This window comes from Streptomyces poriticola, assembly GCF_036689765.1.
Classification (GTDB): domain Bacteria; phylum Actinomycetota; class Actinomycetes; order Streptomycetales; family Streptomycetaceae; genus Streptomyces; species Streptomyces poriticola.
This window is the reverse complement of record NZ_JBAGKH010000002.1, coordinates 458,110-515,780: the sequence shown is the minus strand read 5'-3', so window position 1 is coordinate 515,780 and position 57,671 is coordinate 458,110. Positions and strand designations below refer to the sequence as shown.

The window sequence follows — 57,671 nt, the reverse complement described above, 5'->3', positions numbered from 1 at the left end:
AGCCGGGGCCGACGGCGGGCGGTGATCGCGAAGCGCCGGCCGCGAACGGCCCCGGCGGGACCCGGGCACCGGACGAGGTGACCCCCGGCCGGACCACCAAGCCCGGCGCCGCCCGCCCGCGGGACCCCGCGCGGGTGCTTCCGAAGCGGCCCCCGAGACCCGGGCGAGGCGTCCGCCACCGCGTCTCCCGCCGGGGCACCGGGTCGCCCGCGCGGGCTCCGGGCGACCCGGTGCCCCGGCCGGGCCCCTTGGCCGCCACGCGGCTCACCAGCTGATGCAGCGGCACGCCCCGGGCGGATGCGCCCTGTGACGGCGCAGGACGCCGCGGTCCCGCACGGCCTTGCCGCTGGCGGTGCGGGGCAGCTCCCGCAGCAGGTGGTAGCGGTCCGGCACCGGCGCGCCGCCGAGGAACCGGCGGCACCAGGAGCGCAGTTCGTGGCCGTCCAGTTCCGTGCTGCTCGCGACGTGGGCCTCGATCGGGCCGACCCCGAGGACCACCGCGTCCGTGATGTGCCGGTGGTGCCGCAGCACCGACTCGATACGCAGCAGGTCGACCGAGTCGTCCCCGACTCCCTGGACCCTGCCGCGCAGACGCAGGACCCCGGTACGGGGATCACGCGTGACCAGGTCACGCGTGGACATCCAGCCGCCCGTCCACGGCGTGTCGTCGTACAGGTACGGAGACTCGGGGACGTGCACCTCCAGCACGCCGCCGACCACACGGGTACGGGTGCCGGGCACCGGGACGCCGACGCCTGCCGGGCCGAAGCGGCCGGTGAGGTCGGCGGCGATGATGCCCGTCTCCGTCGTGCCGTAGGCCTGGCCGACGCGCACCCCGTGGCGGCCGCGGAACACCGCGGGGACCTCGGGCGGCAGGGCGTCACCGCTCGACACGGCCAGCCTCAGGTGCGGCAGCTCTCCGGGCTCGGCCCGCGCCAGCCGGCGGAAGTGGTGCGGATTGCCCAGCAGCACGTGCGCGTCGGCCGCCGCCCGCGCGGTCGCCTCCGCCGTACGGGCGACCGGCATCACCACGGTCGCGCCCACCGCGAGGGAGTGCAGCACCCCACCGATCAGCCCGAAGGAGTGCGTGAGCGGCTCCAGCACGGCCACCCGCTCGCCGTGGCGCGGCATGCCCTCCACGGCGGCGAACCGGTCCAGCTCGTCCAGCAGCGACCGCGGGCTCCGGCCCACCGCCTTGGGGTGCCCGGTGGTTCCCGACGAGAACTGCACGAGGCAGTGCCCGCTCATGCTCGGACCGCCGCCGGCGTGGCGGCGCACCAGCACCTCGCACTCGTCGACGAAATCATGGGGCCGCCCGCGGTTCTCGCCGAGCGACACCGAGAACTGCACCCGCGGCGGCCCGGTCGGGGCATCCCCTGACCGCTGGCCGGCCGGTGTCTCACTCAGCACCACCTGCGCCCCGAGCGACCACAGCGCGAACAGCGTCCACAGGTGCGTGAAACTCGCGTTGCCGTACAGGGCGACCGTACTCCGCGCCCGGATGCCGTACTGCTCCAGCATCCCGGCGAGCCAGGCCGTCTCGCGGCGCAGTCTGCCGAACGTGACCTCGCGGTCCGCGGCACGCGCCCACACCATGTCGTCGACGTGGCGGCCGAGCAGTTCGGCACCCCACCAGGACCGTTGCGTCATCGCCTCCACCGGACTTCCCGCCGCGGCGCCGGGGGCCGCGGCGAGGGCGGCCCCGGGCGCCTGTCGGCTACTTCTCGACGCAGAACTCGCCGACCGGCCAGCCCACGTGCCGCTTGTCGGTGGCCACGTGACCCAGCAGCTGGTCGCCCTTCTTCAGCTCCGTCACGTTCAGCACCGCCGCACCGGGGCCGAGCACCCGCACGTGCCAGTCGTCCTGCACGATCAGGCTGACCTCGACGCCCTCCGGGGAGACGGCCCTGATGCCGAGCAGCGGGCGGGACTCCAGCTTGATCCGGCCCACCACGATGCGGCGGGTGCGGCCGTCGGCGCCGACGGCGAGCACCGGACTGCCGGCCTTGAGCTCGCTCAGGTAGTTGGTGCGGTTGTCCGCCCCGAACACGTAGCTGTGCAGTGCGCCCGCGTTGATCCGGAACGGGCGGGTCGGCATGTACGGCAGCGGATGCGTCTCGCTCACGCACAGCACGAAGCCGTGCGCGTACGAGCCGACCAGCATGCCCTCGTCCTTCTCGAAGTGCGTGCACGTGTCGATGCAGACCCGGTCGCCGAGGCCGAGGTGCTCGATCGACTCGACCGTGAGCGTCTGCAGCTGCAGGTCCGGAGTCTTCACCCGCAGCATCTCCACCAGCGCGAAGACGTCGTTGGCGGAGCGCGGGGCCACCAGGACGCCCTCGGATCCCTTCTCCAGCACGTCGACGATGATCTGCGCCTCCTCGATGTCGGCGGCCTGGCAGATCAGCTGTCCCGGCGAGGCGTCCGCCGCGGCGATCACGATCTCCAGCGGGATCTTCGTCGGATCCTTGAACTCCACCACGGTGAAGGGGAGTTCACGTGCGGCCTCACAGGCGAGCTTCAGGGTGGGGTCGTCGACGACGTTCACCCAGGCGGCCGTGTCCTTCTCGCCGCCGCGGTGCAGGTTCTCCAGCGCGCCGAGACCGTCGGTGTCGACGACCTCGCGCAGCACGATCAGGTCCTCCGGGGCGTCCCCACCCACGGGCGCGCCCGGCGCGAGGACCCGCTTGACGGTGTTCGGCAGAAGGGCGAGGCGCTCCGGGTCGCTGTCGACGATGCCGTCGACCCGCGCGTGGATCGAGGCGTCGACGACCGCCTCGCGGTGTTCGGCGGGCACGTTCCGGAGGTCGATCCAGGCAAACTTCACAACACACCTGCCATCTCGGTCTGCGGCGCGGGCTCGGACGTGAGCTCGCGGTGGTGAATGACTGAGGCCAGTTCCCGGACCGCCTTCTCGGGCGACGGGCTGGTGAACACCCGCCGTCCGACGGCGAGTCCGGCACAACCCAGGTCCATGGCGGTGACCGCGAACTCGTAGAGGTTCCGGTCGGTGGAGCCGCCGCCCGCCACCACCACCGGCAGCGGCGAGGAGGCGATCACCTCTGCCATGCGGGCGGGCGGGGCGGCAAGCACCGTCTTGACGATGTCGACGCCCAGGTCCGCGGCGATGTTCACGACGTGGGCGACGAGCGTCGGGTCGGTCGGATCGGCCACACGGGGACCGCGCGGATAGATCATGGCCATGAGCGGCATGCCGAAGCGGTCGCAGGCCGCGGCCACGGTGCCGAGGTCGGCGAGCTGCTCCGGCTCGGTGTCGGAGCCGATGTTCACATGCACGCTGACCGCGTCCGCGCCCAGCCGGACCGCCTCCTCCACGTCACCGACCAGAACCTTGGCGTTGACGTCGGGTCCGTGCGCGGTGCTCGCGCTCAGATGCACCACGAGTGAGCACCGCGTGAGCAGCGCCGGCGAGATCATGCGCGCCCTGCCCTTGTGGACGACGACACCGTCGGCGCCGCCGTCCGCGATGGATCGGACCAGGCCGCCGAAATCGGCGGCGGTTGCGACGGGGCCGTCGGACACGGAGTGGTCCAGCGGCACGAACAGGAACCGGCCGTCTCCCGGCCGGGACAATCGTGCGAGACGCACCGATTTACCGGTGAGCGGCATGCTCGACATGACACCCCTCCTCGTTCCTGGTCACAGGGTTCGGATGGGATTCCGCTGCGGGTCCCGGGCTGAACTGTCGCAGTGGCCTCTGAAGAATCGAGCCAGGTGCCCCGGGCCGAGCACGCCGCAAGATGCGGAGTGCGGAATCGGCCGCAGGCTGCCTAGCGTCGCAGGCATCCGCGTGCGATCCGCACGCGACCGCGGGAGGGGATGGCCTATGACGCACGGCAGGCAACAGGTGACCAGACGGGGGGTGCTCGCGGCGAGCGCCGCGATCGGCGGCGGCGTGCTGCTGCCCGCCGGACAGGCGGCGGCCCGACCGGAGGAGCTGGTGACCGTCACCCCGGGCGACGCGCGCTACCCGGACCTCGTCCGGGGCTGGAACCAGCGCTACGTCGGCCGGCCCGAGGCGGTCCACGTTCCCCGCTCGACCGCCCAGGTCGCCACCGCCGTGCGGCAGGCGGTCCGGGCGGGCAAGCGGCTCACGGTGCGCAGCGGCGGCCACTGCTGGGAGGACTTCGTCTTCAGCCCCGACGTCCAGGCGGTCATCGACATGTCGGCGATGCGGGACGTGGACTTCGACCCGTCCATGAACGCCTTCGTCGTGCAGCCGGGCGCCCAGCTCCTCGACGTCTACGAGCGCCTGTACCGCACCTGGGGCGTCATCGTGCCGGCCGGCATGTGCTTCCAGGTCGGGGCGGGCGGCCATGTGAGCGGCGGCGGCTGGGGGCTGCTGTGCCGCCGGCTCGGCCTGGTGGTGGACCACCTGTACGCGGTCGAGGTGGTCGTGGTGAAGGCCGACGGCACGGTGCGCACCGTCGTCGCCACCCGGGAGGACGACGACCCGGACCGGGACCTGTGGTGGGCCCACACCGGCGGGGGCGGCGGCAACTTCGGCGTCGTGACCCGCTACTGGTTCCGCAGCCCCGGAGCGAGCGGCACGGACCCGGCCCGGCTGCTGCCGGCCCCGCCCCCGGAGGTCCTGGTCAGCGCCGTGTCCTGGAAGTGGTCCGACCTGGACGAGCGGTCTTTCACGCGACTGGTCCGCAACTACGCGGACTGGCACGTACGGCACGCCGCGCCCGGCGACCCGGCGACCGCCGTGTGCAGCATGCTCTCCCTCAACCACGTCTCCAACGGAGCCGTGGGCCTGATCACGCACGTCGACGCGAGCGTGCCCGGCGCGGCCCGGCTGCACGACGAGTTCCTCGCGGCGGTCGGCAGGGGCGTCACCGTCGCGCACGGACCGGTCACCACGCGGATGGGCGAGCTGGACGCGCTGCCCGACCTGGCCACCCCGCGCCGCCTCCCCTGGCTGCAGGCGGCCCGCTACCTCGGCACGGCCAACCCCACCACCAACGACCCGACCCAGAAGAGCGACTTCAAGTCGGCGTACATGAAGGCCGGTTTCCCCCGGCGCCAGCTGGCCGCGCTGTACCGCCACCTGACCCGCGCGGACATCGGCAACCCCACGGGCTCGGTCATGCTCAGCTCCTTCGCCGGCCAGGTCTCGGCCGTCCCCCAGGACGCCACGGCGAGCGCCCACCGCGACGCCGCATACAAGCTGGCCTGGATGATCTGGTGGGACGACCCGGCCGACGAGAAGGACTGCGTGCGCTGGCTGCGCGAGTTCTACGCCGACATGTACGCCGACAGCGGCGGCGTCCCGGTGCCCGGCGCGGTCACCGACGGCTGCTACGTCAACTACCCCGACGCCGACCTCGGCTCGCCGCAGTTCAACCGCTCGGGCACGCCCTGGCACGACCTGTACTACAAGGGCAACTACCGTCGCCTGCAGCGCATCAAGCAGGCGTACGACCCCGGCGACGTCTTCCGGCACCGGCAGTCGGTGCGGCTTCCGGGCGGCTGAGCCGGCGCCTGCCGGTGCAACCCGCCGGCGCGGGCCGGTGTTCCTCCTGACGTACAGCATCCGGATGGATGCCGACAGTGTCGTCTACCGCCGCAGGAGCCCCGATGCCGAACAGCCCAGCCGTGGACACCCAGGTCGCCGTCGTCGGCGGCGGGCCCGTCGGCATGCTGCTCGCCCGGGAACTGGCCTTGCTGGGCGTGCGCGTCACCGTCCTGGAGAAGCTGCCGGCGCCGACCGGCGAGTCGAAGGCGGGGACGCTGCACGCCCGCACCGCGCAGACCCTGCAGCGGCGCGGACTCCTCGAAGCCGTGCAGCCCGGATCGCCGGCCCCGCCGGTGGGCCTCGGCCCCGTACCGTTCCACTTCTCCGGCATGTTCGACCTCGACCTGAGCCGTGTCGTCACCGAGGGCCCCGTGCTGGTGGGCAGCCCGCAGGCATGGGCGCAGGAGGTGTTCGCGGCCGATGCCGAACGGCTCGGCGCGCGCGTCCGGCGCGACCGTGAACTCGTCGGCCTCGACGAGGAGGCGGACGCGGTACGGCTGACCGTACGCGACTCCCGGGGCGTCACGGAGACCCTGCGCGCCTCCTGGGTGGTCGGCGCCGACGGCGCCCGCAGCGCCGTGCGCGGACTGACCGGCATCCCGTTCACCGGCACGCCCGCCCGCGTCGGCGCCCTGATCGGGGAGGTCCGCCTGCTGGACCCGGCACGGGCGCCGCAGGGCTGGCAGCGCAACCCGCGGGGCTGGACCCTGGTGTGGCTCAACCTGTTCGGACGCAGCCGGGTGTGCACCTACGACTTCCGCGGCCCGCATCCGGACCGGCAGGCGCCCGTGACCCTGGACGAGTTCCGGGCGGAGGTGGAGCGGATCGCGGGCCACCCGGTGCCGATGGACTCACCCAGCTGGCTCACTCGCTTCAGCGACGCCGCCCTGCAGGCCGAGCACTACCGCGTCGGCAGGGTTCTGCTGGCCGGCGACGCGGCGCACGTCCACTTCCCGGCCGGGGGCCAGGGCGTCAACCTCGGCCTCCAGGACGCCGTCAACCTGGGCTGGAAGCTCGCCGCCGAAGTGCACGGCTGGGCACCGGCCGGACTGCTCGACACGTACGAGACCGAGCGCGCGCCGATCGCCGAGGCGGTCCTGGAGAACGTGCGCGCCCAGGTGGCCCTGATGGACCCCGACCCCCGCATGGACTCGCTGCGCACGCTGTTCGCCCGGATGATGCACTTCGACGACGTCAACCAGTACCTCGGCGGCGTGATCAGCGGTGTCGACGTCCATTACGACACCGGAGGTCCCGGCGACCCGATGGCCGGCCGCTTCGCCCCCGACGTGCTGCTGAACACCGGCGACTCGGTCACCGGCCTCGCCGGACTCCTGCACAGCGCCGAGCCGTTGTTGCTGCTGCTGGCCGACTCGGAGGATCTACTCAAGGCCGTCGAGCCCTGGCGCCTACGGGTGAACGTGGTGACGGCGACGGCGGCCGAACAGATCGGCACGGACGCCCTGCTGGTGCGGCCCGACGGATACGTCGCCTGGTCGGCCCTGGGCGACGACGGGGACGCGGACGCGCTGGCCGAGGCGCTGGGGTGCTGGTTCGGGGACCCCGCGTAGGTGGCGGGGCCCGGCCACCCGGCGAGTGCCGGCAGCCGTCGCGGATCACGCTCCTTGCGGCCGGAGCGGGCCGGGGACCGGTCGGCGGCCTCGCAACCGCAGGGCTCAGCGGACACCTGCGTTCCCTGTGACGTGCGCCGACAGCACGTTGCGATGAATGTCGAGGGCTGCGGTGGACTTGTTGAGCGTGATGTAGTGCAGGCCGGGTGCGCCCTCGGCGAGGAGGCGTCCGGCCATGGCGGTGGCGTGCTCCACGCCTACCCGGTGGCCCTCGGCGGCGTCGTCGCGGGCGCTCTCGAGCCGGTGGGCGAGGTCCTCGGGGAAGGCCGCGTGGGACAGTTCGGCGAAGCGGCGGATCTGACGGACGTCGGTGGCCGGCATGATCTCCGGGATGATCGGGATGTCGCAGCCTGCCGCGGCCACCCGGTCACGCAACCGCAGGTAGTCCTCGACACGGAAGAACATCTGGGTGACGGCGTAGTCGGCGCCCGCCCGGCACTTGGCGACGAAGTGCCGGATGTCGCTGTCCCAGTCCGGCGAGCGCGGGTGCATCTCCGGGAAGGCCGCCACACCGATGGTGAAGTCCCCGAGCGAGCGGACGAGTTCGACCAGTTCCCGGGCGAAGGTGAAACCGGCCGGGTGCGGCGTCCAGGGGCCGTTCGGATCTCCGGGCGGATCACCCCGGAGCACCAGGACGTCCCTGATCCCCGCGTCGGCGTACTGGCCGATGATGTGCCGCAGTTCGCCCACCGAGTGCCCGACGGCCGTCAGGTGGGCGACGGGCCGCAGGGTGGTGTCGGCGGCGACGCGCCGGGTGACCTCGACGGTTCGCTCGCGCGACGAACCGCCGGCGCCGTAGGTGACGGACACGAAGGTGGGGGAGAAGGACTCGACGCGGCGGACGGAGTTCCACAGGGCGCGCTCGCCCCGGCCGGTTCTCGGCGGGAAGAACTCGAACGAGAACGAGGGGACGCCGCTCGTCAGGGTCTCGCGCACGGAGCTCATGGACGGCCTCCCACGTTGAAGCAGCCGGCTTCCGGCGGCTGGACGGCGATCGCGTCGGTGGACCGCTCGGCGCGGAAGAAGCCGGCCGGGCACAGGCGCCGGCCGCGCCGGGCGCCCCCGACCGGGATCGGGACCTGCGCCTGAAGCAGGGTGCCCCGCGCCCCGTCGGCGACCGTCACACGGGTGGCCGGTTCCTCCCGCAGCCCGCTCACGACAGCCCCGCCAGGCGCGGCTCCATCTCACGGGCCACCTCGTGCCCGTACGTACGCTCGACACGGTCGGTCAGATCCGCCGCGAGCAGCTTGTACTCCTGTGTGCCGACCGCCTCAAGGACGATCGACGCCAGCGCACAGCCGAGCTGCGCCGCCCGTTCCCCGGACCAGTCCCAGCTCAGGCCGGCGAGGAACCCGGAGCGGAACGCGTCCCCCACCCCGGTCGGGTCGGCGGTCTTCGCGGTGCGGACGGCGGGCACGTCCAGACGGGGCTGACCGCACCGCGCCAAGGAGACGCCGTCCGCGCCCCGGGTGGTGATCCAGGTACCGACGCGCTGCAGGATGTCCCGCTCGCTCCATCCGGTTCGCTCCCGCAGCAGGGCGGACTCGTACTCGTTGGTGAACAGCAGGTGCGCGCGGTCCACGAGGTGACGTGCCTGGGTGTCGTCCAGGCGGGCCAGCTGCTGCGAGGGATCGGCGGCCACGCGGGTGCCGGTCCGCCGAGCGGTCTCGGTGTGGCGCAGCATCGCCTCCGGGGCGTCGGCGCCGACGAGCACCAGGTCGAAGCCGCCGCAGCGGGCCGCGGCCGCGGCAAGGTCGATCTTCGCGGCGTCCGCCATGGCGCCGGCGTAGAAGGTGGCGATCTGGTTCTGCGCCTCGTCCGTCGTGCACACGAACCGGGCGGTGTGCAGCGTCTCGCTGATCCTGACGGCGTCCGTGTCCACCCCGGCGGCGCGCAGCCAGGCCCCGTACTCGGCGAAGTCGATGCCCGCGGCGCCGATCAGACGCGGGGTCAGTCCGAGCCGCGCGAGTCCGAGGGCGATGTTGGCGGCGACGCCGCCGCGCCGCACGTCGAGACGGTCGACCAGGAAGGAGAGGGACACCTGTTCCAGCCGGTCGGCGATCAGTTGGTCGGTGAACCGACCGGGGAAGGACATCAGATGGTCGGTGGCTATCGAGCCGGTCACGGCGATTCGCACGACGGTCTCTCTCCTTGAACCCGGGGTCGAAGGGTCCGGCAGTGTGGGACTGTCCAGGCACGCAAGCCTGCCGGGCGCCGCTCAAGCGCCGGTCGAAGTCACCCCCCGCCGGCCCCGGAGCGGACGTCCGGATACCGCTGGTACGACCGCCCGGGATGATGCACAGTGCCTTCGTGGACGGATTACGGCTGGACGACACGGCCCCCGCGGCGGCGCCCCGCGGATACACGCTGACCGGCAGCGACGGGAGGCCCTACCGCAGCGACGTGGCCGGCCGGTTCGGCGGCTACCGGCGCGGACGGATCTACGGGCGGCTGGACTGCCCCTCCGCCCTTCGGCACATCGCCCGCGGGAACTACGTGCGCCACCGCGTGTTCTTCGCGGACGAGGCGACCGCCGTCGCCGCGGGATACCGTCCGTGCGCGGTCTGCCTTCCCGAACGCCACCGGGCGTGGCGCACGGGGGAACCGTCGTGAACGAGCCGTCCCCCCGGCTGCTTCCGGTGGCCCTCTCCGACTACGCACCCTGGCCCGCAGCCCGGCCGCACACCGGCCGCGAACTCGCGCGGCTGCTCGCGCTCCTGGAAGCCTGCGGGTTCCGAGGAGGCGGCGTGGCGCTGGGGCACGGCCGGGACGCCGCGTCGAAGGACGCCTCCGCGGCGTTCGCCGACGCCTGGCAGGGGAGCGGCGGGTGGCTGGCAGCGGTGGTCGACTGGCCGGAGGACGCCGCGTCATGGCTGCGCCAGGCCCGCCGGCTGACCCGTCCCGAGCCGGACGCCTGGGTGGTGGCCGCGGGGTCGGCCGGTTGGGTCCAGATGAGCCGTCGGCTGCGGCACAGCACCGCTTGGGACCCGCGCCGCACGTTCGGCTTCGCGTCCGCGGGCGACTCGCGTGTGGCGACCGCCGCGGGTCCGGGGGTTGAGCGGGCGGGGACGCCGGGCGGTCCTGCCACCGCCGGATCTCCAGGCGACCCAGCGAATAGCCGCCGACGGACTGCAGGTCACGGTGGTCAACAAGGAAGGCCACAAGCGGGTCTTCGACTTCGCCGAGATCGCCGTACCACAGCCGATGCGCGGCTCACTCGCGCGAGCGTTCGCCGCGCAGTCCATGGGGTGGAACAGCCACGCAAGCGGCGAGTCGTATTGGCGGTCCGTGGAGGTCTTCGCCCGGTTCCTCAAGGACCAGGGGCACCCGGCCGAGGATCTCGGCAACCTGACCTCGGCCACGCTCCGGCTCTGGCGGAACATCACAAGGACACCCCCGGCGGGCGTGAGGCCCTCGCGAAGGTCCGTACGCTGCTCAAGCGGGAGCCGCGGCTGTCCGAGGGCCTGGCCGCCGAGGAACTGGCCCGCCCCGTTCCGAAGAAGGGCAAGCCGTCCAAGCAGTCCTACCGGCCGTCGGAACGCGACCAGGTGCTGCAGACCGCCGAACGGCAGTTCCGGGCCGCGCTGCTGCGGATCCGGGAGAACACCACGCTGCTGGACCGCTACCGGGCTGGCTCGCCGGACCCGACCAGCCGTGAGTGGAGGGTCGCGTCCGTCCTCGAGTGCTTGGCCGCCACGGGCGAACTGCCCGGGTACCCGGACAAGGAGGGGACGGTCTACACCCGAGCCGAGCATCTGCTGCGCGGAAAGAACCGTGGGAAGACGACCGGCCCGGCTGTTCCTCAGCCGGGCGGAGCTGACGGCGCCGGCTGTGATGATGACCGACCGCTACGGCTGGAACCTGTCGGTCTACGACCGTCTGCACGTGCCCGTGATCACCCCATCCGCCTGGCCCCAGCCCGATGCAGGTGCCGGTTACAGGCCGGATCGAGGGACGGCAATGGCGCGAGTTCATGGACTACGAGGAGACGCCGATCCTGGTGCGGCACCTGGCTACGGCAGCCGCGAACCAGTTCGCCTGCCAACTCGGTTGCGGGAACGCGGTCCGCACCGACAGCCACGCACGCGCGGCACGAGAACACGCTGATCGGCTCGACGCGAAGGCAGTTAGCGTGCCCCAGCCCCTGGGCAACCGGCTCCGCCGGACCGCCGACCGCTTCCGAGCCCTCGCCGACGCCCACGACTCCGCCGCCCAGACCGCCGAGGAAGCCGTCGCATGAACGAACAGCACGATGACGAGCGCACCCGCATCCGCGCGGCCATCGACCGACTCCTGGCCGGGCAGGCCACCAGCTCCAATGGCAGCCTCACCGGCCAGGACCAGCCCGTTCCCGGCAACGTCATCCCGCTGCACCCACCAGGCGACTGAGCGGCGTCCTGCCGCCACTGGGGGTGGTCTGGGAAGATTGCGGCGGCGGCCGGTCCCACTACGCTTGGGACCGGCCGCCTTCCGTGGAATGGCGGCTCCTTCACACCGCCGCAGGTACTTACGTCAAGTGGTCGAAGGCGCCCATCTTCGCGCCGCACACCGGCCGCGATCTCGTCTCGGGTGTAGACGAGCGGGGTCTGCTCCGGCCGCTCGGATTCGCGCACCGCGATCAGGTCGCCGATGATGCCGAACTCCATGCAGTCGTCGTTGCCCCCGCTGAGCGGGCCCTTCTCCCAGATGACCGCGGAGAAGTCCAACTCGGCGGGGTTGGGCTTGGCGTTGCTTGACCACCGAAGCCCGAAAGGGCGCTCGTTCGGGTGGTCGCCGGGCGCAGGCCATGTTGCCCGCTGTTGACCGCCCGTACTGGCACCTCGTGGCACGGGCGGCTGGGTGACGGTGCCAGGTCAATGTGCTGTCCCGTTGTCTGCCGTCGGCCGTAACCCTGCCTGACCATGGCGAGTTGTCACACACGTGACCAAGGCGAATGATCAGGATCACCTGTTGTCCGATGCTGCCACGGCAACCTGCGTATCCCGGCCCAGCCCCGCCCCGTCCGGGCGGGCGGAGGCCCGTGACGGGGACGTCGCGGTGGTGGGTGTGGGGGTCCGGCTGCCTGGGGCCATCCGGTCGTTGGATGGGCTGTGGTCGGCGCTGGCCGGGGGCCGGGACCTGATCGGAGAGGTGCCGGGCGACCGGTTCGACGTGACGCGGTTCGTGTCGGCCGACGGACGCCCGCGCTCCGGCCGCATGTACTCGGCCGCGGGCGGCTTCCTTGATGACGTGGCGACTTTCGACGCGGAGTTCTTCGGTATCTCGCCGAAGGAGGCATCCGTGATGGACCCACAGCACCGGCTGCTCCTGGAGTGTGCCGTCGAGGCGTTCGGTGATGCGGGCATTGACCCTTCGTCGCTGGCCGGCGGCGACACGGCGGTGATCGTCGGGGTGTCGTCGCACGGGTACGGCGACCTTCAGCAGCGGCGGCCGCAGGCGATGAACGCCTATTCCATGGGTGGCACGGCGTCCTGCAACACCGCGAACCGCGTGTCGTACTTCTTCGATCTGCACGGTGCTTCGTTCGCCGTCGACACGGCGTGCTCGTCGACGCTGACCGCCGTGCACCAGGCATACCAGGAGGTACGGTCCGGGCGGAGTGCGCTCGCGCTCACGGGCGGTGTCAGCGTGCTGCTCAACCCCTGCGAGAGCGTCGGGTTCGCCCAGGCGTCGATGCTTTCGCCCACCGGGCGGTGTCATGTGTTCTCCGAGCTTGCGGACGGCTACGTGCGCTCTGAGGGCGCCGGTGTGCTCGTACTCAAGTCTTTGAGGGCGGCGCTGGCAGACGGTGACCGGATCCACGGGGTGATCCGCGGCAGTGGCGTCAACGCGGACGGCCGTACGGTCGGGCTGGCCCTGCCGAGTGCGCGCAGCCAGGCCGCGCTGCTGGACAGGGTGTACACCGAGGCCGGCATCAGTGCGGCCGAGGTGGCCTATGTCGAGGCGCACGGCACCGGTACCCAGGCCGGCGATCCGGTGGAGTGCGAGGCACTGGGTGAGGTACTCGGTCGGCGCCGCACGTCGGGGACACCGCTGCCCATCGGATCGGTGAAGTCGAACCTGGGGCACCTGGAGGCGGCGTCCGGGGTACCCGGGCTCCTCAAGGCGCTGCTGGTGCTGAGGGAGCGGCGGATCCCCGCGACGCTGCACACGGCTCCTCTGAGTTCGCGGATCGACTTCGCGGGGCTCGGTCTGGATCCGGTGGCCGAACCGCGTGACCTGCCGGGCAAGCGGCTCGTGGTCGGGGTGAACTCTTTCGGATTCGGCGGGGCCAACGCCCACGTGGTGCTCACCACCGCCCCGGAGATGTTCGACCGGCCCGGCCGGGACAACGCCGACGGCCTTCGCAGCACCCGGCCGCATCCGGGTCGCCGCAGCCCGCTCCCGCTGGTGGTGTCCGCCCGTACCTCCCAGGCGCTGGAGGCCGCCGCCGGGGGCTGGGCCGAGCACCTGGAGGGGCTCGCCCCGGATGCCTTCTACGACACGGCCTACACGGCGTGCCGTCGTCAGGCCCGGTACGAGCATCGCGTCGCGTTGCTGGCCGACGATCCGTCGGCAGCGGCTCGGTCGTTGCGGCGGGTGGCACAGGGCGAGCCCGCGCCGGGCACAGCGCGTGGGGTCGGTGTGGAGCGTGGCCGCATCGGATTCGTCTTCGGCGGCAACGGCTCCCAGTGGGCCGGCATGGGAGCGGAACTCCTCGATGCCGACGCCTCCTTCACCGCTGAGGTCGATGCGATCGATGAGGTTTTGCGCCCCCTGATCGGCTGGTCGGTCAAGGAAGAGATGGCCGCGCCCCGAGGACGGGAGGTGTGGGAGCGCACCGAGATCGCCCAGCCGATGCTGTTCGCCCTGCAGGCCGGGCTTGTCGCAGCCCTGAGGGCACGCGGTTTCGTCCCCGCCGCGGTGTGCGGGCACAGTGTGGGCGAGGTCGCGGCCGCCTACTGCGCGGGAGCTCTGGACCGTGCGGCCGCCTGCCGGGTGATCGCCGTACGCAGCAGGGCCCAGGGCGCGACGGCCGGAAGTGGGCGGATGGCGGCCGTCGGGCTCAGCCCCTCGGACACCGAGAAGCTGATCTTCGAGATCGGTCGGGCGAAGCGGCTGGTCGTTGCCGGGATCAACAGCGTCCGTGACGTGACGGTCGCCGGGGACGCCGAAGCCCTCGCCGAACTCGGCGAAGTGCTCCGCGAGCGCAACGTGTTCTTTCGCGACCTCGGGCTGGACTACGCCTTCCACAGCCCGGCGATGGACGAGTTGCGCGGGCCCCTCGCGGCCGGCCTGCGCGGGCTGCCGACGGGCCCCGCCCGCATCCCCCTGGCCTCCACGGTCACCGGGCGGCTGGACGGTGACGCGGCGCTCGACGCCGACTACTGGTGGCGCAATGTCCGTGAACCCGTGCGGTTCGCCGAGGCGGTGGACGCCCTTGCCGGCGAGGCCGACTGCGACGTGATGGTGGAGATCGGCCCCCATCCCGTACTCGGCGCATACCTGCGGCGTGTCACGACGGATGCGGGACGGCCCGCCGCCGTGATCCCCACACTCACCCGCACCGCCTCCGGCCCCCGTGCACTCGACTCCACCGCGGCACAGCTGCTGGCGTGCGGAGCCGAGACCGACTGGAGCGTTCCCTTCCCGCATCCGGGACGGGTGGTCGGCCTGCCCGCCTACCCGTGGCAGCGCGAACGCCACTGGCACGGTGCTCCGGGATGGTGGCTCCAGACGCCGACCGAGGAGGACGGCGAGCCGACGCAGTCCCCCCACGCACTGCTCGGCGCACGGCTGCCCGGGGCTCGCCCCGCCTGGCAGCAGGAGCTCTCCTCCGGCGCGCTGGGATGGCTGGAGGACCACCTGGTCGGCGGGACGGTCGTCGTACCGGCGGCCGGCTACGTGGACATGGCCCTGACCCTCGGACAAGTCGTGCACGACGGTCCCGTCGAGGCACACGACATCTCGATCAGCCGTGCGCTGAGCCTGCCAGGCGACGACGAGGACCGGACCGTGTCCGTCCACACTGCACTGGAGCGGGACGGCGCCTTCACGGTCTCCAGCCGTGACGGACGTGGTGGTACCTGGATCGAGCACGCCCGCGGCAGGGTCCGGGAGCTGCTGCGTACGTGCCCGCCCGTCGCTGACCTGCAGGCGCTTCGCGGCCGTCTGCCGCGCGAGCTGAGCGCGGCCGATCACTATGCTCTCTGCGCCCGCGCCGGACTGCCCTACGGTCCCGCGTTCCGCACCCTGACGGCCCTGCACACCGACGCCGGCGACAGCCGTGAGGTGCTCGCCGCCTACGCCGCCACCGTCGACCTCGCCGACGCTCCCCTCGCGCACCCGACCCTCCTCGACGGCGCGCTCCAGGCCGGCCTGCCGCTACTTGCCGCGGCCACCGGTCAGCAGACCGACTCCGACGGCACACCGGCCGCCTACCTGCCCTCTGGCATCGACACCGTGCGCGGCTGGCGTGCGCTGCCCCGAACCGGCCTGATCCATGTGCGCCTCCGTGCCCGCACGGCACGAGAGGCCGTCTGGGACATGACCGTCATGGCCGACGACGGCACCGTGGCCCTGGAAGCGCTCGGGTGCCGACTGCGCCGCTTCGACGCGGCGAGCGCACGTGCCCCGCAGCAGCTTGCAGAGGTCCTGCGCGCCGCCCCCCTCCCCTCGCCCCCCGCCCGCTCCCCCTGGCCCGCACCGGCAGTCACCCTCGCCGCCTGCACGGAGGGACTGTCGCAGGCGGTCCGGAAGTGGCGGGCGCATCCGTACGACAGCGCCCGCGCCCGCGCCCTGCGCCTGAACGCGCACCTGACCTCGGCAGCCGTCCGCGAAATCCTGCCGGAAGCAGCGGAGTTCACCTTGAACGACCTGCTGGCGGCCGACGTGCAGCCCCGGTACCGCAAGCTGCTGACCACCCTGTTCGAGAACGCCGTCGGTCAGGGCGTCTTCACCGCCCACGAGGACGGCCGGTGGCACCTGGCCGAGGAGCCGCAGCCCCACCGGCTCTTCAGGGAAGTGCTCCTGGCCTTCCCGGCCGAGGCCACCGCGACGCAGACCTACGGCGTCTGCGGACTGCATCTGGCGGACGTGCTGCGCGGGCGGACCGATCCTCTCGCGCTGCTGTTCTCCGAGCCGGACGCCCTCGCCGCGCGCTCCTACGACAGCACGCCCGTGATGCACCACCAGTACCGAACCGCCCGGCTCCTGCTCCAGACAGCTGTCGCCGCCTGGCCCGAGGACCGGCCGCTGCGCGTGCTGGAGGTCGGCGCCGGAACCGGCGGGCTGACAACCGCCCTCCTGCCACATCTGCCGCCGGAACGCACCCACTACACCTACACCGATGTGTCCTCGGCCTTCTTCCCCGCCGCCCAGGACCGTTTCACCGACCACGACTTCATCCACTACCGCTGCCTCGACCTCGACGCCGACCCCGCTGTCCAGGGCTTCACCCCTGCCTCGTACGACCTCGTCATCGCCGCGAACGTGCTGCACGCCACGCGGGATCTGCGCCGCACCCTGCACCGGATCGGCGACCTGCTGGCCGACGGCGGACAGCTGCTCGCCCTGGAGAGCCACGACCCGGCCGCGCTGACCCCGGTGTTCGGGCTGCTGGACTCCTTCTGGTGCGCCGAGGACACCGCTCTGCGGCCGAACGGACCGCTGCTGGCACGCGAGCAATGGCCCGGACTGCTGGAAGAGTGCGGATTCACCGGCACCGTGCTGCCCGGCGATGCCACACAACCGGCGTATGACCACCACTCCGTCATCCTCACCGCCCGGGCCCCCCGCCCCAGGCCGACGGCCGCAGAGCCCGATCCGTGTCTCGTACACCCGCCCGTGGCGGCAGACCTGACCGGAGGGCCTCTCGCCCGGGCAGCCGCCACGGCCCTGGGAGTCGCTGTGCGGCCCGCGAGTGAGAGCCCGCAGCAGTGGTCCGAACTCCTGGCGGACACCGACGATGTGGTCCTGCTGGCCGAGTCCGGCGGAGTCGGTGGTGCTTGCGACACGGAGGCCGCCGTCCGCCATCTGGCCGTGCTGCGTGCCCTGGCTACCGCCACCCTTCAGCTGCCCGAGGACCGTAGGGTCACCGTGTGGCTCGTGGTGTGCGGAGCCCAGGACCTCCCACCGACCGCCGCCGCAGCCCTGTGGGGAGCGGCCCGCAGCCTGGCCAACGAACAGCCGCGGCTGACCGTCCGGCGCATCGCCCTGGCAGCCGGTGCCGACGCCAGACTGGCCGAGGAGCTGGCGGCCCGCCCGGCCGACGACGAGGTACTACTGACCTGCCAGGGACGGTTCGTGACCCGGCTGCTCCCCTACACGTCGCAGTTGATGCCGGCTCCGGGCACAGGAATGTCACCTCCCGCCGTCTCATCCACGCTGACGCTGGACGAGCCAGGTCTGCACTACCGGCTGGGCTGGCGTCCGACCCGGCTACCCCGCCCGGCCGAGGGTGAGATCGTGGTCGAGGTTGCGGCCGTCGCGCTCAACTACCGCGACATCATGACCGCGACCGGCCTCGTACCGCCGCCCGACATGCCGTGGGGACTCGACGCAGAACCGATGGGCCTGGAGTGTGCCGGCACGGTCGTCGCCGTCGGCGCCGGCGTCGGACACATCAGTGTCGGTGACAGGGTCGCCTGCCTGGCGGTCGGCTCTTATGGCTCGCACACGCGGACTCGTGCGGACCGGGTAATTCCGCTGCCGGACGACATGGACTTCACCGCGGCCGCCACACTTCCGACGGTCTTCCTCACCGTGCAGCACGCCTTGGACCACCTGGCCCGCCTACGGCCCGGCGAGTCACTGCTCGTGCACGGCGCCGCCGGCGGCGTGGGCCTGGCCGCCCTGCAGTACGCCCAACACGTAGGCGCCCGGGTCATCGCCACCGCCGGCAGCCCCGCCAAGCGTGATCTCCTGAGGCTGCTCGGCATCGAGAACGTCCTCGACTCGCGTACCCTGCACTTCGCCGACGAGATCGAAACGATCACCGAGGGCCGGGGTGTGGACGTCGTCCTCAACTCCCTGGCCGGCGAAGCCATGGCCCGCAGCCTCCGCGTCCTGGCACCTCACGGCCGGTTCGTGGAGCTGGGCAAGCGCGACTTCCTCGCCGACAACTCACTCGCCCTGGCGCCCTTCCGTGACAACCTCTCCTTCCACGGAGTGGACGTGGCCGCCCTGCTCACCGACAGCTCCGCGCTGGCCGACGCCCATCTCACAGCGATCACCCGCGCCGTCCACGCGGGCACCTACCGACCGCTTCCCCATCGCGTGTACCCGGCCACCAGGATCCGCGACGCGTTCGCCGCCATGCAGCATTCCCGGCACATCGGGAAGGTCGTCGTCACCTTCGACGCCGCCGAACCCGTGTCCGTCCGCACCACGGACACCCCCCTCGTCCTGGACCCCCACGCCGACTACCTGGTCACCGGCGGACTGGGCGGCTTCGGCGCCGCCACCGCCCGCCACCTGGCCGCCCGTGGGGCCCGTCATCTGACGCTGATCGGCCGTCGCGGCGCACACACGCCCGGCGCGACGGAACTGATCGCCGACCTCACCGCGCTCGGCGTACACGTCAATGCGTGCGCCGCCGACGCGGCGGACCCGGACGCCATGCGCCGCATCATCGACGGCCTCGACGCCGAAGCGCGACGACTCGCCGGGGTCGTGCACGCCGCGATGGTGCTCGACGACGCTCCACTACAGCAACTGAACGACGACCGGGTACGCACCGTGCTGGCTCCCAAGATGGCGGCCGGGCAACTGCTGGACGAGCTGACCCGCGGCCGTTCGCTCGACTTCTTCGTCGTCTACAGCTCGGCCGCCGCCGTCATCGGAAATCTCGCCCAGTCGTCGTACGCGGCCGCCAACCTCGCCCTCGAAGCCCTCGTACGCGACCGGCGCCGGGCCGGGCTGCCCGCCCTCGCCGTGCAGTGGGGCGCGATCGCCGACCACGGGTACGTGCATCGCACCGAACGCCACGACGAGATGACGACCCTGGGCATCGGAGGACTTGCCACCGCCGACGCGCTCGCCACCCTGGAGCGGCTCCTCGCAGACCCCGATGCCACCGCGGTCACCGTGGGGCACCTCAACTGGGGAAGAATGCGGCGCTTCCTGCACGCCCTCACCGCACCGCGTACGGCAGCATTGCTGCCCCCGGCCGAGCACACCGACGGGGCGGAACGGCTGCGCCAGGTGGTGAAGCAGGCCACGCCCGACGACGCGGCCGCACTCGTCGAGGACCTCCTCGCCGAACTACTCGCCCACGTCCTGCAGACCACGCCCGACCGCGTCGACCGGACACGGCGCCTGGACCAATTGGGCGTGGACTCCCTGCTGGCCGCCGAACTCGCCACCCTGCTCCAGCAGCGGCTCGGCTGCGAAGTCCCCGCCATGGAACTCGCCGGACTGCCGAACCTCACCGTGCTCGCACAACGGGTACTGGGCCTGCTCAACACCATCCACTGAACAAGCCGAAGAGGTCCGGATCCGTGCCCACACTTGTCTGCCTCGCCCACCGCCCCGGGGCAGCCGTACGCCTGTACTGCGTGCCGCCCGGTGGCGCCGGCCCGGAGTTCTACCAGCCCTGGGCCGGCCTGCTGCCGGAGACCATCGAGCCGTACACCTTCGCCCTGCCCGGCCGAGGCACCCGCCGTGACGAGCCCTCAGTGACCGACCTGCATGCACTCGCCGCCGCACTCGCCTCCCTCACCGACAACGCGGCCGACTCCCGGCCCTTCGCCCTGTTCGGGCACAGTCTCGGCGCCCTGCTCACCTACGAGACCGCGCGACGACTGCGCCGCACCGCTCGGCGCGAGCCCGCACTCGTCGCCCTGTCCGCCCTTCCCGCGCCCCACCAGCGGGACTTCGAACGGCTCCTGGCCACCCTCGTGACATCGGGACTCGACAGAGTCACCGATCTCGTGGGGCCCCTCCCCGCCGAACTTCTCGAAGACCCGCTGACCGTGACCCGTGTGTGCACGCCGCACCTCGCCGACCTCGTCCTCGCCCTGCACCACCGCCACCACGATGAACCACCCCTGCAAGCGTCCCTGGCCCTCTACGGAGGCGACGCGGACCCCCTGGTCCCACCGGGTTGCCTGGAGGGCTGGAACGACCTGTTCGCCACCCCCACGACGCCCCACCTGTTCGCCGGGTGCCACACCTACCCGCTGGACCAGGCATCCGCCCTGGTGCACCAACTCAACAAGGACCTGCAGACGGCGATCCGGTGATCCCTGACCGTGAGCGCTGGGCAGCCACCGTCGTCGTCTGCCTCGGCGTGTTCCTGCTGGGCATGGACCTCACCGTCCTCAACGTCGCCGTACCCGACCTGGACCGCGACCTGACACCCTCCATGGCCGAGGTCCAGTGGATCGTCGACGCCTACGCTCTGGTCCTCGGCGGCCTCGTACTGACCGCTGGAGCCCTCACCGACCGGATCGGCCGACGCCGTGCCTTCACGATCGGCCTGGCCATCTGCGGCACCGCATCCGCGCTCGGAGCCCTCGCCGAGAAGCCGGACGGGCTCATTGCCGCGCGCTGCGGCATGGGGGCCGGGGCCGCCCTGCTCATGCCCGCCACTCTGTCGATCATCACCACCCTCTTCCCCGACCCCGCCCCACGCCGCCGGGCGATCGCCCTGTGGGCCACCGCCCTCGGCCTGGGCGGCATGACGGGGCCCGTCCTCGGCGGCGCCCTCGTCGAGGGCTTCTCCTGGCGCGCCGGATTCTGGGTGAACGTCCCGATCGTGGCCGTGACCCTGCTCCTAACCCTGCTCGTCGTACCGAAGTGCAGACCCCGCCGTGCCGGGGGCCACAGCGAGCAGCGCGTCGACTTCCCGGGTGCGATCATGTCGACGTGCGGACTGCTCACGCTCGTCTGGGCGGTGATCGAAAGCCCTGCGAGGGGGTGGACGAGCGTACCGGTGCTGACCTGTCTTGCTCTGGCCGCCGCCCTGCTGTCCGCTTTCGTCGCACATCAGACGCGCCGAGGCGACCACGCGATGCTGCCGCTATCCGTTCTGCGTCTGCCCGGCGTGGTGCACGGCGCCACATCGCTCACGCTGTTGTCCTTCGCGCTGTACGGAGCGCTCTTCGTCGTCACCCTCTACCTCCAGGGAGTCCTGGGTTACACCCCCTGGCAGGCCGGCGTACGCACTCTGCCCTTGGCCGCGGCTCTCGCCGCGGGCTCGCTCGCAGCACCACGTCTACTGGCCCGGCACGGCGAACGAACGCCGATCGCGGCCGGACTCCTCCTCGTGGCCATCGGGTTCGCTGTCCTGTCCTGCACCCGAGCCGATTCCGGCTACGGACACCTGCTCGTCTTCGAAGCCGTCGCAGGGCTGGGCGCCGGTCTCGTCGCGGCCGCGGGTACGGATAGCGTCATGAGTGCGGTCCCGCCGTCCCGTGCCGGACTGGGATCGGCATTGAACGACGCCACCCGCCAGGTCGGTGCCTCCCTCGGGGTTGCCGTCCAGGGTTCCGTCCTCAGCGCCGTCATCACCGATCGCTTGGGCCCCATGGCCTCAACAGCCGCCCAAACCGCCGTACTGCCACGATCCCCGGCCGCCCGACAGGCGTTCGTCGACGGCCTCACCGCGAGCGCCCTGATCGCAGGAACCGTCACCCTGGCAGCCGCCCTCGCGGTCATTCCATGGCGCAGCGTGACTCCGGCCGCCACGACGTCCCATGAGGGACTCTGAGCAGACTCAGTAGGCCCGTGCCCTCTCCCTGCGGTTCTGGTCGTGCCACCGCCGCACCAGGGGGCCGGGTTGGCAAGGATGACGGAGAATCCTGCGCGGGCTGTGCGGTAGTCCAGGGGCAGGGCGTGCCCGCTGCGGGCGAGGCGCCCGTCTCTTCCTGTTCCTGCCTACGCGGCGGCGGGGGCCGGCACGGGCATGCGGTCGCGCGAGCGAGGCCGCTACGGGTGGGGCGGGGGTCCTCCAGGTGGCACTACGTGATCTTCTCGGTGGAACCTGATCCCCTTGCACAGAGGAGGCACAAGAAGGGAACACGTGGACTTGACAGGGAACCGTGGAGCTGTGGGCGGGTGACGATTCTCCGGCTCGTGGGAAGCATCCGTCCGCGGGTGAGTGCCGCTGTACCCGAGGCGCCGAAGGGCAACGCGAGCAGAATGACGGGTATGCCGAGGCCGAGCCTCGTTCCTCCTCCTTGCGAGCCGGATCCATGCCGGACGTCCGCGCGATCATGGCACCTCTCAGGGCGCCCGTCCATGAGCTTCCTCGCTGGTGGTGAGGACCGGGCGGGGCACTGCCGAGTCGGGACCGACGGAGCCGCGGGGCTGTGGCGGCGTGAACCTGACCAAGGTGATCACGCACTGGCCCGGCACGGCCGCAGAGGGGCGCCGCGACCTACGCCGCACAGCCGCGGCGAGGGGGCGGGCGCCCTCCGGTCGCGGCAGCATCTGGTGATCGTGCCGCTCGCGGGCATCCGCGAACGACACCGGTGCCCGCCCGGCCGAAGGGCGGCTCACCGGCTGCCATATCCTGCCGCCGTGGCGAGCGACCCCGACACCACAGGAAGGAGTGGACGGATGCCCGGAAGGCGCTTGTGGGGACTCATCGTCCTGTCCGTGACCCTCGTCTTCTGCGCCATCGGCTACTACCTCAACGACTACAGCCCGAGCGGTCCCTGGGGCCTTGCGGGCCTGGCCTGTGGCCTGACCGTGGTCCTCGCGATCAACGGGCTCCAGAAGAAGGAGTGAAACCGCAGTGCTGCCCCCGGAGTTCCCGGTTGGCCGCGAACCGGCACACCTCCATCCCTGCTGCCGGTCGGGATGGGCACGGTGACGCTGTTCCCGGGGCGTCGGTGTCGGTGTCGGTGTAGAGAGGGACGGCGGCAGCCAGACGGTGACCAGGCGGTGGCCATGCGGTGGCCAGGCCGCAGCGCGGCCGTCGACGTGGTCTTGGCCCAGCCGGCAGATACGCGACTCCGGAGTCGTGCAGCGCGGAGCCCCGTCCTCGCCGAGCCCGCCCGCGCTCTTGACCTGCCGGCCGAGCGTCCAGCGGCCGAACAGGGGCGGGCACCGGCCACGCTCCACAGGCTGTTTCCGTTCCAGACGGTGCCGGGCGTGGAGTGCGGGTGTGGACGTGCTCCAGCAGCCGGCCCAGGTGATGCGCGGCGCGGCCGCGAGTGGCTGTGACCGCTCCAGGGCCCGCGGTGCCGGCGGGAACGGGCTGCGGGTGTGTACTCGAGGGCACCGTTGTCTGTGGTAGGTGCGGGCAGCCGGGTGGGGTGGTGTTCAGGTGGCCGCGGCCGGTTTCGCCATGGGCCCGTCGTGGTCCTGGAGCGGGGTGTCCTGCTCCGTTACGGGGATGGCGAGCCGCGCCGTGCCCTGTTCCCAGCTCTGCACGACTCCTCCGAAGACGTGGAAGTGCTGGAGGGCGGGTGCGTTCTCGCCCAGGACGTCGGCGTACACGGTGCGCAGCCGAACCTGTGCCGCGGTGCGCAGAATGCGTCGGGTCAGCCAGGTGCCGATGCCCCGGCGCTGCCAGGCGTCTTCTACCATGAGGGCGAGTTGGGGGTGCTGTCCTCGGGTCGCCGGTGCGAACTCGCCCAGTGCGATCGCTTGCGAGGATGGTGTGGTCACCACGAAGTAGTTGCTGTGACCGGCCAGGAAGTGCTTGAGCAGCATGCGCGGAGCGCCGTGGACGGGGGCGTGATAGCGCCGGTAGAGCGTGTGCGGGGAGCAGCGGGTGTGCAGTGCTTCGACGGCGGGCACGTCAGCGGCGACGGCGGACCGCAGGAGGAGGCGGCAGTCGTGGATCGTCTGGTGTTCCGCGTCGTCGCGTACGGCGTGGGGGTGCGGGGTGGTCATGGGCGGGATCTCCGTTCTGTGGTCGTTCCCTGGGACAGGCGCAGGGCGAGACCGGTGGCGTGGTAGATGCAGGTGCCGTCGACGTGCAGCCAGCCGTCGCCGCTGAGGACGACGCCGTCCGCGTCGTGGCGGCGGCCGGTGATGTCCACGTCCACCGTGATCAGGGTGTCGGTGGGGGTGACCTGCCCGCGGTACTTCCACCGAAGGGGGCCGGATGCTGCCGCTGGTTCGGTCCGCAGGGAGGTGGTTTCCGCGTCGAGGCCCTGCTCGATCAGATGGCAGTGCAGCAGCTGATACATGGCTTCGACGCCCAGGGATCCTGGTTGTACGGGGTCCTGGAAGAAGTGCGCGGCGAAGTACCAGTCGCCCGGGTCGACGTGCTTCTCTGCCCGTAGTCTGCCCAGTCCGGCGTGACCGCCCCGGGGCCAGTAACCGGTGAGGCGGTCCAGCATCAGCAGCGGCTTGGAGGGCAGTGACACCCGGCCGCCGAACCAGCGCGGCGGCCGGGTGCTGAGGTCGCCGTCCGCGATCAATTCCTCGGCCGTGTCCGGGGCGTCCGGCGGCGGACCGGACAGTCCCGTCCGCATGGCGAACGCGTCTGGTGGAAAGAACCCGAAACTGGTGGTGCCGGTGAGGACGCGCACGCCGTCGGCCGTGCACTCCAGGTCGAAGAAGACCAGGGCCATCGTGCCGTCGTCGACGTGTTCGCGCAGGGTGGCCCGCGTGGTCAGGGTGCGTGCCCCGCGGGGTACGGATGCTGTCAGCTGTGCTTCGCCGTCGAGGTTGCGGAACACCGGGGTGCCGGCCGGTTTGCCGGCTGCGCCGACGTACTGGGCGAGCCAGCCGCACGGTTGCAGAGCCGTTTCGAGGAGCAGGGCGGGGGGCAGGGGCGGTCGGTTGTCGTCGTTGTGGAACCAGGCGGCCGCCGCGATGTCGTACTCCGCCTCGATGGCACTGTCCACGGCCGGTACGCCGGGCGCCGCCGACAAACGGGTGATCCGGGTGAGGCACTGGTAGGGCGGTGCGGGCAGCCTGATCACTCGTGGCTGTCGGTCGAGCGCGCGGTGAGCGGGCCCGAGCGCGTCACTCGGGCGCCCCCAGGCCGCCGCCAACATCGACACGTGATCCAGGCGCAGTCCGTCGCGTACCAGCGCTCGGGGGTCGGGTTCCGGCGGGCGCAGGGCCGGCAGGGCGGCCGGCGGAATGTGCCGTGTCACGTCCTGTGCGGGCGCGGCGGCCAGGCGCCGCCACTGCTCCAGCGGCCAGTCCTGGGCCAGCTGGAGTGCCACACCCTGTGCGTACAGCACGGCCGTTGTGCCGCTTGTACACACCACGTCCGCCCACACGCGGGGCTCGTGGGAGCCCCTATCGAGGGCGGTGACGGTCACCTCGCACGTCACGGTGCCCGCGGGGCCGGTGCCAGGGGTGTGCTGGAGGGTGCAGTGGGAGCCTGGCAGCGGCTGGAAGCGCCAGCCGTCCCGGTCCCGGGTGAGCCCCAAAGCTGAGAGGAAGAAGGCCAGGGCCTGGTGGACGCCTTCCAGGAGCCACGGCAGGCCGCCCGTGTCGGCCAGGGCGCTGCCGGTGTGCGCGGGGGCGGTCGGGTGCCGCAGATGTGCGGTCAGGTGTCCCAGGCCGTGCGGGCCGCCGTGCGGATCGAGGGAGGTGACCTGGTGCAGGACCGCTGTGCCGGCGGTGCCGCTGCGTGGGCTGCGCACGTGGGAGCGGGTGGCCACCGTCCACTGGGCGTCGAAGCAGTCGTAGGGCCGGCCGTCGCGGAAGGCGCACACCTGTGCGGGGCTGAACCGCAGGAGGGATGCGCCTGGCGCGTGCGGCGGCTCGGACCGGTGGGGGAGGGCGGCACTGTCCGAAGCCGCGGAGGGCGTGCGCAGCGTCAGCACGGGACGGTCTGAGCCGTGAACGACGTGCTGGAAGGGTTCGCCGGGCCTGCTGCGCCGGTGCTGTAGCCGCTCGTCGGGCCGGGGGAGGGGGCCGTGGAGGATCAGCTCCCAGAGGGACGATCCGGTAGGAGCGTTCGGTGCCGACGGCGCAGCGGCCTGGAGGACCGTGGCCAGGCACACGTGTCCGGACGCGTCGAGCAGGAGCCGGTCGGCCGCGCCGGGGACACGCGGTCCGCGGGCGGCTCCAAGCACAAGGTGGGCATCGTGGCGTTGCAGCAGCAGGGTGTGCAGGTGCCGATGGTGTGACATCAGTGCGACATGAGCGGCGGCGGCTCGTGTGAAGTCGTTCGTCCGACCGGGCGGGGATGGCTGGACGGCGACCCGGGCCGGGGCCGGGTGGCAGGCGTCCGTGTCCGGTGGAGGGAGGGGTGGCGCGGGCGCCATGACCACCGCCGGGCTCGCGGCCGGGCCGCGAACAGCTGCGCCCGCGGGGGACTGGTGCGGCAGGCGCACGTCGTGCGGCGATGTACCGGCCGCCGCCGACAGGTGGGCGAGGAGTGCCTCGTCGTCGGCGGCGACTCCGGCGGCGACGAGTTCCGCGCACACAGCGAGCAGCCGGTCCAGGCCCTGTCCGTCGGTGGGGTCCAGGGCGAGTGCCAGGTGCGGACGCTCGCCCAGGATCTCGCGGATCCACTGGGTGCAACGCTCCTTGGGCCCGTGCTCCACGAAGACCCGGACACCGTCCGCCCATGCCTGCTCCACAGCGCCGGGGAAGTCGATCGTTCCCAGCGCCTGAGCGACGCTGGCCTCGGCGATCCCGTCCCGAGTCGGGGAGAAGCGGAAGGCACCCGCGCAGGTGTAGAAACGCACGCCGCCGGACGGGCGCACCGGACGGTGGAAGTACTCACGCCACCGGTCGGCGGCGGCCGCGGCCATCGGCGTGTGGACGGCGATGTCGTAGTCGAGCGGCATGGCGTACTCGTGAGGCAGCCGCGCCAGCACACGGCGGCAGGCTTCGGCCTCGCCGCCGAGCGTGCAGCTGCTGGGTGCGTTGACCGTGAGGAGATGCACGCCCGGCTCGTCCTCGACAGCGGCGGCGGCCTGCCGCGGGTCGGTGCCCACGAGATGGGCGGTCCACGTGGTCCCGGTGACACCGGCCTGCCGCCACCCGTCGCGGATGGCACGCCAGGGCCGGGTCAGCAGACCGTCGAAGAGCGGGTTGTCGTGGGTGTCGGCCAGGACGGCGCCCACGTCCGGCCAAACGCCGGTCGCCAGCAGTGCGCTGATCTCCCCGGAGGAGTAGCCCAGGACGGCCTGCGGGCGCAGCCTGAGGACCTCGCGGGAGATGTGGGCGTGGACCAGGCTGAGGAACGACGCGCCGTAGATCTTGCCCGCAGCGTCGGGTGCGCTGTCGGCGCCCGAGTACGCCCAGCCGGCCATCTCCTGCGGATTGCCCCGGCGGCGTACCTCGTCGACGGCGCGCGGGAAGGCGAGCAGCTGTCGGCGGCCCATGCCCGGGTGGGCGGCGGCCCCGTTGGGGAAGACGAACGCCAGCTCGCCGGACAGGGGTTGCGGCCAGAAGTACACGCCGGGCGGGCGTGGCCGGCGGCGGCCCTCGGACAGCCAGTGGCGGGCCTGCCGGACGCGGTCGGTGTACTCGTCGTGGCCGGCGGCGACGATGACCAGGCGGGCCGGGCCGCTTCGGGACTCGTGCCCGATCTCCAGGTCACGGAGGACGTCTCCGGTGCCGGCACCGGAGAAGACGTACAGGCGCCGGCCCGGTGCCCGAGGCGGTGCCCAGGCCGCAGGGCTCTCCTGTCCCGAGCGCAGCCGCAGGGACAGGCCGCCGTCCCCGGCCAGCACGACCCGTGCGGTGCGCTGGGGGGCAAGCCAGGGCTCGGCGTGTGCCGCCGCCCGGGGCCGGGCGCCGTGGTGCACCGCTGTCACCGCGGCGGCCACCGCCTCGAGAGCGGCGATGCTGCTGCCGCCCCACAGCAGCACGTCCGCGTGCGGCGAACGGCTCCGTGGCACGGGATCGGCGCGCAGAACCAGCAGGTCTTCCCGCTCACCGTCGGTCCCGTCCCTCGTGGTACCGGCGTCCGCGACGCCCACGACGGCGAGTGCCTGGGAGAGGCCGGGGGTGTGCGGGGCCAGGAGCACCGCTACGGCGGCGGACCGAGCCGGCTCCTGCCCGCAGGCGTCGGACGGGCCGGGCAGCCCTGCCGCGACCGCTGCGACGATCACCGCACCCGCGTGTCCGGTCCCCGCGGTCCGCACCGAGCCGAGCAGGACCGGGGCATCAGCGGCGGTTTCGATGCGGACGTCCGCCGCGGCCAGTTCCGGGAGAGCGGCCAGTACGGTACGGGCCTGTGCGGCCGCTGTCCCGCCGGGCCCGGAGCACAGGACGACGGCGGTGCCTTTGGGCAGGTGCGGCAGGCAGGCCACCGTCTCCCGGACCACGGAGACGAGAAGGTCTGCCGCCTCGCCGTGCGGAACTGCCGCCGGTGTCCCGGTCCTCGTGCCGCCGACTTCCGGTCGGCCGGTGACCAGCCGTTCGACGAACGCGCGCGTGTCACCACCGTCCGACGTGCGCACGGCGAAGGCCCGCACCGCTGCCTCGGGCCGCCCCTCGCCCGGGCCCGCAGCGGGAGACGGGCGGGACGCGCGGGACGAGCTCCCCGGGCGGCCGGGGCGCTGCGGACCGCGGGTCGCCCCGGGCAGCGCCTCACCTGGCACCCGGGCGCCGTCCTCCTGCGACGAGTGGGATGCATGAGCTGCGTCCATGAGAGGTGTGCTGCTCCTGATGTGGTGTCCTCCGCGGCGGTGCCGGCGGAGGCAACGTGGTCATGATGGGCGCAGGACCTGCTGTACGCCCAGGAGTTCGGCGACCGGCGCCTCGGGACTGCCCAGCAGGACGTCACAGCCGGCGAGCCCGTCGTCGGCCTCTCCGGCGTACACCGTGCACGGCACGGTGCCCGCGACCGGCCCGGGCCGGTGCCAGCGGAAGTGGCCGATGCCCATGGGCAGGGTCGGACCGCCCAGCAGGTGCTCGGCCCACAGCCCGGCCAGTTGCAGGGCACCGTCGACGGCTGCCGGATCGGTGATCCACGGCTCCGGCCGCCAGCCCATGCGCCGCACACCCGCCAGCTCGCCGCGCGCACCCGACGGACCGACCCCCTCGAAGCCGCGCACCACCTGGAAGGCGGGACCGTGGAAGAGGACATGCCCGTCGTACAGCTCGGTCCGCGGCAGCGGTCCCAGATCCTGTGCGAAGGTGCCGCTCTCCACGCCGAACCGGTCCGCGGTCGGGGCACCGTCCGGTGTGACGCCGTAATGGGCTGCGCCATCGCCATCGCCGTGCCCCTGCAACTGCCAGGCTTCCGGCCACCTGTTGGTCCGGACGCGATGGACCAGCAGGCGACGCTCCGCGGTGCCGAAGTCCTCCAGGGCGATGCCGCGCAGGACCCGAAGGTCGCTCAGCTCGACGGGCGCGTACGGATCGTGCTCGCGCAGCAGCCGGGCGAACCACTCCGCCACATACGCCAGGGGCACCACCGGACGGCCGCCCACCGCGTGATCCGCGAAGTGCGGGTGGCTGCCGGCCCCGACCCGCAGTTCGGCCAGCGGTGCGCCGACCTCCGCAGGCACCAGCTCGGTACCCGCCGCATGCGGGACCAGGACCGTCTGGACGGGGCCCTCCTGGGCGAGTTCCTCCACCAGGGCCCGGGCCCCGGCGGGCCGGCTGATGAGCGGTGTCCCGGCGGACGCGAAGTACTCGGCCAGATGCGGAGTCACCATCCCGCCGTCCCAGGCACCCCACACCAGGGCCTTGGCGCGCAGCCCGGGATGCGCGCCGGCGTGTACGGCGACCAGATGGTTGAGCGTCTCGTTGGCCATCGCGTAGTCGCTCTGCCCTGCGTTGCCCGCGCGGCCCGCGACGGAGGAGAAGACGCACAGCCATCGCAGCGGATCCGGGGCGGTGGCCGCCAGCAACGCCTCCAGGCCGTCCACCTTGGTGGTGAAGACCCGGTCGAACTCCTCGTCGGTCTTGTCCTGAAGGCGCCGGTCCGCGAGGACCCCCGCGCCGTGCAGAACACCGGTGATCGGACCCCACTCGGCCCTGACCTCGTCCAGGGTCCGTGCGAGCGCGTCGCGGTCACGGCTGTCGACGGCCGCGTACCTCACCTGGGCCCCCGCCTCCCGGCAGGCGGCGAGGGTCGCGGTGATCTCGCGCGCTGCCATCACCTGCCTCGCCCGGGCAGCGGCGTGGGCGGGCTCGGGAGCGGCGCCCTCTCGCCGGGCGTGCTCGATCAAGGCCGTGCGGACAGCCCGTTCATCCCCGGCCGCGCCGAGGTACGGCGGCTCCTCCCGCAGCGCACTGCGCCCAAGAAGCAGCAGCCTGGGGCGGTAGGCCCGCGCCAGCGCGATGACGCACTCGGCGGTCACCCCGCGGGCGCCACCGGTGACGACCAGGACGTCCTGCGGGTCGGGCACCTGTCGAAGGACGTCACCTTCGGACGGGGAGTGCGCCGTCCCCGGGGCAGGCCGCCGTACCCTGACCAGCACTCGTTGCGCGTCGTGGTCGGGCAGGCCCACGTCGGTGGCGGCCCCGCCGTGCAGCAGTTCCTCGGCCAGTACGCGGGCGATCGCCTGCGCGTCGCGCTGTCCGCGAGCGCAGTCGACGGCTTTCACCTGGGCTGTCGGCCACTCCCGGGCGGCGGTGCGGGCCAGACCGGCGATCCCGCCCAGCCCGGCACGTGCCCCGTGCGTGCCGGCGAGACCGAAGTCGCCGCCGGTGTCCTGCACGGTGACCCACACGCCGCCCTCCCGCATCGCGGGCGCGATGCGCCGTGCCGTACGGAAGAGGCCACGGGCGAGGGCATACGCGGTGTCGATGTCGTCCACCGGCCGCAGACCGTCCAGGGACACGAGCGCGTGCGTGTCCGCGGGCACCTCCCCGGTGCACACGCTCGCCTGCAGGCCGCGCGCGGTGAGTTCCTCGACGAGCGCGGCCGCAGTCCCCGCCCCGTCGTCCGTGATCAACAGGGGGTGGTCCGCAAGGCCGGGCAGCATCATGTCCGGAGCGGGAACCGGTGCCGCCGCTACGTGGAGGCGCTGGAGAGGGAGGTCCTTGTCCGCCTGCTCCGGCAGAGCTTCACACCGGGGTGCTCGTCGCTCCGCGGACGCCGCTATGGCAGGTTGTTCGTCTTCCTCGTCCCGCAGGCTCTCCCTCAGCACGGCAGCGACCTCGCCGAGGGTCCGCAACCCGGCGGCTCGCCCCGCGTCCAGCCGGGGCAGTTGCGGGAAACGCTTGCGCAGCGACGACAGGATCTGCACCCGCTTGATGGAGTCGATACCCAGGTCGGTGTCGAGCAGCAGCTCCGGCTTGAGGACATCGGCCGGGTAGCCGGTCAGCTCGGCGACCACATCGAGCACGGCGTCCTCCGCCGACTCCGGTCCGCTCTCGGAAGGCCCGCTGCCGGGCTGCTCGCTGCGGGGCGGTTCGGCGACCGCGATCACCGACGCCTGTGGCACCGTCTCGCCCGGGACCGGTACGGCGTACGAGGACGGCTCACCCGGCGTCGCCGAGAATCCGCCTTCGGCAGGCCAGGCGTCCTGCCCTCCGTCCGGGGCGGCGAACGGCGACGGGGCTGCCGCCGGGTGTGCGGGAGCGGGCAGCAGGACGGGGGCGGGCTGCATGTGTCCGGGCGGGGGCTCCTCCCACGTGGCGGCCTCGTACCCTGGCCCGCTCACGTGCCCGGCATGCGGCTGCACCGCCGCACCGGGCGCGAGAGCGGACGACGGCAGGGCGGCCGGGGCCGTGCCCAGCGCGGCGGACATGCCGTGCACGACGGCTTCCACTGTGCGCAGGAAGGCGATGTGACTGTCGGCCATCGAGCGCTGGAACGACGCGTGGGTCTCCGTGGCCTGCCGCTGTGCTTCCTGCAGCGCATGCAGCCAGGGCGACCCGTACGGACTGGGGATGCCCTGAGCCGCGGGCACGGCGGCCGGGGTATGCGGCAGCGATGGCGCGGAACTCTGCGCGGGCAGAACCCCGTGAGCGGGGGCAGGGCCTGCGTGGGCCGATGCGGCAGAGGCGTCCTCGGTCCGCGGGGCGGAGACCGGTGAGGTGCCGCTGAGGGGCCCGCCGGAGTGCGGATAGGGCTTGCCGTAGTTCGTGCCGAGAATGGTGATCCTCCTGCTGGCTGCTGGTCCGTCAGCCTCTGCGGCGTCGGCGGGAGCGGAAACGGGTGGGTCGGCGAGATGGGCCCACAGGGGGGCGAAGTCGACGGGACGGCCCTGCGCCGCCAGAGCCCCCAGAACGTTGTGGAGGCCGCGCAGCGCGTCCTCGCCGCGGCGATCCACGGCCACCGCGAGATGAGTCCGGCCCTGCAGGATCTGGCCCGTCAGCGACGTCAGTGCGTTGCCCGCGCCGAGTTCGACGAAGGTGCGTACCCCTCGCTCGTACATGGCCTCGATCTGTTCCGCGAAGCGCACCGGAGACGTCAGATGCCCGGCGAGGTGTTTCCGGATCTCCTGTGGCTGCGAGGGATAGGGGGCGGCCGTGGCGTTCGCATAGACGGGACGGTCAGGCCCCCGCACCACGAGCCCGTCGAGGAAGCCGGAGAACGGCTCGGTCGCGCCCTGCACCAGCGGCGTGTGGAAGGCGCCGCTCGTCCGCAGCCGCCGTACCACGATGTCCGCTTCGCCGAAGGCACGCTCGGCTTCCTCCAGGGCCGCCAGCGTCCCGGACAGGACCGTCTGCTCCGGGCTGTTGTGATTGGCAACCCACACCTCCCCGGCGGCGCAGTGCTCCAGCACCTTCTCGGCCTGTCGGGCGCCGCACCCCACGGCTGTCATCCCAGCGGGCTGCTCGGCCGCGTCCCGCAGCAGTTCACCGCGGCGCCGGGCCGCCGCCAGCAGATCCGTACGGCTCAGCACCCCGGCGGCATGCAGGGCCACCAGTTCGCCGAAGCTGTGTCCGGCCAGGAAGTCGGCGGCCACACCGACCGCGTCCAGGACGGCCAGTTGCGCCAGTGCCTGAGCGGCCAGCGCCGGCTGCGCCCATTCGGTGGCGGTCAGCCGCTCCGCCTGCGCGTGCCGTTCCTGCTCGTCGAACGCGGGCGGCGGAAAGACGACGTGGTGCAGGGCCGTCCCCTCCTGCGATCGCCAGTCGGCCAGCTGGTCCCACACCTCCAGCGCCTGCGGCACGTGCAGCGCCAGCCCGCCCCCCATGCCGGGGTACTGGCTGCCCTGCCCGGAGAAGAGGAACGCCACCGGCCCCGGCTCGGGGACGCCCACCGCACAGTGCACGCCACGGGTACCGTTCAGTGCGGCGTCGGGCGCGGTGTCCAGGTGCACGGCCGCCTCGTTCAGCAGCCGGGCCAGTTCTTCCGCATCGGCCGCGACGACGGCCAGCCGGGCGTGCGCCGACGGATCGAAGGCGAGCTGCGCGGCCCGTGCCCTGTTGGCCAGCGGTGCCCGCTCGGCGGCCGCGGAGCGCGCCCGTGCGGCCAGATCCGCCGCGTCGTCCGCACCCAGTACGACGAGGTGGCAGGGGGCGGCGTCCACCCGGGGCGGCAGGCACGCCCGCGACCCGGCCGGCGGCCGGTACTCCTCCACCGTGAGGTGGAAGTTGCTCCCGCCGAACCCGAAACTGGACACCGACGCACGGCGCGGATGAGCACTGTCGCGCACCCAGGGGCGGGCCTCGGTGTTCAGATACAGTGGCCCCAGAGGCAGCCGCGGATTGGGGCGCCCCACCTTGTAGGTCGGCGGCAGGACACGGTGCCGCAGCGCGAGGATCGCCTTGAGCAGACCGGCACCGCCCGCCGCTCCCTTGGTGTGCCCGATCTGCGACTTCACCGAACCCACCGCGCACCACGGCGGGTCCCCCTCCTCGGCGGCGGCCCCGAACACCGAAGACAGCGAACGGAACTCGGCCACGTCCCCGGCCGCGGTGCCGGTACCGTGCGCTTCCACCAGCTCCACCGTGCGTGGACTGTAACCGGCCTGGTCGTACGCGCGCCTCAGGGCCCGCTCCTGCCCCTGGGGCAGGGGCGCGTAGATGGCCGTGCCCCGGCCGTCCGACGAGGCTCCCAGACCACGCAGTACCGCGTGGACGCGATCACCGTCGCGTTCGGCGTCGGCGAGGCGCTTCAGCGCGAACAGCACCAGCCCCTCACCGAGCATGGTGCCGTCGGCGTTCTCGGAGAAGGGCCGGCAGTCTCCGGTCGGCGACAGAGCGGGCGTCTTGCTGAAACTGAGGTACCACAGGATGTCGTTGAGGGTGTCGGCCCCGCCCGCCAGCATCATGTCGCAGCGGCCCAGGACGAGTTCGTCGGTGGCCATGGCCAGCGCCGCCAGCGAGCTGGCACAGGCGGCGTCCACGGTGCAGTTGGGGCCGTTCAGGTCGAAGCGGTTGGCGATCCGGCCCGCCACGACGTTGCCCAGCAGCCCCGGGAACGTCGCCTCCTGCCACGGCACGTAGTGCCCGGCGATGCGGTCGCACATCCGCTGGGCGGAGTCCTCGTCCATACCGCCTTCGCGCAGCGCCTTGAGCCACACCGGCCGCTGCGTTCGTGCCGCCATGTCGCACGACAGCTGTAGCACCCCGGTACCCACCACCACCCCGACACGCTCCCGCTCCAGGCGGCTCAGGTCCCCGCCGGTCGCGTCCTCCAGGGCATGCTGTGCGGCCACCAGGGCCAGGAGCTGGGTGGTGTCCGTGGCCTCCAGCGCCCTGGGCGGGATACCGAAGGCCAGAGGGTCGAAGGCGACGGGATCGAGGAAGGCCCCGCGCTTGGCGTACGTCTTGTCCGCCGCCTGCGGATCCGGATCGTAGTAGTCGTCGATCAGCCAGTGCGTATCCGGAACGTCCCGGATCAGGTCACGGCCGGACAGGATGTTGCGCCAGTACGGCTCAGGACCGTCCGCCCCGGGCAACAGGGCACTGAGGCCCACCACGGCGATGTCCGATGCACCGGGGCCGGCGGCCCGCCCACCCGTGTCCGTGTCCAGCCCCGCACCATGTTCACTGGAACTCTGCATCACTCTCTGCGCCTAAATCAGGTAAAGCGGCCGGCACGGCGACAAGACTGCTCAGGCCAGGGGACGGGGTACGAAACGGAACGCCGTGTCGGGCACGGGGAGCCCGCAGGTCCGCAGCTGTTGCGCGCGCGTGACGACCGCCGCCCCCTCCAGGAGATTGCGCGCGATCTGTACGACGGTGCGCTCCCCGGGAGCGGCCAGGAAACTGTCCGCCACCCACGCGTTGAAGGCCCCCAGCGCCGGACCGGCCCACAACTGGTAGTCGGCGCGCCGGTCCGCGCAACCCTCGATCGCCCACCGGGTGGACTGCCCCAGGTACCAGCGGAAAAGCAGCGCCATCCGATGCTTGGCGTCGGTGGCGGCACGAGCGCACTGGCCGGGATCACGTCGCCGCCAGTACCGCTCGGTCTCCCGCCACACCTCCGCCACCGGAGCGCGCAGCACCTCACGCTCCAGCCAGGCCACGTCCGGCCCGGACAGCTCGTCGAGACCCGAGTGACGGCGGTACATCTCATAGAGCCGCTGCGCCCGGACAGCGAACATCGTCCCCTTGGACAGCACTTGCACGCGGGCGCCGAGCTCGAACATGTCCGCGGAAGGCGCCATCGTCACCTCATCCACATCAGCCGCCGCCAGCAGCCGCCTGGCCTGCGGCGACATGCCCGCCTCCACCGCCGTCTGGTTCACCGACCCGGTCACCACATAGGCGGCACCCATCGCGAACGCCGCCGCGACGGCGTCCGGCGTGCCCAGCCCGCCCGCAGCGCCCACCCGCACCCGACGACCGTGGGCGCGCTCCACCGCGTCACGCAGCCGAAGGATCCGCAGCAGCAGCGCCGTCAGGGACTGGTTGTCGGTGTGACCGCCACTGTCCGCCTCCACCGTCACGTCCTCGGCCACCGGCACGCTCTCCGCCAACCGTGCCTCGTGCACGCTGATCCGGCCGCTGCGCACCAGATCGTCCAGCAGCTCACGCGGCGCCGGCGACATGAACATGCGCGCCGTCTCCGGCCGGGACACCTTGGCGAACACCCGACGCGCGCGCACCACCGCACCCGCCCGGTCGGTACGCAGCCCCGCGACCGCGCACCGCACCACCGGCGCGGTCAGCTCCATGAACGCGGAAGCGGAGACGCACGGCACCCGATGGCGCAGCAGAAGCTCCACCGTCTCCTCCTCCGTCCGCGGCTCGGCAGGGGAATGGATGAGGTTGACACCCCAGGAGGCGTCACCGCACCGCCGGCCCAGGGCGAGCACGGCCTCCTCCACCCGCCGGGGAGCCAGCCCCGCCGCACCGAAAAAGCCGAGCACGCCGCCGGCGGTGAGGGCCGCCACGAGGTCGACGGTGCTGATGCCGTTGGCCATCTCACCGCAGACGTACGGGTAGCGGACTCCGTGCGCCTGCAGAAAGCCCCGGTCGCCCAGCCACTCCGGATAGATGCCGGGCAGCACCCCCAGCTCGGTACATCCGTCCGCGGCCACCGTCAGCGGCACGGCACCGCGCGCACCGTCCGCCGGCCGGGCCAGCAGCCGAACCGCACTGCGCGGCTCGTGCACGAGCCGGACCAGCCCTTGAGGAGAGAAGGCGCCCAGCCTCTCCGCTTCCAGCCGGTGCTGTCTGTGCTGGTGGGGATCGACCGTGGTGGGTGACGGTGCTGTCGGCGTGCTGTGCATGGCTTGATGGGTGCCTCTCTGATGTCCGCATCTGTTCTACGACCATCACGAGCTGCGGTTACGCGACAAACGGATGAATCGGAATCGAATATTCCGCCCATCGGGAGCCTTGCAGGGTCACGTCCCGCGTCGTGGTGTAGGGGATCAAGCCTTACGCGTTCCGGTACGAGGCCCCAGGCGATCTGCGCCGAGCCGGCCGTCTACGAGGCGTCCTGCTGGGGCGAGTTGAGCGCCCGGTTGCGCGGAAGTACCGTCGCTGGCCTGCGGATTCCGGCGACTTGATCGGCTACACCACCAGGCGGGACGCCACCCGCCGCCGGAACTTCTCCCGGAGAAGTCGCACGGACGAAGCCGAATTCCCTCCTGGCGCACATAAGTGCAGGTCAGGAGGGGGTTCACGGTATTTGTTCCTAGAGCTCTCAAATGTCCCGGAAGATCTCGATCTGCGCCCCGATCGAGTTCAGCCGCTCTGCGAGGTCCTCGTACCCCCGGTTGATGACGTACACGTTGCGGAGCACGGACGTGCCCTCGGCCGCCATCATCGCCAGCAGGACGACCACGGCCGGGCGCAGGGCCGGCGGGCACATCATCTCGGCGGCGCGCCAGCGGGTCGGGCCCTCGACCAGGACGCGGTGGGGGTCCAGGAGCTGGAGGCGGCCGCCCAGGCGGTTCAGGTCCGTGAGGTAGATCGCACGGTTGTCGTAGACCCAGTCGTGGATCAGGGTCTGGCCCTGCGCGGAGGCCGCGATGGCCGCGAAGAACGGGACGTTGTCGATGTTCAGGCCGGGGAACGGCATCGGGTGGATCTTGTCGATCGGCGCCTCGAGCTTGGAGGGCCGGACGGTGAGGTCCGTCAGCCGGGTACGGCCGTTGTCGGCGAAGTACTCGGGGGAGCGGTCGTGGTCGAGGCCCATCTCCTCCAGGACCGCCAGCTCGATCTCCAGGAACTCGATGGGGACGCGCCGGACCGTCAGCTCCGACTCGGTGACCACCGCGGCCGCCAGCAGGCTCATCGCCTCGACCGGGTCCTCGGAGGGGGAGTAGTCGACGTCTACGTCGATGTCGGGGACACCGTGCACGGTGAGGGTGGTGGTGCCGATGCCCTCGACGCGTACGCCCAGGGCCTCCAGGAAGAAGCAGAGATCCTGGACCATGTAGTTGGAGGAGGCGTTGCGGATCGTCGTGACACCGTCGTGGCGGGCGGCGGCCAGCAGCGCGTTCTCGGTGACCGTGTCGCCCCGCTCGGTCAGCACGATCGGGCGGGCGGGGCGGACCGCGCGGTCGACCACCGCGTGGTACTGGCCCTCGGTCGCGGCCACGTCCAGGCCGAACCGGCGCAGCGCGATCATGTGCGGCTCGATGGTCCGGGTGCCCAGGTCGCAGCCGCCTGCGTAGGGCAGCTTGAAGTGGTCCATGTGGTGCAGCAGCGGGCCGAGGAACATGATGATCGAGCGGGTGCGCACCGCCGCCTCGGCGTCGATGGCCGCCATGTCGAACCCGGCGGGCGGCACGATCTCCAGGTCGGTTCCCTCGTTGATCCAGCGGGTGCGCACTCCGATGGAGTTCAGCACCTCCAGCAGGCGGTAGACCTCCTCGATGCGGGCGACCCGGCGCAGCACCGTGCGCCCCTTGTTGAGCAGCGACCCGCACAGCAGGGCCACGCACGCGTTCTTGCTCGTCTTGACGTCGATGGCGCCGGACAGGCGTCGGCCGCCGACCACACGCAGGTGCATCGGCCCCGCGTAGCCCAGGGAGACGATTTCGCTGTCCAGCGCCTCGCCGATCCGGGCGATCATCTCAAGGCTGATGTTCTGATTACCGCGCTCGATGCGGTTCACGGCGCTCTGGCTGGTGTTGAGAGCCTCCGCGAGCTGTGCCTGCGTCCAGCCGCGGTGCTGCCGGGCGTCACGGATGAGCTTGCCGATGCGTACGAGGTAGTCGTCTGCCATGAGGTTGAGGCTATCTCAGATATGAGATGGTGCCTCTCAGGGGGTCCGTTCGGGTGACGTGCCGTCAAGGTGTGGAGGGAAGTGCCTGGTCGGGCGGCCGGTCCGATCGGGAAGGTCATGGCAAATCGGGTGATGTCGTATCTGCTCCGCAGCGGTGTCCGCCGTCGTCGGCCGCTCGCTCGTGTCCCTTCGGTCGGCCGGGATGGGGCGCACGCCACACCGGGGCCGGGCATGACCATTCGGCCCCCATGTACTAGAGTTATCTCGACATCGAGATATCTGCCGGGGCGTACTGCAGCCGTCACCCTGGTAAGGGTTACCTAACTTAGCCTTACCTTAGCGGATTGGCCAGGGCGGCGTGGCGGCAGGATGCGGTGGTACGCGCACATGAATGAAGGAGACTGTCGTGTCGGCGAACAGCTTCGACGCCCGCAGCACGCTGCAGGTGGGCGACGAGTCGTACGAGATCTTCCGGCTGGACAAGGTCGAGGGCTCCGCGCGCCTTCCCTACAGCCTGAAGGTGCTGCTGGAGAACCTGCTCCGTACCGAGGACGGCGCGAACATCACCGCCGACCACATCCGGGCCCTCGGTTCCTGGGACTCGCAGGCCCAGCCCTCGCAGGAGATCCAGTTCACGCCGGCCCGCGTGATCATGCAGGACTTCACCGGCGTGCCCTGCGTCGTGGACCTCGCCACCATGCGTGAGGCCGTGAAGGAACTGGGCGGCGACCCGGCGAAGATCAACCCGCTGGCCCCGGCCGAGCTGGTCATCGACCACTCCGTCATCGCCGACAAGTTCGGCACCAACGACGCCTTCAAGGTCAACGTCGACCTGGAGTACGGCCGCAACAAGGAGCGCTACCAGTTCCTGCGCTGGGGCCAGACCGCCTTCGACGAGTTCAAGGTCGTCCCGCCCGGCACCGGCATCGTGCACCAGGTGAACATCGAGCACCTCGCCCGCGTCGTGATGGTCCGCGAGGGCAAGGCCTACCCCGACACCCTGGTCGGCACCGACTCGCACACCACCATGGTCAACGGCCTCGGCGTCCTCGGCTGGGGCGTCGGCGGCATCGAGGCCGAGGCCGCGATGCTCGGCCAGCCGGTCTCGATGCTCATCCCGCGCGTCGTCGGCTTCAAGCTCACCGGTGAGCTGCAGCCCGGCACCACCGCCACCGACCTGGTGCTCACCATCACCGAGATGCTCCGCAAGCACGGCGTCGTCGGCAAGTTCGTCGAGTTCTACGGCGAGGGCGTGGCCGCGACCAGCCTCGCCAACCGCGCCACCATCGGCAACATGTCCCCGGAGTTCGGCTCCACCGCCGCGATCTTCCCGATCGACGACGAGACCATCAACTACATGCGGCTCACCGGCCGCAGCGAGCAGCAGCTCGCGCTGGTCGAGGCGTACGCCAAGGAGCAGGGCCTCTGGCTGGACCCGGCCGCCGAGCCGGACTTCTCCGAGAAGCTGGAGCTGGACCTCTCCACCGTCGTGCCGTCCATCGCCGGCCCGAAGCGCCCGCAGGACCGCATCGTCCTCGCCGAGGCCGCCGAGCAGTTCAAGTCCGACGTCCGCAACTACGTCAACGACGAGTACGAGGCCAGCAAGGAGTCCTTCCCGAGCTCCGACGCGCCCTCCACCATCCCCAACGGCGCCCCGTCCAACCCGGTCACCGTCACCGCCCCCGACGGCACCAGCTACCAGCTCGACCACGGTGCGGTGACGGTCGCGGCCATCACCTCCTGCACCAACACCTCCAACCCGTACGTCATGGTCGCCGCCGCCCTGGTGGCCAAGAAGGCGGTCGAGAAGGGCCTGACCCGCAAGCCGTGGGTCAAGACCACCCTCGCCCCGGGCTCCAAGGTCGTCACCGACTACTTCGAGAAGTCGGGCCTGACCCCCTACCTGGACAAGGTCGGCTTCAACCTCGTCGGCTACGGCTGCACCACCTGCATCGGCAACTCCGGCCCGCTGCCGGAGGAGGTCTCCAAGGCGGTCAACGACCACGACCTCGCCGTCACCTCGGTCCTCTCCGGCAACCGGAACTTCGAGGGCCGCATCAACCCCGACGTCAAGATGAACTACCTGGCGTCCCCGCCGCTGGTCGTGGCGTACGCCCTCGCCGGTTCGATGAAGGTGGACATCACCAGGGAGGCCCTCGGCACCGACACCGACGGCAACCCGGTCTTCCTCAAGGACATCTGGCCGACCGAGGCCGAGGTCAACGACGTCGTCGCCAACGCGATCGGCGAGGACATGTTCGCCAAGTCCTACTCCGACGTGTTCGCAGGCGACGCCCAGTGGCAGGCGCTGCCCATCCCGACCGGCAACACCTTCGAGTGGGACGCCGAGTCCACCTACGTCCGCAAGCCCCCGTACTTCGAGGGCATGCAGACGGAGCCGGCCCCGGTCCGGGACATCTCCGCCGCCCGGGTGCTCGCCAAGCTCGGCGACTCGGTCACCACCGACCACATCTCCCCGGCCGGTGCCATCAAGGCCGACACCCCGGCGGGCCAGTACCTCACCGAGCACGGTGTGGGCCGCCGCGACTTCAACAGCTACGGCTCCCGCCGCGGCAACCACGAGGTCATGATCCGCGGCACGTTCGCCAACATCCGCCTGCGCAACCAGATCGCGCCGGGCACCGAGGGCGGCTACACGCGTGACTTCACGCAGGAGGGCGGCCCGGTCTCCTTCATCTACGACGCCTCGCAGAACTACCAGGCCGCCGGCACCCCGCTGGTCGTCCTGGCCGGCAAGGAGTACGGCTCCGGCTCGTCCCGGGACTGGGCGGCCAAGGGCACCGCGCTCCTCGGCGTCCGGGCCGTCATCGCCGAGTCCTACGAGCGCATCCACCGCTCCAACCTCATCGGCATGGGCGTGCTGCCGCTGCAGTTCCCGGAGGGCACCTCGGCCGACTCCTTCGGCCTGACCGGCGAGGAGACCTTCTCCATCGCGGGCGTCACCGAGCTGAACGACGGCACCACGCCCCGCACGGTGAAGGTCACCACCGACACCGGTGTGGAGTTCGACGCGGTCGTCCGCATCGACACCCCCGGCGAGGCGGACTACTACCGCAACGGCGGCATCATGCAGTACGTGCTTCGCCAACTTGTCGGTTGATGAGCTGATCGGCCCGGATGTCAGCGGATCTGGACGCTGACCCGGTGCCGACGGCCGTCCCACCGGAGACTCGCACAAGCGCCCCGTCAGGCTTCGGTCTGCGGGGCGCTTGCTGGTTCCTGCTGATTGCCCAGTCCGCCGCGCCAGACTTCCGAGGCCGGGCGGCGGTTCCTGGGAGCTTGCCAGTCCTTGCCGAGGAAGACCGACTTGAACAGGTCGGCCGCGTCGGCGAGGGACTCGGTGGATACCCGGAGCTCACCAACGGTCACGGCGTCGTTGCCGGGCCTCACGGGCCGGTCCCGACCCGGGCAGCGGCACCGGCGCCATCAGGCCGGCGCGGCCGCGGCGTGATCGGTACGGGTGCGCATGCGTGCCGCGTCCGCCCGCGGCGGCGCGCCGAACTGCCGTTTGTACTCGCGGCTGAACTGCGAGGGGCTGTCGTATCCCACGCTGGAGGCGACGCCGGTCACGTCGTACGGGCGGCGGGCCAGCATCAGGCGCGCCGCCTGTAGCCGGATCTGCTTCTGGAACTGGATCGGGCTCATCGCCGTGACCGACTGGAAGTTCCGGTGGAACGCGGAGACGCTCATGCCGCAGGACCGGGCCAGGTCTTCGATGCGGAACGCCTCGGCGTAGTTGTCGCGGATCCAGCCCACGGCCCGGGTGATGTGGGTCAGGCCGCTGTCCGCCAAGCCGAGCTGCCGGACGGCTTCGCCCTGCTCTCCCGTCATCAGCCGCCAAAGGATCTCCCGCTTGGCCAGGGGGACCAGCACCCGGCGGTCGTGCGGCCGATCCAGCAGCCGCAGCAGCCGCACGATCGCGTCGATCAGCTCTGCCGGTGCGTCGCTGACCGTGATCCCGGGCCGGGCCGACCGGGTCGAAGGCGGCAGGTCGCCCGGCCCGGCCCGCAGCATCAGCTCCGCGATGACGGCGGGCTCCAGCGTCATGCCGAAACCGAGTTCGGGTCCCTGGGCGATGCGTCCGACCACTGGCAGGTCGGCCGAGGCGACCAGGTACTGACCGACGCCGTACTCGTACACTCTGTCTCCGAGCGCAAGCCGCTTGGCCCCCTGGGCGATCACCGCGAGCACCACGCCGGACATCGCGTACTCCGGCTCGGCGCCCGGCTCGGCCCGGCAGATCCGGACGCCGTCGATGGCCGTCCTCAGATCGGGCCGCGCATGGCGGTCCAGCAGGTCGCGGAGCTCGGCGAGGGACATGCCCCCATCTCACCACGAGACCCGGCAGGATCCTCCGGCTCGGGGCAGGATCGTGCAAGGACGCGCGAACAACGGGCGAGTCCCCCGGCCGGGCCGGCGGCAGGGGACGCGGGCGTGCAGCCGGGCGTCCGACTACGACCCCGTGGTGCCCTGTTCCTCGTAGTGGGCCGTCAGCCGGCCGCGGGCGAGGGAGTGGAACCACAGGTGGAATCCCACCAGGGCCGGCGTCGCGTCCGCATCCGGACCCAGCTTTGCCCGGTCGACGGCGTACACCGTGAACACGTACCGATGCGGGCCGTCCCCTTCCGGAGGCGCGGCCCCGCCGAAGCCCCTGCCGCCGTAGTCGTTCCGCACCTGCACGGCACCGGCGGGCAGACCTTCGAAGCCCCCGGTTCCGGCTCCCGCAGGCAACTCGGTGACGTCCGCCGGGATGTCGAAGACCGTCCAGTGCCAGAACCCGCTGCCGGTCGGCGCGTCCGGGTCGTAGCACGTGAGCGCGTAGCTGCCGGTACCCTCCGGTCCGGCGGACCAGCCGATGTGCGGCGAGGAGTTGCCCTTCGCGTACACCTGGGCGTCCGGGAGGGTGCCGCCGTCACTCACGTCCGTGCTGCTCAACGTCAGCTCGCCTGCCTGCGGGTGGAAGTCGTGCGGCAGCGGACGCCGTTGCACCTGATCACTCAACTTCTCGGTCTCCTTCATGTCTGCGACGGGTGCTGCCCCGGGGAGCCGGGGTCGCGTCCCCAGCGGAACACGAATCCGGCGGAAGGCGGGTGCCGACGGGAGGATCGTGCAAGAACGCGCGGCCTTTGCCCGCACGAGGCGCGGGAGTCGCGTCGGGGCACGTCACCGAGCGCCGGCAGCAGCGACACTCTTCCCCGGGTGCACTGACGGTGTACGCACGCATCGACATCCCCGCCGATCGGCGGGGGTGGTTCACGCCGAGGGGCGGATGGCCGCGGGGCGCGCCGATCGCCAGGCTGGCAGGCGTAGTTGTTCACCACCTGCCCGTTCCGGGCCGTCAGCAAGGACGCACATGCCTCGCACCATGAACCGATCGCCCCGACGCCGCCGCACGATGGCCCGGATACTCGTGGCGGGATGCACCGCCGGATCCGTACTGATGACGGCCGCGCTCGCCCAGGCGGACACGCGCACCCCGTCCGCCGACCGCGTCGCACAGGCGGTCGACACGGTGGAGCGCGTCACCGGAACCGCCGACCTCGTCGCGGGGACCACGCTGGGTGACGGCGCCACGCGCGCCGAGGTGCCCGCGGACGCGCACGCCGCCCGCATCATCGTGCCCGCCACCGCGTCCGGCTCGGTGGAGTCCGCCTACGGTGACGACGTCGTCCGGCTCGGTCTGCCCGGCGCCACCGACGCCCCCGCCGCGGCCGGTGCCAACGGCACCGTGGTGTACGCGGACGCGGACGACGACTTCGACCTCGCCGTCCAGCCCAACCGGGACGGCGTGCGCACGCTGATCACGCTCCGGGACGCGGACGCCCCGACCGAGTACCGCTTCCCGCTCGACCTGCCCGCCGACGCGGGGACCGAGCAGCTGGAGGACGGCAGCATCCTGGTCAGCCGGGGCGGGGAGTACCTGGGGACCTTCGACGCGCCGTGGGCGAAGGACGCCAACGGCGCAGCGGTGCCCACCGACTTCCGCATCGAGGGCGGCGCCCTGGTGCAGACGGTCCGCACCGGGCCGGACACCGCCTACCCGGTGGTGGCCGACCCGGCGTGGTTCATCCCGCTCGCCATCGTCGCCGGGCGCCTGCTGCTGACCACCGGCGTCAAGAGCATCTCCAGGCACGCTGCGCAGAGGATGGCGCAGCGGGGCATCAGCCAGCAGATGGTCGCGAACGCCGTGAAGCACGGGAAGAAGTCCAGGGGCAAGACGGCCGGCACCTGGAAGTACACGAGCGGGAAGATCTGGGTCGTGGTCAACAAGAACGGGAACGTCGTCTCCGTCGGCCGCAACTGATCCGAGAACCCGGGGAGTAAAATCATGCACATCGAGTACGACCAGGAGAACGACACCGCGTACGTCTCCCTCGTCGCGCGCATCGCGGACGGAGCCGCCGTCCGGCAGGTCACCGTCGAGGCGCCGGGCGGCAAGGCGGATCTGAGCCTCGACTTCGACGCGTCGGGGCATCTGCTCGGCATCGAGGTCATCGGCGCCCGAGCCGCCCTCCCGGCCGAACTCCTCGGCAGGGACGAGCCCCGCGGCTAGCTTCGGCGCCGTGCGGCCGACCGGCAGGGGTCCCCGTCCGACGTGGCCGCCGCGGGCACGTGCCCCGTGACATCGCGGGGACGGACGGGGAACCCGGCGCGGACCAGGAACCCTCCGTCGGGGAGCGGGCCCGCGCCGAACGTGCCGCCGAGCAGCTGCGCCCGTTCCCACAGGCCGATCAGGCCGTGCCCGCCGTCAGGCAGCCCGAGGGAAGTGGCCCCCCGGTCGGCCGCGGCGTTGCGCACCTCGACGTGCAGCGTCCCGGCGTCGGACCACACGCGCACGTCGGCGTCGGCTCCGGGAGCATGCTTACGGATGTTGGTGAGCGCCTCCTGGACCGTGCGGTAGACGGCGCGTTCGACGGCCTCGTGCAGGCCCGCCGGTACGTCTCCGACATGGAGCCCGACCCGCAGGGCGCTGCCGTCGACCAGCGCGTGCAGGTCGGTCACGCGGGGCTGCGGGGCGAGTTCCCCGCCCGTGCCGTCTCCTGCCCGCAACACCCCTACCAGGTACTGGAGTTCGGTCAGCGTCGTGACCGACAGCTCGCGGATGAGTCCCGCGGTCTCCCGGAGCCCGGGCCCGTCCGGGTCGGTGACCTGGAGCGCCCCCGCCTGCAGGCTGATCAGGCTGACCTTGTGGGCGACGACGTCGTGCATCTCCCGTGCCAGCCGGGCCCGTTCGGTGGCCAGGGCGCGTTCCGTCAGCAGCCGGTGCTCGCGTTCCCGGCTCTCCGCCACCTCGCGCAGCCGGTCACGCCGCTGCCGGGTCGACCGGCCCAGGACGAAGGCCCCGGCGCCGAGCGCGCAGGAGTCGAGCAGGGCCAGCAGTGTCTCCTGGTCGAGGCGCAGCAGCAGCACCCCGTCGCCGGGCGGGTACGGGAGGAACTGCGCCAGCGCCACCAGGGCCGCGCCGACAGCTCCCCCGACCGCGCCCCGGCGTTCGGCGGCCAGGCAGTACAGGGCGATCAACGGCGCGAAGGCCAGATGGCCGAGGTAGAGTCCCGGGAGTCCGACGGCCAGAGCCACCTCGGGCAGGCGGTGGCGCAGTACGAGAGCGGCCGCGGCGGCGAGCGCGAGCCACAGTCCCGGCCCGGCGTCGGGGCTGTTGACGGCCAGTCCGTCCGCGGCGGCGACACCGACCGGGAGGGCGGCCGGACCGAGGCGCCGCAGTCGCCCGGTGACCGCGCTGTGGAGGGCGGCGGCCCGAGACCGCCCGGCGGACGCGGCAGGCTCCCGCCCCGGGCGCGGCGTCTGCCTCTGCCTCTGTGCCTGTGCCTGTGCCGTGACGTTCCCCCTCACCGCCGGGGCGCGGCGGCGACCGGGTCGAGTATCCCCGCGCGTTCGGCGACGACGGCCGCCTGGACCCGGTTGACACCGCCCAGCTTCGTCAGCAGCGCGCTGACGTGGTCCTTGACGGTGCCATGGGCCAGCTGCAGCCGCACGGCGATCTCCCGGTTGGACAAGCCCCGGCCGACCAGGGCGAGCACATGCCGTTCCCGCTCGGTCAGGGCCGCCACCAGCCGTGCCGCGTCATCCGCCGGGGCCGAGGCCAGATACCCCCCGATGACGGGGCCCGCGGCCTCGGGCGCGAGTACCCTGCCCCCGTCGGCAAGTACCCGCACCGCGTGCACCAGTTGCTCGGGCGAGGCGTTCTTCATCAGGAAACCCGCCGCCCCCGCGCGCAGGGCCCGGTCGACGTACTCACCCGCGTCGAACGTCGTCAGCATCGCGACCGCTGGTGGCGGAGCCATGGCGGCGAGGCGTGCCAGTACGGTCAGGCCGTCCACGTCGGGCATGCGGATGTCGAGCAGCACCACCTCGGGGCGGCACCTCTCGACCGTCGCGACCGCCTCCGCTCCCCCGCAGTCGGCCACGACGCCGACGTCCGTGGCGGAACCGAGGATCGCCCGCAGACCGGAACGGACCAGCGGCTCGTCGTCGACAACGACCACGCGAATCATGTGTGGCTCCCTTCCCCCGTGGCCTCACAGGCCACAAAGGGTACGACAACACACGCGAGCCAGAGCTTCGGCTCGAAGGGAGCGCTGCCCTCCTGGCTGTACATCCGCCGGAAGTCCGCGGGCAGGACTGTCTCGTCCACGCCCCGCCCGCGCTGCGGCACCGCCGGCGGGCCCACGGCCCGCGACCTGCCCGGCGGACGACGCAACTGCCCGCTCGGCTTCGGCGCGTACCTGCTCGGCCTGCCGACGCGCCACGCGGTCGGCGACGGCCAGTTCCTCCGGTTCATCACGGACCTCCTGAAGCTGCCGGCTCAGCTTCTACGCCCGCACCTCCAGCTCGGCCCGGCGAGCGGTTGGTCGTACCCGGCCGGTTCCTGTATGGCCATCGCCGCCCGGCGTCACTTATCCTGGTTGTTCGGTTACTTCAGGTGATGGCGAAGCGTCGCGGTGGCTCGCCGGCCGGGGATTGCGGGGACCCGCTGCGACAGTGCACACCCGTCCACTAACATGAGCGGGCGCTATCCAGGCACGGGGGGAAGCAGGGGGGCTGGGGCAGTGCATAAGGGGAAACCCTTGTGGCGCAGGAGCAGCGTGTGTGGCAACGAGAGCGAATGCGTGGAGGTCGCCGTGCGGGAGGGCCGAGTGCTGGCGCGTGACTCCAAGGCGCCCGCGCGTTCACCACTGGGCTTCACCGACTCCGCCTGGACTCGCTTCCTGCACGCCGTGGCTCAAGGAGAGTTGGACGGTCTGTGACGTTCTTATCCGGCCATCGGCAGGCGGTAGGGGGCCATATGAGTGCCGAGGCATCCGCGGTGCGGCGGTCCGCCGGAAGGCGCAGAGCGGTCGTCGTGGGTGGCGCCATCACCTTCACCGTGACCGTCGGGGCGGTCGCGACGCTCGCCGCCGCGGTCGCGTCCATGCTCGTGGACAGCGTGCTCGCCAAGCGGATCCTCTGGGTCACGGTGGCCGTGGTCGTGGCCGTCAGCGCCGGAGTGTGGCGCGCGGGGAACGGGGCTACGCCGTCCCCACCTGGTTCTGATCGCCCTCGGTACGACTCTCAGGCGGGGGCTGCGGATTAGGGGTGCCGCGCCGCCAGGCCGTCAGCTTGCGTTTCACCCACCAGCTCAGTCCGGCCAGTCCCGAGGCAGACAGGACGGTGCCGAGCGCCGTGCCGATCCTGGACCAGGGAAGCCTGAGGTCGCCGGCCGCATGGACGACGTACAGCGCGGCTGCGACGACGACGATGAGCGCCGCCAGGCCGAACGTGCCGAGCAGTGCCATGGTCTTGCGCTTGTCACTGGCGCGGGACCTCTCGATGGCTATGAGTAGTTCCGCCTGCTTCGGGTCCTGGATGGCCTGGGCCTTCAGCTCCTCGTCGTTCATGCCGGAGCTGAAGGCTATTCGCATCATTTCCACGAGAGCCTGAACTGTCGACCTGGAGACCACGTCGGTCCTCCCCCTGCCTCTGCCGGCCCTGAGTGCCGCGTGCTCTATCGGGCCTCGAGGTCCTGCCTCACGCGGTCCACCAGGTCGAGGGACTCGGTCTCGCCCAGCGCCCGATCCATGATCGTCTGGAAGCACTCCTGGTACCGGGCCAGCAGTTCCAGGTTCTCCCCGCCGGTCATGCTGCCGGCGGCGTGCTCCAGGTAGACGAGATCGTCGTCGTCGGTGAAGCGCAGGAGGACGAAGCTGCCCAGCGTGCTGTAGTGCGCCCCGGCCTCGAACGGCAGCACGCGGATGGTCACACCGTCCCGCCCGGCGAAGTCGAGGAGCCGGCGCAACTGGGCCGCGAACACGTCCGCGCCGCCGATCCGCCGTCGCACCGCCGCCTCGTCCAGGACGAAGGTGGGCGCCGGCCGGCCCGAACCGTCGAACATGCGCTGCTGGCGTTCCATCCTCAGGTCCACCACGCGCCGGATCCGATCGTCGGTCAGCCCGCGCTCGGCGAGCAGCGCCTCCGCGTAGGCGCGGGTCTGCAGATGGCCCGGGACGACGATGGGGTGGTAGGTGTCGACGGCGTCCGCGGCGCTCTCGTACCCGAGGTACTGGGCGAACTGCGGTGTGACGACGTCGTGGTAGCCCGACCACCAGCTCGGGCCCTTGCTGCCCCGGGCCGCCTCCACCAGCTCGTCCACCGTGGCGGGCTCGGTGACGTCGTACAACGCCAGCAGGGCGCGCAGGTCGCTGACGGACACGCTCACCGTCCCGGTCTCGACACGGATGAGCTTCGACTGCGACCACTCCACCTGCACGGCGGCCTCGCGCTGGCTGAGCCCGGCGCCCTCCCGGGCCTTGCGCAGGGCGAGGCGGAGCTTGCGCCGGTTGAGACTGGGATCTACGGGTGGTGTCATCGCCGCTCCTTCGAGCGTGCACGTACCCTGAAGGGGAGTAGCCATGCACGAACAGTTCCTGGCTTTTTGCTCCCACCATTATGCCTCTGGCTTTCTGCATAGAGCCAAAGCCGGGCCGGGGTCCCCGAGCAGTGCGGACACACGGGTCCGGGACGTCAAGAAGGCCCGCCCCGTGGCGGGGCGGGCCCTCCTGCGCGGGCGGTGTCCGGTCAGGCGAGCAGTTCGACCTCCGCGACCGTCGACTCGGCCGCGAAGACCAGCCGGTACTTCCCGTACGCCCCCGGCGACCTCACCGAGAACACCCGGGTCTGCCGGTCCCACGCGAAGGACTCGCCGGAGCGTTCGTCCAGGGTCCGCCACCTGCTCCCGTCCGCCGAGCCCTGGAGCTTCCAGCCCGTCGGGGCCTTCGTCCGGTCGGCCGACGACGTCAGCGTGTACTGGACCGCCTCGACGGCCTCGGTCACCGGCAGGTCGGCGGAGGTCACCGTCGCGTCCGTCGCCGAGGTGTCGTCGAAGAGGGCGCCGTCCCCCTCGACGGCGTCCCGGCGTGGCGTCGGCACCTCGTCGTCCTGGGTGATGGAGACCGGTGCCGCGTCCTCGCCGGTCCCCCACGACGACGGCCGGGGACCCATGTCGAACTCCAGGACCCCGCCCTTCGCGAGCAGCGAGTGGGGCAGCGCGGTCGACTTCCACCGCTTGCCGTCGACCTTCAGGCCCTGCACGTACACGTTCTCCGTGCTGTTGCGCGGCGCCTTCACCACCAGCCTGCGACCGTTCTCCAGCTGCACGGTCGCCTTGGTGAACAGCGGAGAGCCGATGGCGTACTCACCGCTGCCCATCACCAGCGGATAGAAGCCGAGCGCGGAGAACAGGAACCACGCCGACTGCTCGCCGTTGTCCTCGTCCCCGTGGTAGCCCTGCCCGATCGCGCTGCCGGTGTAGAGCCGGGCGAGCACCTCGCGGACGCTGCGCTGCGTCTTCCAGGGCTGCCCGGCCGCGTCGTACATGTACAGGGCGTGGTGGGCCACCTGGTTGGAGTGCCCGTACATGCCCATCCGCACGTCGCGCGCCTCGGTCATCTCGTGGATGACACCGCCGTAGGAGCCCTTGAACTCCGGCGAGGCCGTCTCCGGCGTGGACAGGTACGTGTCGAGCTTGTCGCCGAGGCCGCCCCGTCCGCCGTACAGGTTGGCCAGGCCCCGGCTGTCCTGCGGGGCGGTGAAGGCGTAGCCCCAGCCGTTGGTCTCGGTGTAGTCGTGGCCCCACACCCGTGGGTCGTACTTCTCCGACTCCACCCGCCAGTCGCCGGCCGTGTCCCTGCCCTGGAAGAAGCCGGCCTTCGCGTCGAAGAGGTTGACGTAGTCCTGGGCGCGGTCCAGGAAGTACGCCGACTCCTCCCGGTAGCGCTGCTCGCCCGTCTCCTCGTACAGCTTGCGGCCCATGCGCGCGATGCCGTAGTCGTTGAGGAAGCCCTCCAGCGCCCAGGACAGGCCCTCGTGCGTCTCGGTGCCGGTGTAGCCGAGGAACGGCGAGGTCTCCATGCCCTTGCGGCCCACGCCCGAGTGCGGGGGAACCACGGTGGCGTTCTTCAGCGCCGCCTCGTACGCCGCCTCCGCGTCGAAGTCCACGCCCTTGACGTACGCGTCCGCGAACGCCACGTCCGAGGAGGTGCCGGTCATCAGGTCCGCGTAGCCGGGGGAGGACCAGCGCGAGGTCCAGCCGCCGTCCTTGTAGTGCTGCACGAACCCGTCGACCAGCTCACCGGCCTTGGACGGGGTGAGGAGGGAGTAGGCCGGCCAGGTCGTCCGGTAGGTGTCCCAGAAGCCGTTGTTCACGTACACCTTGCCGTCGACGATCTTCGCGCCGGTGTGCGTCGGGGTGTCCGGCTTCTCCATCGGCGAGAACGGGGACGCGTACCGGAACTTCCCGTCGACCTTCTCGAAGCCCGAGTTGGGGTAGAGATACAGCCGGTAGAGACTGGAGTAGAGGGTGGTGAGCTGGTCCGGGGTCGCCCCCTCGACCTTCACCCGGCCCAGGATCCGGTCCCACTGCCGCTGGGCGTCCCGCTCGACCTTCTCGAAGGAGGCGCGCCGCGGGATCTCCTGGCGCAGATTCTCCCTCGCCTGGTCGACGCTGATCAGCGAGGTCGCCAGCCGCAGGGTCACGGTGCGGTCCCGGCCCGCGTCGAAGCGCAGATGGCCCGTCACCCCCTCCGTGGCGCCCCCGGTCACCCGGTCGTCGAACTCGCCGTACACGAAGAGCCGGGTCGCGCCGGTCGACAGCCCGGACTTGACGTCCGAGTAGCCGGTGACGATCCCGTTCTCCTGGTCCAGGGTCAGGCCCGCCCGGTCGGAGACATTGTCGAAGATCACGCTCGCGTCGTCGCCGGGAAAGCGGAAGCGGAGCATCGCCGCATGGTCGGTCGGCACCATCTCGGCCCGCACGCCGTTGTCGAACCGCACCCCGTAGTAGTACGGCCGCGCGGTCTCGTTCTCGTGCCGGAACGCCAGCTCGCGGGCCTGACGGCCGGTGTCCGGGGTGCCGGACGCGGCCGACGGCATCACCTGGAAGGTCTGCCGGTCACCCATCCACGGGCTCGGCTCATGGCTGGCGCTGAACGCCTGGATCGTCGGCCGGTTGTCCGCGTTGTTGCCGCGCGCGTACTCGTACAGCCAGCTCAGCGAGCCGGCGTTGGTCACCGGCGTCCAGAAGTTGAAGCCGTGCGGTACGGCCGTCGCGGGGAAGGTGTTGCCGCGCGAGAAGCTGCCGCTCGAGTTGGTGCCACGGGTGGTGAGCGCGTAGTCGGACAGGTGCGCCCTGGGCCGCTCGGGGCGGACCGTACCGAGCGCCACGTCGTCCAGCCAGCCGCGGAACTGCGCCGGTCCCGCGGGGGAGTCGTACGCCACCAGGATCCGGTCGACCGTCTTTCCCGCCGCGACCGACCCGATGCGGGACCTCACGTCGTTCCACTGGTTGACGTACAGCACCTTGGCCGCGCCCTGCCCGCGGGGCGTCAGCGCGAACCCGTGCTGGTCCCGGGCGCCCAGGTCGCTGAGGTGGGTGCCGTCGGTGAAGGCGAGGTCGACGGAGACGTTGGTGGCGTCGTAGTCGAGGTCCTCGTTGGCCATGGACGGGAACACCCGGTACGACAGCTCGGTGTGCCGCCCGACGCGGACGTCGACGTCGAAGACCTTGTTGTACGAGAAGGCCCGCCCGTCGGCCGTGTGCCGCCCCGCGTAGCGCAGCGCCCGGGTGCCGGTGAAGCCCGCGCGGGCCTTGGCGGTGGGCGAGCCGCCGGGGCCGCTGTCCACCAGCGAGAGCATGTCGGGCGGCACCGGCCCGTCGCTCTCGCCGGTGGACAGCTGGACGTCGGCGAGCTGCAGGATCGACCCGCCCTGGTTGGCGGTGAACTCCAGCCGGAAGTGCCGGTACCCGGCCGCCCGGTGCAGTGCGTAGACCTTCGTCTCGAAGCGCTCGGCGAACGACTGGCCCGAGCGGCTGTCCAGGGCCGTCCACTGCTCGCCGTCGGCCGACCCCTTCAGGACCCAGTCCGCCGGGTCCCGCTCGGCGTGGTCGTTGGCCGACGTCAGGGCGTACTCGGCCACCCGCACCGGTGCGTCCAGGTCGAACTCGACCCAGCCGGTGGACTCGAAGGTGAGCCACTTGGTGCCGGGCTCGCCGTCGACGAGGTTCTCCTTGACCTCTCCGGCGCCGGTGTTCTCGCCGCTGGCCCGGACGCCGGTGACACGGTCGGTGACATTGCCGGGGATGCCGGTGGTGTAGCCGCCGTCGACGCCCGAGGCCCGCTTGCGGCCGTCCGGGCCGGTGTCGACGGTGCTGAGCCAGTCCGGGGCCGGATCGTCCGACTCGAACGAGGAGGCGAACTCCCGGTCGGCGGCGGCGGCCGGTGCCCGCGGCAGGGCGACCGCCGCCCCCTGCGAGCCCACCGCCAGGGCGAAGGCGGTGGTCAGCACGACCGCCGGACCCCATCTGTGCCGAGTTCTGCGCTGCATCTGCCAGGACCCTCCCTGTACGCCGGACAACGTTGTCAGATTCAGTGCGCAGGGTCCAGTAGTGGTCCAAGTGCGCAGTGGTGTCAAGGGTGTTGTCCGCGGCATCCGGATGGCGTGTCCGGGACTTTCCGGAAAGAGGGGTACCGGCCATGCGTATTTCCGCCAGGTCTCAACTCGGAAAAGACGCACGGCCAACCTTGCATTCGATCTTGCTCCGTCGACGGGAAGTGGACTATACCTGTCGGCCACCGGGGTACCGGGGTGAACCGCGAGGGGGAACCACCAGAGCACCCGAACAGCACCACTGCACTTCCTGCACGACCCAGCTTGACCCGATCGCGGTGCCGGTGAGGATCCGGTTCACCGCCTGAGTCCTGGAGAAGGCGAGGACTTGAGCATGGGATCCACTTCCGCCGAGAACACCACCGGCGAGAATGACACCACCACCGGCGTCGGCCGCCGCTCGCTGATCAAGAGGTCCGCGGCGCTGGGCCTGATCTCCGTCCCCACGATGAGCTTCCTGTCTGCCTGCGCCAGCGGCGGCGGCAGTGAGAACGACGACAAGCCCGAGGCGGGCAAGAGGACCGCGGAGAACCCGCTCGGCGTGAACGACAGCGCCGAGATGGAATTCGTCCTCTTCGACGGCGGTTTCGGCAAGGAGTACGCCGAGGACGCGGTGAAGGTGTACGAGGAGAAGTTCCCCAACGCGACGGTGGAGTTCTCCGCCACCCAGAAGATCCAGTCCACCCTCCAGCCGCGGTTCAACCAGGGCACCCCGCCGGACCTCATCGACAACTCCGGCGCCGAGCAGATGGATATGGGCGTCCTCGTCGGCAAGAACCAGCTCACCGACCTCACCCCGCTGCTGGACGCCCCGTCCTACGACGACCCGGACACGAAGGTCCGCGACACGCTGCGGCCCGGCATCGTGGAGATGGGCCAGTTCGACGGCGAGAAGGTCTGGATCCTCTACTACGCCTACACCGTCTACGGCGTCTGGTACTCGCAGAAGGCCCTCGACTCCCTCGACGCCGAATACCCGCAGACCTGGGACGAGATGCTCGCGGTCTGCGAGAAGGCCAAGAAGAAGGGTATGGCCGGCTGGACCTACGCCGGCAAGTACCCGTACTACATCCCCTTCTCGCTCTACCCGATGATCGGCAAGGTCGGCGGCACCGAGGTCCTCGACGCCATCGACAACCTGGAGCCGAACGCCTGGAAGCACCCTGCGGTCAAGGCCTGCTTCGAGGCCTACTACGAGCTCCAGCAGAAGGGCTACGTCCTCAAGGGCACCCCGGGTCTGGACCACATCCAGTCGCAGACCGCGTGGGCCCAGGGCGACGCCCTGTTCATCCCCAACGGCTCCTGGGTGGAGAACGAGTCCGCCAAGGTCATCCCGGCCGACTTCGGTCTGGCCGTGTCGGCCCCGACCGGACTGGACTCCTCCGACAAGATGCCCTTCGGCACCATCTGGGCCTCCGGCGGCGAGCCGTTCATCGTCCCGGCCAAGGCCGGCAACGGCCTCGGCGGCATGGAGCAGCTGCGCATCATGCTCAGCGAGTCCTCCTCGAAGAACTTCACCAGCAAGGTCAAGTCGCTGACGGCCTACAACGGCGGCACCGACGGCATCGAGCTGACCCCGGGCCTGAAGTCCGGTGTGGCGGCACTGGAGCTGGCCGGCGACAACGTGCTGAACCCGCGCCTGCAGGACTGGTACGTGCAGCTGCAGAAGGAGAAGATCGGCGTGGGCTGCCTCGGCGAGATGATGGCCGGCCGGCTCACCCCGGCGGAGACCATCAAGAAGATCCAGGGCTTCGCCGACGAGGCGGCCAAGGACTCGTCGATCAAGCACTACAAGCACCAGTGAGGACGTCCGTACCGGGCCTGCCCGGCGCAGCCGCGCCGGGCAGGCCCTCGGCGGCGCCCGCGCACAGATCGGGGTCGTAGGCACATGCAGCACGGCAAGTACCGGTTCATCGTGGGGTTCCTGGCGGTTCCCCTCGGGGTGTACACGCTCTTCGTCGTCTGGCCGTTCGTCCAGTCCATCTACTACTCGTTCACCGACTGGACCGGCCTGAGCCCCGACTTCACGATGGTCGGCTTCGACAACTACGCGCGGATGCTCGACGACGACATCTTCTGGAAGTCGTTGTGGCACAGCGTGCTGTTCGCGCTGCTGGTGCCGCTGGTGACGCTCGGCCTCGCGCTGTTCCTGTCCTTCATGATCAATGTGGGCGGGCGGCACCGCCGGGGCGGCCCGGTGGTCACCGGGGTCCGCGGCTCCGGGCTCTACAAGATCGTCTACTTCTTCCCGCAGGTGCTCTCCATCGCGATCGTCGCCCTGCTGTTCGCGTTCGCGTACAACCCGGACAGCGGCGCGATCAACTCCCTGCTGCGCGGGATCGGGCTGGACGGCGTCCAGCCGGTGTGGCTCGGCGACCCCGACCTGGCGCTGTGGTGTGTGATGGCGGTGCTGGTGTGGTCCACGGTCGGCTTCTTCGTGGTCCTCTTCTCCGCCGGTATGGCCTCCATACCGGCCGAGCTCTACGAGGCCGCGCTGCTGGACGGGGCCAGCCGCTTCACCACGTTCTTCCGGGTCACCCTGCCGCTGCTGTGGGACACCGTGCAGTCCGGCTGGGTCTATATGGGCATCCTCGCGCTCGGCGCCGAGTCGTTCGCGGTCGTGCACATCATGACCACCGGGCCCGGCGGGCCCGACTACTCGACCACCGTCATGGTCCTGTACGTGTACCAGAAGGCGTTCCGTGACGGTCAGGCCGCCTATGCCACCACGATCGGCGTCGCCCTGCTGGTGGTCACGCTGGCCTTCGCGGCCCTCGTGATGCGGCTGGGCCGGCGCGAGCGGCTGGAGTACTGATCATCCATGAAGACGACCGAGACCTCCGCTGACGTCCCGGCCCAGGCCGGCTCCGGCGTCACCAAGACCGCCGCCCCGGCCGGCGGGACCCCGAGGGCGGCAAAGGAAGGCACCGTCCTCAACGTCTTCTCCCACGGGATCCTGGTCATCTGGGCGATCATGGTGACCCTCCCGCTGCTCTGGGCGGTGATGACGTCCTTCAAGGACGACGCCTCGATCTTCCGCTCGCCCTGGTCGCTGCCGGAGAAGCTGCACTTCGACAACTGGTCGCGGGCCTGGACCCAGGCCCATATGAGCGAGTACTTCCTCAACACGATCCTGGTGGTGGGCGGCTCGCTCGTGGGCACCCTGGTGCTGGGCTCGATGGCCGCCTACGTGCTGGCCCGGTTCGACTTCCCGGGCAACCGGTTCATCTACTACCTGTTCATCGGCGGCATGAGCTTCCCGATCATGCTTGCCCTGGTCCCGCTGTTCTACGTGGTGAACAACATGGGACTGCTGAACACCATCCACGGGCTGATCCTGGTCTACATCGCCTACTCGCTGCCCTTCACGGTGTTCTTTCTCACCGCGTTCTTCCGGACGCTGCCCACCTCGGTGGCCGAGGCCGCGTTCGTCGACGGGGCCTCGCACACCCGGACCTTCTTCCAGATCATGCTCCCGATGGCCAAGCCGGGGCTGATCAGCGTCGGGATCTTCAATTTCCTGGGGCAGTGGAACCAGTACATGCTGCCGACGGTGCTCAACACCGACCCCGACAAGCGGGTCCTCACCCAGGGCCTGGTGGAGCTGGCGGTCAGCCAGGGCTACAAGGGCGACTGGTCGGGACTCTTCGCCGGCCTGGTGATGGCGATGCTGCCGGTGCTTGCGGCGTACATCGTCTTCCAGCGGCAGGTCGTCGCCGGGCTCACGGCGGGCGCACTGAAGTAGCCGCCCCGCGCCGGCCGGCCAGCCCGGCACCCCTCTCGTATGCCGTCCCCGCAGCACCGGGGGCGGCATATGCATGCGTGTGCGGGGCACCCGGATACGGTTCAACCTCTTGACGGGAGGCGACCCGAACGGCTCAGCTTAGAGTTCACTAGTTGGACATACACGGGGCCTCACCGAAGCGGCCCCGTACGCATGGAGGTCGTCGTGGAGACTCCGGGGTCGCAGTCGTCCCTGCACCGAGCCAACCTGGAGCGGGTCGTACGGGCCGTCCGGCTGGCCGGGTCCCTCACGCAGGCGGAGATCGCGAGGACCACGGGACTGTCCGCCGCGACGGTCTCCAACATCGTCCGGGAACTGAAGGAGAGCGGAACCGTCGAGGTCACGCCCACTTCG

The 57,671-nt window shown here is 71.5% G+C and carries 37 protein-coding genes (1 of these 37 running past the window's edge); 18 read left to right on the top strand and 19 right to left on the bottom strand.

Translation table 11 applies throughout. The annotated features are described in order from the left end of the window. Positions 1-264 precede the first annotated feature (264 nt). The 3 genes from V5O46_RS04890 to V5O46_RS04880 form a co-directional block, all read right to left on the bottom strand. Positions 265-1,650 (bottom strand): class I adenylate-forming enzyme family protein, encoded by a 1,386-nt coding sequence (locus V5O46_RS04890; protein WP_332883145.1) that lies wholly within the window; start codon positions 1,648-1,650, stop codon positions 265-267. A gap of 67 nt (positions 1,651-1,717) precedes the next feature. Next, positions 1,718-2,827, bottom strand: coding sequence for a 3-dehydroquinate synthase II (locus V5O46_RS04885; RefSeq protein WP_332883144.1), 1,110 nt, complete (start codon positions 2,825-2,827; stop codon positions 1,718-1,720). After that, positions 2,824-3,630, bottom strand: a complete 807-nt coding sequence (locus V5O46_RS04880; protein WP_332883213.1) for a 2-amino-3,7-dideoxy-D-threo-hept-6-ulosonate synthase — start codon at positions 3,628-3,630, stop codon at positions 2,824-2,826. Before V5O46_RS04880 ends, V5O46_RS04885 begins: the two co-directional genes overlap by 4 nt. 217 nt (positions 3,631-3,847) lie before the next feature. On the opposite strand from V5O46_RS04880, the gene V5O46_RS04875 reads away from it, so the two are divergent. Then, positions 3,848-5,500 carry an FAD-binding oxidoreductase gene (locus V5O46_RS04875; protein ID WP_332883143.1) on the top strand — a complete coding sequence of 551 codons (1,653 nt, stop codon included), beginning with the start codon at positions 3,848-3,850 and terminating at the stop codon, positions 5,498-5,500. 104 nt (positions 5,501-5,604) lie between these two features. After that, a complete protein-coding gene (locus V5O46_RS04870) occupies positions 5,605-7,113 on the top strand; it encodes an FAD-dependent monooxygenase (RefSeq protein WP_332883142.1) in 1,509 nt (502 codons plus the stop codon). A 105-nt stretch (positions 7,114-7,218) separates the two neighbouring features. Here the strand turns inward: V5O46_RS04870 and metF are convergent, their stop codons facing one another. From metF to V5O46_RS04855, 3 genes are read right to left on the bottom strand one after another with little or no spacing between them, the layout of a single operon-like run. Next, positions 7,219-8,118 (bottom strand): methylenetetrahydrofolate reductase [NAD(P)H], encoded by a 900-nt coding sequence (metF, locus tag V5O46_RS04865; protein WP_332883141.1) that lies wholly within the window; start codon positions 8,116-8,118, stop codon positions 7,219-7,221. Then, on the bottom strand, positions 8,115-8,330 hold the full coding sequence (locus tag V5O46_RS04860; RefSeq protein WP_332883140.1) for a hypothetical protein: 216 nt from the start codon (positions 8,328-8,330) through the stop codon (positions 8,115-8,117). The genes metF and V5O46_RS04860 overlap by 4 nt, the downstream gene beginning before the upstream one ends. Continuing rightward, positions 8,327-9,310 carry a carbohydrate kinase family protein gene (locus V5O46_RS04855; protein ID WP_332883139.1) on the bottom strand — a complete coding sequence of 328 codons (984 nt, stop codon included), beginning with the start codon at positions 9,308-9,310 and terminating at the stop codon, positions 8,327-8,329. The genes V5O46_RS04860 and V5O46_RS04855 overlap by 4 nt, the downstream gene beginning before the upstream one ends. 173 nt (positions 9,311-9,483) lie before the next feature. On the opposite strand from V5O46_RS04855, the gene V5O46_RS04850 reads away from it, so the two are divergent. The 7 genes from V5O46_RS04850 to V5O46_RS04820 all read left to right on the top strand — a co-directional run bounded on the left by V5O46_RS04850 (position 9,484) and on the right by V5O46_RS04820 (position 22,887). Further along, positions 9,484-9,786: an Ada metal-binding domain-containing protein gene (locus tag V5O46_RS04850; RefSeq protein WP_332883138.1), complete on the top strand. Its 303-nt coding sequence runs from the start codon at positions 9,484-9,486 to the stop codon at positions 9,784-9,786. Positions 9,787-11,101: 1,315 nt separating this feature from the next. Then, positions 11,102-11,413 (top strand): hypothetical protein, encoded by a 312-nt coding sequence (locus V5O46_RS04845; protein ID WP_332883137.1) that lies wholly within the window; start codon positions 11,102-11,104, stop codon positions 11,411-11,413. Continuing rightward, complete coding sequence (locus tag V5O46_RS04840; RefSeq protein WP_332883220.1) at positions 11,410-11,562, top strand: hypothetical protein; 153 nt, start codon at positions 11,410-11,412, stop codon at positions 11,560-11,562. Before V5O46_RS04845 ends, V5O46_RS04840 begins: the two co-directional genes overlap by 4 nt. 690 nt (positions 11,563-12,252) lie before the next feature. Continuing rightward, a complete protein-coding gene (locus tag V5O46_RS04835; protein WP_408648894.1) occupies positions 12,253-19,629 on the top strand; it encodes an SDR family NAD(P)-dependent oxidoreductase in 7,377 nt (2,458 codons plus the stop codon). Positions 19,630-19,652: 23 nt separating this feature from the next. Then, the gene (locus tag V5O46_RS04830; protein WP_332883136.1) at positions 19,653-20,396 is read left to right on the top strand and encodes a thioesterase II family protein; all 744 of its coding nucleotides are present in this window, start codon (positions 19,653-19,655) and stop codon (positions 20,394-20,396) included. Continuing rightward, entirely contained in the window at positions 20,393-21,865 is a 1,473-nt protein-coding gene (locus V5O46_RS04825) for an MFS transporter (protein WP_332883135.1), read from the top strand. Before V5O46_RS04830 ends, V5O46_RS04825 begins: the two co-directional genes overlap by 4 nt. Before the next feature lie 851 nt (positions 21,866-22,716). Beyond that, on the top strand, positions 22,717-22,887 hold the full coding sequence (locus V5O46_RS04820) for a hypothetical protein (RefSeq protein ID WP_332883134.1): 171 nt from the start codon (positions 22,717-22,719) through the stop codon (positions 22,885-22,887). 537 nt (positions 22,888-23,424) lie between these two features. On the opposite strand, the gene V5O46_RS04815 is transcribed toward V5O46_RS04820, so the two are convergent. The 5 genes from V5O46_RS04815 to V5O46_RS04795 form a co-directional block, all read right to left on the bottom strand. Beyond that, positions 23,425-24,000, bottom strand: coding sequence for a GNAT family N-acetyltransferase (locus tag V5O46_RS04815; protein WP_332883133.1), 576 nt, complete (start codon positions 23,998-24,000; stop codon positions 23,425-23,427). Next, positions 23,997-28,682, bottom strand: coding sequence for a hypothetical protein (locus V5O46_RS04810; RefSeq protein WP_332883132.1), 4,686 nt, complete (start codon positions 28,680-28,682; stop codon positions 23,997-23,999). Before V5O46_RS04810 ends, V5O46_RS04815 begins: the two co-directional genes overlap by 4 nt. A gap of 60 nt (positions 28,683-28,742) precedes the next feature. Then, complete coding sequence (locus tag V5O46_RS04805) at positions 28,743-34,865, bottom strand: SDR family NAD(P)-dependent oxidoreductase (protein ID WP_408648892.1); 6,123 nt, start codon at positions 34,863-34,865, stop codon at positions 28,743-28,745. Between the two features lie 135 nt (positions 34,866-35,000). Beyond that, positions 35,001-36,623 carry a PfaD family polyunsaturated fatty acid/polyketide biosynthesis protein gene (locus tag V5O46_RS04800; protein ID WP_332883130.1) on the bottom strand — a complete coding sequence of 541 codons (1,623 nt, stop codon included), beginning with the start codon at positions 36,621-36,623 and terminating at the stop codon, positions 35,001-35,003. A 419-nt stretch (positions 36,624-37,042) separates the two neighbouring features. Next, positions 37,043-38,572, bottom strand: coding sequence for a UDP-N-acetylglucosamine 1-carboxyvinyltransferase (locus tag V5O46_RS04795; RefSeq protein WP_332883129.1), 1,530 nt, complete (start codon positions 38,570-38,572; stop codon positions 37,043-37,045). Positions 38,573-38,963: 391 nt separating this feature from the next. Here V5O46_RS04795 and acnA point away from each other — a divergent pair, with 391 nt between their 5' ends. Beyond that, positions 38,964-41,693: an aconitate hydratase AcnA gene (acnA, locus tag V5O46_RS04790; RefSeq protein ID WP_332883128.1), complete on the top strand. Its 2,730-nt coding sequence runs from the start codon at positions 38,964-38,966 to the stop codon at positions 41,691-41,693. Positions 41,694-41,779: 86 nt separating this feature from the next. On the opposite strand, the gene V5O46_RS04785 is transcribed toward acnA, so the two are convergent. The 3 genes from V5O46_RS04785 to V5O46_RS04775 form a co-directional block, all read right to left on the bottom strand. Next, positions 41,780-41,962, bottom strand: coding sequence for a hypothetical protein (locus tag V5O46_RS04785; protein WP_332883127.1), 183 nt, complete (start codon positions 41,960-41,962; stop codon positions 41,780-41,782). Positions 41,963-42,019: 57 nt separating this feature from the next. After that, positions 42,020-42,913, bottom strand: a complete 894-nt coding sequence (locus V5O46_RS04780; protein ID WP_332883126.1) for an AraC family transcriptional regulator — start codon at positions 42,911-42,913, stop codon at positions 42,020-42,022. 132 nt (positions 42,914-43,045) lie between these two features. Continuing rightward, a complete protein-coding gene (locus tag V5O46_RS04775; protein WP_332883125.1) occupies positions 43,046-43,594 on the bottom strand; it encodes a YbhB/YbcL family Raf kinase inhibitor-like protein in 549 nt (182 codons plus the stop codon). 364 nt (positions 43,595-43,958) lie between these two features. Between V5O46_RS04775 and V5O46_RS04770 the strand changes: the two genes are divergently transcribed. Next, a complete protein-coding gene (locus V5O46_RS04770; RefSeq protein ID WP_332883124.1) occupies positions 43,959-44,897 on the top strand; it encodes a DUF4258 domain-containing protein in 939 nt (312 codons plus the stop codon). Between the two features lie 24 nt (positions 44,898-44,921). Next, complete coding sequence (locus V5O46_RS04765; protein WP_332883123.1) at positions 44,922-45,146, top strand: DUF2283 domain-containing protein; 225 nt, start codon at positions 44,922-44,924, stop codon at positions 45,144-45,146. Here V5O46_RS04765 and V5O46_RS04760 read toward each other — a convergent pair. Both V5O46_RS04760 and V5O46_RS04755 read right to left on the bottom strand, forming a co-directional pair. Beyond that, a complete protein-coding gene (locus V5O46_RS04760; protein WP_332883122.1) occupies positions 45,143-46,444 on the bottom strand; it encodes a sensor histidine kinase in 1,302 nt (433 codons plus the stop codon). The genes V5O46_RS04765 and V5O46_RS04760 overlap by 4 nt on opposite strands. Beyond that, positions 46,441-47,106, bottom strand: coding sequence for a response regulator transcription factor (locus V5O46_RS04755; protein ID WP_332883121.1), 666 nt, complete (start codon positions 47,104-47,106; stop codon positions 46,441-46,443). The genes V5O46_RS04760 and V5O46_RS04755 overlap by 4 nt, the downstream gene beginning before the upstream one ends. Before the next feature lie 18 nt (positions 47,107-47,124). Between V5O46_RS04755 and V5O46_RS04750 the strand changes: the two genes are divergently transcribed. Together V5O46_RS04750 and V5O46_RS04745 are read left to right on the top strand one after the other, a co-directional pair. After that, complete coding sequence (locus V5O46_RS04750) at positions 47,125-47,538, top strand: hypothetical protein (protein ID WP_332883120.1); 414 nt, start codon at positions 47,125-47,127, stop codon at positions 47,536-47,538. A 75-nt stretch (positions 47,539-47,613) separates the two neighbouring features. Continuing rightward, positions 47,614-47,859: a DUF397 domain-containing protein gene (locus V5O46_RS04745; protein WP_332883119.1), complete on the top strand. Its 246-nt coding sequence runs from the start codon at positions 47,614-47,616 to the stop codon at positions 47,857-47,859. 261 nt (positions 47,860-48,120) lie between these two features. Here V5O46_RS04745 and V5O46_RS04740 read toward each other — a convergent pair whose 3' ends face one another. The 3 genes from V5O46_RS04740 to V5O46_RS04730 all read right to left on the bottom strand — a co-directional run bounded on the left by V5O46_RS04740 (position 48,121) and on the right by V5O46_RS04730 (position 53,470). Further along, complete coding sequence (locus V5O46_RS04740; protein ID WP_332883211.1) at positions 48,121-48,516, bottom strand: hypothetical protein; 396 nt, start codon at positions 48,514-48,516, stop codon at positions 48,121-48,123. A gap of 80 nt (positions 48,517-48,596) precedes the next feature. Further along, entirely contained in the window at positions 48,597-49,457 is an 861-nt protein-coding gene (locus tag V5O46_RS04735) for a helix-turn-helix domain-containing protein (protein WP_332883118.1), read from the bottom strand. A gap of 209 nt (positions 49,458-49,666) precedes the next feature. After that, positions 49,667-53,470 (bottom strand): GH92 family glycosyl hydrolase, encoded by a 3,804-nt coding sequence (locus tag V5O46_RS04730; RefSeq protein ID WP_332883117.1) that lies wholly within the window; start codon positions 53,468-53,470, stop codon positions 49,667-49,669. A 397-nt stretch (positions 53,471-53,867) separates the two neighbouring features. Here V5O46_RS04730 and ngcE point away from each other — a divergent pair, with 397 nt between their 5' ends. The 4 genes from ngcE to V5O46_RS04710 form a co-directional block, all read left to right on the top strand. Next, positions 53,868-55,337 (top strand): N-acetylglucosamine/diacetylchitobiose ABC transporter substrate-binding protein, encoded by a 1,470-nt coding sequence (gene ngcE, locus V5O46_RS04725; protein WP_332883116.1) that lies wholly within the window; start codon positions 53,868-53,870, stop codon positions 55,335-55,337. Between the two features lie 84 nt (positions 55,338-55,421). Further along, a complete protein-coding gene (locus tag V5O46_RS04720; protein WP_332883115.1) occupies positions 55,422-56,348 on the top strand; it encodes a carbohydrate ABC transporter permease in 927 nt (308 codons plus the stop codon). Between the two features lie 6 nt (positions 56,349-56,354). Further along, positions 56,355-57,278, top strand: coding sequence for a carbohydrate ABC transporter permease (locus V5O46_RS04715; protein WP_332883114.1), 924 nt, complete (start codon positions 56,355-56,357; stop codon positions 57,276-57,278). Positions 57,279-57,482: 204 nt separating this feature from the next. After that, positions 57,483-57,671, top strand: the 5' portion of a protein-coding gene (locus tag V5O46_RS04710; protein WP_332883113.1) for an ROK family transcriptional regulator. It continues 1,023 nt past the right edge of the window; the window shows 189 of its 1,212 coding nt (coding positions 1-189); the start codon lies at positions 57,483-57,485; its stop codon lies beyond the right edge, outside the window.

What these genes read in the sequence shown, in the direction of transcription:
- V5O46_RS04740 (WP_332883211.1), bottom strand. Translation starts at nt 48,516, where the DNA reads ATGATGCGAATAGCCTTCAGCTCCGGCATGAACGACGAGGAGCTGAAG.
- metF (WP_332883141.1), bottom strand. Translation starts at nt 8,118, where the DNA reads ATGAGCTCCGTGCGCGAGACCCTGACGAGCGGCGTCCCCTCGTTCTCG.
- V5O46_RS04810 (WP_332883132.1), bottom strand. Translation starts at nt 28,682, where the DNA reads ATGGACGCAGCTCATGCATCCCACTCGTCGCAGGAGGACGGCGCCCGG.
- V5O46_RS04720 (WP_332883115.1), top strand. Translation starts at nt 55,422, where the DNA reads ATGCAGCACGGCAAGTACCGGTTCATCGTGGGGTTCCTGGCGGTTCCC.
- V5O46_RS04715 (WP_332883114.1), top strand. Translation starts at nt 56,355, where the DNA reads ATGAAGACGACCGAGACCTCCGCTGACGTCCCGGCCCAGGCCGGCTCC.
- V5O46_RS04755 (WP_332883121.1), bottom strand. Translation starts at nt 47,106, where the DNA reads ATGATTCGCGTGGTCGTTGTCGACGACGAGCCGCTGGTCCGTTCCGGT.
- V5O46_RS04795 (WP_332883129.1), bottom strand. Translation starts at nt 38,572, where the DNA reads ATGGCAGACGACTACCTCGTACGCATCGGCAAGCTCATCCGTGACGCC.
- V5O46_RS04780 (WP_332883126.1), bottom strand. Translation starts at nt 42,913, where the DNA reads ATGTCCCTCGCCGAGCTCCGCGACCTGCTGGACCGCCATGCGCGGCCC.
- V5O46_RS04815 (WP_332883133.1), bottom strand. Translation starts at nt 24,000, where the DNA reads ATGACCACCCCGCACCCCCACGCCGTACGCGACGACGCGGAACACCAG.
- V5O46_RS04840 (WP_332883220.1), top strand. Translation starts at nt 11,410, where the DNA reads ATGAACGAACAGCACGATGACGAGCGCACCCGCATCCGCGCGGCCATC.
- V5O46_RS04800 (WP_332883130.1), bottom strand. Translation starts at nt 36,623, where the DNA reads ATGCACAGCACGCCGACAGCACCGTCACCCACCACGGTCGATCCCCAC.
- V5O46_RS04890 (WP_332883145.1), bottom strand. Translation starts at nt 1,650, where the DNA reads ATGACGCAACGGTCCTGGTGGGGTGCCGAACTGCTCGGCCGCCACGTC.
- V5O46_RS04745 (WP_332883119.1), top strand. Translation starts at nt 47,614, where the DNA reads ATGAGCGGGCGCTATCCAGGCACGGGGGGAAGCAGGGGGGCTGGGGCA.
- V5O46_RS04730 (WP_332883117.1), bottom strand. Translation starts at nt 53,470, where the DNA reads ATGCAGCGCAGAACTCGGCACAGATGGGGTCCGGCGGTCGTGCTGACC.
- V5O46_RS04765 (WP_332883123.1), top strand. Translation starts at nt 44,922, where the DNA reads ATGCACATCGAGTACGACCAGGAGAACGACACCGCGTACGTCTCCCTC.
- acnA (WP_332883128.1), top strand. Translation starts at nt 38,964, where the DNA reads ATGAAGGAGACTGTCGTGTCGGCGAACAGCTTCGACGCCCGCAGCACG.
- V5O46_RS04870 (WP_332883142.1), top strand. Translation starts at nt 5,605, where the DNA reads ATGCCGAACAGCCCAGCCGTGGACACCCAGGTCGCCGTCGTCGGCGGC.
- ngcE (WP_332883116.1), top strand. Translation starts at nt 53,868, where the DNA reads ATGGGATCCACTTCCGCCGAGAACACCACCGGCGAGAATGACACCACC.
- V5O46_RS04735 (WP_332883118.1), bottom strand. Translation starts at nt 49,457, where the DNA reads ATGACACCACCCGTAGATCCCAGTCTCAACCGGCGCAAGCTCCGCCTC.
- V5O46_RS04770 (WP_332883124.1), top strand. Translation starts at nt 43,959, where the DNA reads ATGAACCGATCGCCCCGACGCCGCCGCACGATGGCCCGGATACTCGTG.
- V5O46_RS04875 (WP_332883143.1), top strand. Translation starts at nt 3,848, where the DNA reads ATGACGCACGGCAGGCAACAGGTGACCAGACGGGGGGTGCTCGCGGCG.
- V5O46_RS04880 (WP_332883213.1), bottom strand. Translation starts at nt 3,630, where the DNA reads ATGCCGCTCACCGGTAAATCGGTGCGTCTCGCACGATTGTCCCGGCCG.
- V5O46_RS04820 (WP_332883134.1), top strand. Translation starts at nt 22,717, where the DNA reads ATGCCCGGAAGGCGCTTGTGGGGACTCATCGTCCTGTCCGTGACCCTC.